Here is a 57671-nt window from a genome sequence, read left to right as displayed (position 1 = left end):
TCTTTAAAATGATGTAACTTTCAGCTTGTCTAGCACAGTAATTGCAAAGTCACCAGTACTGAAAAAAGGGACGAAGAGATGTCCTCTCGCCCCTGTCAAGGATGGATAATAACAGATGTTCCAATCGGGACAATACTTGCTAATTCTTCCACATCTTTGTTATACATTCGGATACATCCTCTTGATACCGCTTTACCAATTGAACTAGGGTCATTTGTTCCGTGAATCCCGTAATGTTCTTTAGATAGACTCATCCACATTGTTCCGAAAGGTCCTCCAGGGTTAGGCGCCTTGTTTATAATAATAAAATTTCCGACAGGTGTTCCATGTAGTATGCTGCCAACAGCAATGGGATACTGTTTTTGCACTACACCATCTTTGAGTAACCTTAGAGTGCGATTGTTAACAGAGACCTCGATTTGATAAGGAATCGTTTCAGGCTGTGGGAAACCAGGAATAACAATGGTTTGGCCTGGATATATGATATTTGGATTTATAGTTGGATTAGCACTTATAATCACCGATAGTGGTGTCCGATAATCTTGTGATATCTGATAAAGAGTTTCACCTTGCTTAACAGTATGAAGCAGTTTAAACACCTCCAAATAGGTTTTAGCTGTCATATAATACATTCTATGAAAATTATAAAAAGTGATTCTTAGGAGTTGTGAAAAATGATATATGTAAAAACATCAAGATTACAATTACGAGACTGGAAGGAATCGGATTTACAGCCATTTTGCGAACTAAATGCAGACGAAAAGGTTATGAGGTATTTTCCTAAAACATTATCAAATAAAAAAACATATGAGTTCTATAGATCGATTATTTCTGAATTTAGCGAATGTGGATTTGGCTTATATGCTGTTGAGGTAAAAGAAACTAAAGAATTTATCGGTTTTATTGGTTTTCATAGAGCCACATTTAAGGCGGATTTTACACCATGTGTGGAAATTGGATGGCGATTAAAAAAAGAAGCATGGGGGAAAGGATATGCAACCGAGGGAGCAACAGCATGTTTGCACTATGGACAGAGCGAATTAGGTTTTAGTGATATTTACAGTTTTACAGCTGAAGTGAACAAGCCTTCCATAAACGTAATGAAAAAAATAGGGATGAGTTTTGCTGGGAGATTTAATCACCCAAATGTTGAGGAGAGCAGTCCTTTAAAAGAGCATGTACTATTCCACATGTCAAAAAAATCAGCTAACGGTAATTAATGTTTACATAGAAAAGACTAGCTATAGTGTAATATTATGGTATTATTATTTTACCATATTATTATGAATATAGAGGTGTCAAATGGAAGAAAAAACGATATACAAAAGTAAAGAAGGAAAAAGAATACTTAGCCAAAAATATGAAGCATATTTAGAAACACTTCCCTTCGATGTCGAAAGAAAATATGTAGACACAAGTTATGGAAAAACGCATGTTCTTGTAGCAGGACCACCACAAGGAAAACCAATTTTCATCTTTCAAGGTGGAAATTGCATTAACCCCATGACACTTACCTGGTTTACCCCATTAGCTAAGCATTATAGAATATATGCACCAGACACCATAGGACATCCAGGATTTAGTGCAGAGAATAGAATTTCCGCAAAGAATCATAGCTTTGCACAGTGGATAGAAGAGTTAATGAACTTTTTTCAAATCGAACGATGTGCCTTTATCGGACCATCGTATGGTGGAGGTATTATTTTACGATTAGCCACCTTTTTACCAGAGAAAATCGATTGTGCCGTTTTGGTATCACCAGCAGGAATAAAACTAGGCTCTAAACTGAAAATGATAAAAGACATCTTGCGCCCACTCGCCTTATATAACATCACTTCATCTGAGAAACACCTCCAAGCCATAGCAGATAAAATGTCCGCTAACAGTATGAAAGATATAGATAAACAAATAATCGGTGATGTATTCCAACATGTTAAATTAGAACAAGATATGCCAAAGTTGACTGATAAAAAAGAATTAGAGAATTTTAAGGCGCCAACTTTAGTTATAGCTGGCTTAAAGGATGTTTTCTTTCCAGAAAATAAATTACGTAGTAGAACCCAAGAAATCATCCCGAATTTAACAGCCTTTAAGAGCTATGATATGGGACATTTTCCATCTGAAGCATACTTAGAGAAAATGAACGTAGAAATAAAGCAGTTTTTAAGCAACAATTATGAAATGATCGATAGTCAGCTAGGTGCTTCATTTGAGTATGAAGCATCTAAATGGTAAAAGGAGATCCACATAAGGAAGTATTTTAAATTTTTCAGTTGTAGAAAACGTATGTCGGCTGTGGTGAAGGATACTAGAGTATATGTGTTTAATTATAAAGGGTACGAATTTCCGTGTAAATGAGGGAAAACAGGGGGATACCAAATGAAGTTTGTTCTAATATTTGGCCCACAAGCAGTGGGGAAAATGACGGTAGGCCAAGAGTTATCAAAAATTACAGATTTAAAGCTTTTACATAACCATATGACAATTGAATTACTTGAACCTTTTTTTGGATTTAACCCTGAAATGTGGAGGTTATCCACGTTGTTTCGTGAAGAAATATTCCAATCTTTTTCAAAAAGTGATCAGTATGGGATGATTTTTACCTTTGTATGGGCCTTAAACAAAAAGGAAGATTGGGATCATGTCAGTAAGTTTACGGAGATATTTCGTTCTCAAGGAGCAGAGATATTTTATGTTGAATTGGAAGCGGATTTAGATGAAAGGCTCAGAAGGAATAAAACAACTAACAGACTGGAACAAAAACCAAGTAAAAGAAATATCGAACAGTCGGAAGAGCACTTACTGAGTTCTTTAGATACGCTCCGGTTAAATTCAGAAGAGGGAGAAATCGAACAAGAAAATTATTTAAAAATAAATAATACTAATTTACAAGCAGAAGAAGTTGCCGAAATGGTTAAAAGTAAATTTGATCTATAAAAGTGAAGAGGTGGAATTATGTTTAAACAAAAAATTAAAAAAGCAGATCCATTCTGAGATGATTAAGCCATGTACAGAAAGGTTGTATTAGACAAGCAGATTGTCTGTCTGACCATTATTTAAACCATGTTATTTGTGGCATGTTGTCGGAGGATTGGAATAAATAATTATTATGTCCATTTAAATAATGTTGCTTATAAGGAGGCTGTATGAAACAAATAGTATCTTTAAAAATCAATGATATTAGCTTCAAGTTGAAAGAAAATCATGATTTTCAGTGGTTAGAGAACGTGGGAAATGTATTTTGCGTATTTGACCAACAAGATTCCGGAAATATTAGTTTCGGTGTAAAGAATAATAATGGTACTTTTTTCGTTAAATATGCTGGAGCTAAACCTACTGATTTTTCAGGTGATCCAAATGAAGCAGTAAAACGTTTAATGGATGCTATTCCGATTTATCGAAAGCTAGAGCATTCTAGCTTAATCCAATTAGTTGATCAGTTTCCTGTTGCAAATGGTTATGCGGCAGTCTTTGAGTGGTTTGCTGGGGAATGCCTACATCCGCATTGGTTGTTTAGTGGAAAGGATAAGTACACACATCCAGATTCTCCATATTACCGTTTTAAAAGTTTGGATATAAATAAACGTCTATACGTCCTAGATAAAATTTTTGCGTTTCATACCTTTGTGGAATCTCAAGGCTATGTTGCGGTAGATTTCTATGATGGCAGCATTTTATATGATTTTAAGCGTGATGAAGTGAAAATATGTGACATCGACTTCTACAGAAAGTCACCTTCTGTAAATGATTTAGGGGATTTTTGGGGATCAAAGAGGTTTAAATCTCCAGAGGAATATCAGCTTGGAGCTCCGATTGATTCGATCACTAATGTGTATAATATGGGGGCGATTGCTTTTGGCTTAGTTGGTGGTGAAATGGATCATTCACTTCATAAATGGGAGGCAGGCGATAAGTTATATAAAGTGGCCCAAAAGGCTGTTGAAAGGAATAGAGAGGATCGGTATTCAACGGTAAAGGAATTTTATGAAGCATGGAAAGCGACTTTATAGTCTTAGAATCTCGCACAATTGGTTCAAGTAGGCTTTAACAAAAAGAACCCTTTCAATCAAAGAGTTCTTTTTTAATCTAGCTAATAAGAGAGGTAATGTTACTTTTTCCAAAGAATATAGAGTAGAAAAAGCATCACAATATCTAATCTCGCTTCAAATGCAAATTGAAATATCCCAGAATAAAGTATAGGAATTTTTGTAAGAATAATTGCAGCAATTATAATGATTAGTAATGGAATGACGGCCCTTTTCACATAATAATTAAAAATGATAAAGAGACCTGCTATTAATTCAGTAATACCAACAATTAATACTGTTATTTCAGGGGAAGGTATGCCAAGATTAGCAAACACACCAGTGAAATCACTAATCACCAATTTCATAAGAGCAGAGGTGATAAAGACATAGCCGACTACATATCTAATAAGTTGATGGGATGATACAGGCTTAGTCATAAACATTCTCCTTATTGTTTATTACTTATCAGAGTGAACATCAGACGCTAAGCCTCCTGATAAGCTTCGATACCAATTGAAAGAAATCTCACTTAATATATATGCAGGTAATTGGACAAACTATGCTAAATAGATTAAATTTTTCAGAAGAAAATCACGTATAAACCCTTTGCGTAAAATGTCAATAAGTGACATTATTTACGATGCCCAGCTTTAAAAACACCTGTAACTGATATATAATAGTTATAGGTGTTTATTTACATGTTAATAATATGAAAACGGATAAAAAATCTACAAATCTATTTATATAAGGAAGGTAACTATGAGTGAGACACATAAACAGACAGATGTTATTTTAATAGGTGCAGGTATTATGAGTGCGACATTAGGATCGATGTTAAAAGAACTAGCGCCAGATTGGGACATTACTGTGTTTGAAAAGCTTGGAAGTGCAGGTGAGGAAAGCTCCAATGAATGGAATAATGCAGGGACGGGTCATTCCGCACTTTGTGAGCTCAACTACACGAAAGAACTGCCTGACGGATCGATCGATATTAGTAAAGCATTGAAGGTCAATGAAGAATTCCAGGTTTCCAAACAGTTTTGGGCGCATCTCGTAAATAGCAATCTAATAAGTAATCCTCAAGACTTTATTATGCCTTTACCACATATGAGTCTTGTCCAAGGACAAAAGAACGTTAATTTTCTAAAAAACCGCTTTGAAGCGTTAGCGAGCAACCCTTTGTTTAAAGGAATGGAATATACAGAGGATACGAAAGAGTTAACGGAATGGATGCCACTGATCATGCAGGAAAGACAACAAGGTGTACCGATCGCCGCAACCAAAATTGACTCTGGCACTGACGTTAATTTTGGTGCATTAACACGTAAGTTATTTGAGCATTTAGAAGAGCAAAATGTCAATGTCCAATATAAACATCAAGTGGACAATCTCACGCAGACAAGTGATGGTTCATGGCAAGTAAAAGTACGTAATGTCGACAATGGGAATGTGGAGCAACATACTGCCAAATTTGTCTTTCTTGGAGCAGGTGGTGGTAGTCTCCATCTATTACAGAAATCTGGAATACCGGAAGGAAAACACATCGGTGGTTTTCCAGTGAGTGGTCTCTTTTTGTCATGTAACAATCCTGACGTAATCGAGCAACACCATGCCAAAGTATATGGCAAAGCAAAAGTGGGAGCACCTCCAATGTCTGTGCCCCATCTTGATACAAGGTTTATTAATAATCAAAAATCTTTATTATTTGGACCATATGCGGGCTTCTCACCGAAGTTTTTAAAAACAGGATCAATGCTGGATTTGATTAGCTCAGTTAAGCCGAATAACCTCTTTACAATGTTATCAGCAGGTGCCAAAAACATGCCATTAACCAAGTATTTGATTGAACAAGTGATGTCCTCAAAAGAACAGCGGATGGAAGAATTACGAGAATTTGTTCCAAATGCTAAAAGTGAAGATTGGGACATTGTAGTTGCAGGCCAACGGGTGCAAGTAATCAAAGATACCGATGATGGAAAAGGGACCCTGCAATTTGGTACTGAAGTAGTAAACTCAGAAGATGGCTCGATTGCCGCATTGTTAGGCGCGTCTCCAGGTGCTTCTACCGCCGTTTCTGTCATGTTGGAAGTAATGGAGAACTGTTTCCCGGACCATATTAAAGAGTGGGAGCCTAAAATCAAAAAAATGATTCCTTCTTATGGCGTAAGGCTGTTAGATCATCCAGAGCTTATTGAAGAAATCCACGTAACAACATCTGATACATTAGGTCTAGAGCGTGAAATATAAGAAAAAAACCGAACTTTACTGTTCGGTTTTTTTTGTGACACGGTAAGATTATGCTTCATGGGATACTACGCTCTCTTCACGGGATAACTACTTCGCTTCACTGGAAAACACTCTCGCTTGACGGGATAATCAGACTTATCCAGTTAAGCGAGCTATATATCCCGTGAAGCGGTTAGGTTATCCCGTCTACAGCACTACATATCCCGTGAAGAAAATAACTACCTTCTCGCACTTCGAACTTAAGCTTTTCTTCTATTATAAATGAAGAAAATTAAGCCTGTAAGCAGTACTACTAGTCCTGCTAATAGGAAATTGTAGCTGTTTGTTGCTGTATCAGGCAACTGATTTTGGCCTTGCTCTTCTGTAGGTGGTTCTTCATCTACCGTTTGGTCTTCACTATTCTCGATTTCAAATACGGTAAATGTACTAAAGTGATCAGTTTCTACTGTTACAACGCCATCTTGATATTCACCGCCAATTAGCTCCCAATCTTTTGTTTCAGGGTTCCAATAAAATACCTTTACAAGATCAGGATTCGTTACTTTGCTTTTATCCACCTTAAAGGAAAGTGTAACCATAGAATCAAATTGGCTGATTTCCTGGTCGCCTTGAATAATTTTAAAGTCGTATACTGCACTCAAGGCATTTTCAATATCTTTCATTTTTTGAATGGTAACCTCTACTTCTTCGTCACCATTGGTAAAAATGGATGCAGGTAATTGAATATTTACATCCTGTTTGCTAAGGTGTAGAACTGCATTTTGCTTTTTAAGCTGTTTTATTTGGTTCTTCGACAATAAAACGGATACAGTTCCATCTTCTTCACTCAAGTCAATAACTAACTCTCCACCTTGTTTTACTTGGTCAATTATCTCATCTTTCACTGTTGCTTTATTATCTTCTATTGTTGGCTTTGTGATAACTGGTTTTGGCTTAGTTGGTTGTTCCGGTTTCTCTGGCTTTTCTGGCTTTTTAGGATCTTCTGGTTTTTCTGGTTCTTCAGGTGTTGGTTCTGACGTTACCAGTGTTAGTTCACCAAATACTGAAGTATCCTGGTACCCAGCTCCAGAAGTGTCATTCCATGTTGCTGCGCTTTGACGTGCTCCATCAACGGCATCATTGATTTGTACATCAAAACCGATTTTATGATCTTTCTCAGGTGTAACGGTTTTAAATGGAATCTTTAATTCAACAGTGTAGCCACTTCCAGATTGATGAGTGGAAGATTCAAAACCTTCTGCAATGGCTTCTGGGTTAAATGATGTTTCATTATCAAAATTCACTCGATACTGACCATCATCGTTTTCATAAGAAGGTGTTTTCCCATTATTCTCATCGACAAAAACTTCAATGGAATCTTGTTCCCAAGGATTTTCATTGGATTTGTCAAAGCTTGAGTCGTTAACCTCCACTAAAACATATAAATTTTCTTCATCCCATAATGCTCTAGCAGTTCCTGTTGACCCTGACCATGCTGTCTGATAACGATTGACCGGAAGTTCGGCTGCCTCGCTCCATACATCATCTTTATCTCCATCAATGACAGGTGTTCCATAGGAAGCTACTCCTTGATTAACCTCTTTTTCGATAGGGTCGTAATTTTCAATGAACGTTTCAGGGTCTACGACAGCGTAGTATGCAGGCTTAGCTTGCAAGTCTTTATCAAATAATAATGGACTTTGCTCTGCTCTCCAACTGGTTGCATCGTTTAGTCCCCAGAAGGTGACACGAGAAATATGTTCAGCATGTTCTTTATACAGCTTAAATAATTGAGCATATAAGTATGCTTGTGCATTTGCTTCTTCTTCTGTCTGTTCATTATTACTTCCACCTGTGATATCAAGTTCTGTCACACCAACTTCTACACCAAGGGAAATGAATTTTTCCATGGAACTTCTTACATTGTCTGGATTTGTATTTAAATTATAGTGTGCTTGCATACCAATTCCATCGATAAGCAGGTCACCATTGTTTTCTGCTGCATAATCTTCATTAATTTCCTTGACCATTTGATATATGGCCTCTGCTTTGTTTTGATTATCATCATTATAATCATTGTAATAAAGTTTAATATCCCAGCCATTTTCGTCAATTACTTCTTTGGCTGCTTTAAAAGACTCTTCAATAAAGTCTGTTCCGACTGCATGATACCAGCCTGATTGACGCAAGGATCCCTTCCAGTCAGATGGATTCGGAGGATTATCGTTCATTGCTTCATTTACGACATCCCAAGAAATCACATCATCACCGAAATGTTCAACCGTTGTTTTAATATGGTTTCGTAAGTTTGCTAGTGCTTCATCTCTGCTTAATGGATTACCATCTGCATCAGAGTGTAACCTTTCATTTGATTGTTGGTGCCATACTAAAACATGACCATGAATATTTAAACCTTCATTCGATGCTTTCTGTACAAGGTCGTCTTCTGCATCAAAATTAAACTCACCATTTTCATCATAAGCATAACTTGGTTTCATTGCGTTTTCTGCTGTAACCAAATTATGGTGCATGTTTAAAAGTTCGAGTCTTTTTCCTTCAAACTCACCGGCAGAAACTGCATTTCCTATCAAGAAGTCATCTTTGTAGACATCTTTAATAGGTTGTAAGTCTTTTTCGATTTCGATATCACCTGAATCCGTTGGTTCGAAAGAAATATCATCAATGTAGAAGGTGTCAGAACTATTTGAACTTTCTACGTAAACAGTTAAGTATTCGTCTCCGACACTGCTGTAACGGTAAGTTCCTTCTAATTTAACCCATCCGTCTTCTGTAGTAACGGTTGTACCCTGGAGGTTATTGTAACTTGCTCCATCTCCCTCTGCAACTTGTGTGGATAGCTGTAAATCTGCAGATTCAGGCGAAATCAATTTTACCCATGCAGAGATATTGTATTCCTGTCCCTGTTCTACATATTCTTCCATTCGCAGTGATGGACCATGCCAGTTTTCCGCCCTGTTCTCCACCTTAAGTGCATAGGAACCGTTATCTGTATGATTTGCCTCGTCAGTGATCGTTAATGTTTCCTCACCACTTCTACCTTCAAAACCACCTAGTGTTTGGTCTTCGAAATCAATCGTGGTGAATTCTTTTGCTTCAGGTCTGTCTGGATTTGGTTCTTCTTCATCTTCATCCTCTGTAGTACCTTCTCCTGTAATAAGGATGTTTCCAATATGAAATGGTACTTCGGCGCCTGGATCATTTGATTGAATACGAAGTGCAGAGTCCACACTTGTATCAACAGTATATTGTCCTGTTAACGTAAAAGCTTGTCCTGCAGCATAATCGGCAGACAGATACAGACCTTCATAGCTGTCTATATTTTGTAATAATGCTTGTGCGCCTTCAGGAACAGTTATCTCTTCATCGACATAACCATTTACAGTAATCGTATAAGTCTTACCATTTTCCATCCCTACATCAGTAAAAGGAATATCGATCCCGTCATAGTTATTACTTCTATTCGTAACATGGACAGTTTTACCATTATCATTCTCTTCAAAAACAACGTCAGATGCAGGTTGTAATTGTGCGTTCCCTGCTTGTGTGGCTATTCCTAATCCATTTTCAAAGGTTTCATGGTAAATTACTTCACTATCATTTGGCTCTTCCTCTGGTTCAGATTCAACCTCAGGCGGAGGTCCACCGATCCAGCCTGCTATTTCTTCCAATGTTGTATCCATCATGACATAGTGACGTCCCATAGCATACTCACCATCATCTGGATATCCTACTTTAAATGCATAAGAGATACCATTAGCTTCATTGACCTCTTTGGTCACTTCATTATAGCTGCCATAAGGATATGCCATAAGAGTGGGATCTTCACCAGTAATACTTTTTAGATAAGTATTTGACTGAGTAATTTCTTGCTCGGCTTGTTCTCTTGTAATTTCACTTATTTTACTGCCATCCTCGCCCCAAAGGTTAGGGTCATGTGATTGAGTGTGATTTTGTAAACTGATATGTTCTTTATCTACTAAACTTTTTAACTGCTCCTCAGACATGCCGGCATCACCGTCAATCCAGTCAGAGATAACAAACAAAACAGCATTCATATTGTGATTTTCTAGGATAGGAAGGGCATTGGTGATAAAATCTGGAGTTGCATCATCAAAAGTTAGTAGAATTGGATTTTCAGGTGCTTCCGTATTCCCCTCCATGATGCTTACATATTGTTCTGCTGTTAAGGTGTTGTAACCAGAGTCACTAAGATATTTCATTGTTTGCTCAAATTTCTCAATGCTGGTGTCTGTCCATTCATTGGACGGATTTTCCACTATTTTGTGGTATAACAGTACAGGTATATCAGGTGTCTCTGCTGCTTTAGCAACTGATGGTATGATTGCTGGTTGAATAACTAACATACATACAAGAAATAATGAAACCATTTTTTTTAAATTACTATTCATTTTTTGCATTCCTCCAAATAATATATTTACACAAATAAAGCGCTTCCAACCTCCTTCCATATCCGATTGTAACGGTTACATTCAAAACCTATAACCCTTAAAATAAAGTTATTTCTTTGAAAAATTAATATCTTTTATGGAAAAGAGATAAAATATAGATACATATAAAGATTTAAATTACTTAAAATTGCAGTGAAAATATTCTAACCTTATAATAATAGTCGAGATTACCTTATAAAATTAGCTAGTAAAAATAGATATAACGATATTATGGAAGGAGTAGGGCACATGGACATCAAATTGAATCAGAAAATCATTAAAGAATTGTGCGGCACGATCTCCTTCAAAAGAGGAAATTCATTTTATCAAGCAAATAGAGTAACGTTACATAAATATACTTCAGATAGGTGTGAAGCAACGGTTGAAGCTACTGAAGATTTCCATGTCACCGTGGACAAGAAAGCTGATGGAGGTTTTCGAACGGAATGCACGTGTCCGACATTGCCGTCTTTTCAAAATGATTGTCAGCATATCGCTGCTGTCCTGCTGACGATTTATGAGCAACAACAACAGGACAAAATAGATGTTGCTCAGGAGGAGCGATCTACTAATCAAGTATTGACAGAAGGATTAATGAATATTTTCCAAGACAGCTCTTCTCGCGGGAGTGGACAGCAACGGCATTTTGAAAATCGGCAACAACTCAATTTGGTGTTTACGTGTAAACCTGTGACGATCGACAAGCAACAATATCTGTTCGGAATTGAAATACATATCGGCCCGATCAAAATTAAAAACATTCGAGATTTTCTGAAACGCGTGAATGAAGGAAGAGCCTGTCAGCTATCCCGGTTATTTCGTTATGATCCTGCTTCTCATTATTTTCAAACAGATACCGATGCCGTTATTCAGCAGCTTATTTATGTTATACGAGATGAGCAAATTTATCTTGACGCCCTGGAACAAGTGGATAAAGCAATCGATACGGATGTTTTATTAGTTCCACCATCTTCAGGCGATCGACTATTGCCACTTCTAACAACTGCACCACTTGTTAAATTGGAGTATAAAGGCAAAACATTTGAAGGTCTTCCTATTATAAATGCGCCTCTTCCATTAACATTTGATTTTTCAGAAACGAATCAAGGAGAAGTGGAACTGAAAATTAAAGGATTAAACAAGTTGGTTGTGATGCATGCGTATCGTCTTGTTTTATATAATGGTAAATTAATTCAGTTGGATAAAGAACAAAATGAACAATTATCAAATCTCAAGCAGATGCTAACTGCATCAAAAACAGATCGAATTCCGATTCCGTCTGAACAAATGAATGCTTACATGGAAAAGGTTATTCCAGGTTTGAGAAAATTGGGAGATGTAACATTAGCTCGTACCATAAGAGACCATTTTGAAAAGACGCCATTAATTGCAAAATTATATCTGGACCGGGTCAAAAACCGTCTGCTAGCAGGTCTAGAATTTCATTATGAGTCTATTATTATTCATCCACTGGAACAGAATGAAATAGAAAATGGGCCTATGCTAGTTCGAGATACAGAGAAAGAGAACGAGATTCTTAAGATAATGAATAATAGCGGTTTTGCCAAGACAGAAGGCGGCTATTTTATCCATAATGAAGAGTTGGAGTATGAATTTTTAGAGCATTTTATACCTGAATTGCAAGGTCTTGTCCAAATATATGCCACTACTGCGGTCAAAAATCGGATTTTTCGAGAGAAAGCTCATCCGAAAATCAGGGTGAAATTAAGGCGAGAAAGAACGAACTGGTTGGAATTTAAGTTTGAAATGCAGGGTATTCCAGATCAGGATATTCGAGAACTGTTACAGGCACTCGAAGAAAAGCGTAAGTATTACCGATTACGTAATGGCTCATTGATGTCTTTGGAATCAAGAGAATTTGAAGAAATTAGACGTTTTTTAAACACTGTTCCTGCTCAGGATGATGACTTGGAAAAAGGCCTGCAAGTACCGATTGTTAGAGGACTCGGACTTCTCGATGCTGTCGATGATCGTGACACTTTTACCATAGAAAAAACGTTTCGAACATTTTTGGACAAACTAAAAAATCCAGACGAAGAGGCATATGACGTACCGGAAGGGTTATCAACGGTATTGAGAGACTATCAAAAACATGGCTACAGATGGATGAAAACAATGGCGAGTTATCGCTTCGGCGGAGTTCTGGCAGATGATATGGGCTTAGGGAAAACCTTACAAAGCATAGCGTTTATTTTATCCGAGCTTGAAGTGATTCGAAGGCAAAAGCGTCCAGCATTAATCGTGTGCCCCTCCTCGTTGACTTATAATTGGCAAAACGAATGGAGGAAATTTGCTCCTGAGCTTAATGTATTGATTATCGATGGTACGAAAAAGGAGCGCAGTCATCTCCAACATAAAATTACCAATAGCGATGTTATTATTACTTCCTATCCGCTGTTGCGTAGAGATGTCGATTGGTATTCCAAGCAAACCTTTCACACGAGCATTTTTGATGAGGCACAAGCATTTAAAAATCCATATACACAAACAGCAAAAGCAGTGAAAAAAATAAATGCAGATTACCGATTTGCTTTGACTGGCACTCCAATAGAGAATTCTTTAGAAGAACTATGGTCCATCTATTATGTGGTCTTTCCTGAACTTTTCCTTGGATTAAAAGAATTCAGTAACTTAACAAGGACAAAAATTGCTCGGCGAGTGCGCCCTTTTATGCTTCGCAGAAAAAAAGACGATGTACTTGAAGAGCTTCCTAAGAAAATAGAATCGACCGAATCCATGGAATTATTACCTGAACAAAAGAAAATATATGCAGCTTATTTGGCGAAATTAAGACATGATACATTAAAGCACTTAGATAAAGATACATTACGAAAAAATCGTATTAAAATTCTTGCCGGGTTAACTCGATTACGACAGATTTGTTGCCATCCATCGTTATTTGTAGACAAATACAACGGAGGATCTGCTAAATTCGAACAATTGAAGCAGATCATAGAAGAATCACAACTTGCAGGGAGAAGAGTATTAATTTTTTCTCAGTTCACTAAAATGCTGAAGTTAATAGGAAATGAATTAGCAAGACAGGGACTTTCTTTCTTTTACCTTGATGGGCAAACTCCATCAGAGGAACGAGTCGAAACATGCTATCGGTTTAATGAAGGTGAGCGTGACTTGTTTTTAATTTCTTTAAAAGCTGGTGGTACAGGTCTTAATTTAACTGGTGCCGATACAGTAATCTTATACGATATTTGGTGGAATCCTGCTGTCGAGGAGCAAGCAGCAGACCGTGCGCACAGGATAGGTCAAAAAAATGAGGTTCAAGTAATCAAATTAGTGGCCCACGGTACCATTGAGGAAAAAATGAATGCATTGCAAGAGAAAAAGAAACATCTCACAGAAGAGATCGTTGATACGAAAGAGCACACTTTCTCAACACTCACCGATGAAGATATTAAAGAAATATTAATGATTTAAAGAGTAGCAGCGATACAGGTTGCTGCTTTTTTTAATCTATGAGTAGATTTTTCATTTTTGTCAAAGATAAGAGGAGAAAAAAATAGGGAGGAATCTATCAATGCCAATTCAAAATCGTCATGAAATCGAACAGTTAGCAAAAACGTCCTTACAATTAGAAGAAGCAACGCGTATCGCTCGAAATTCTGCTGATCAAGAAGTGATGCAAGAATTGCAACAGCAACTCAGAGAGGTTCAAAATCAAATTCAGGATGCCCGAGGAAAAGCGATAAATGGAAGTGGTACCTCAACGGAACCACTATTTGACGCTCAAGTTCGAGTAGAGGAATGCCAACATACATTAAAAAGAGCACTAATGAATGTAGAAGCCGGGCAAGACAATAACTACCGATAAGCTTTACTTTTTCAGTATTATAAATTCAAGAAGGTGATGGTTATGGAAACTTCTGCTATTAGAGAGACACTTGCTGTAAAGGTTAGTCATGTTTTCCCGCCGGATACGAACAATCATGGAACCCTTTTTGGTGGGAAATTAATGAGTTATATTGATGATATCGCTTCTGTATCTGCTATGCGACATGCCAGAAGCCCTGTTGTTACTGCTTCGACGGACTCTGTCGATTTCTTGGCGCCAATTCGGACGGATCAGTCCGTCTGTTTAGAGTCATTTGTTACATGGACAGGTACCAGCTCGATGGAGGTGTTTGTCAAAGTTCTGGCAGAAAACCTAATTACAGGAGAACGAACAATTGCAGCTACCGCTTTTTTAACTTTTGTTGCAGTAAACGAAGATGGACGTTCAGTACCTGTTCGAAATGTTATCCCAGAAACAGATGAAGAAAAACATTTACATGAAACTGCTAAAATCCGGGTAGAGGAGAGAAAAAAACGGAGAAAGGCAAGTAAGGATTTAGCAAGTTTCATTCCTATGAATAAACCATGGGAATGAAATACTGTTTAAGTGGTCCACATTAATTTTTCGACAATTTTACCAACCATCAGTATACTGTAATTAAAAAGAGTCAGGTGATTGAATGAAAAGAGATTCGAGCGACCATTTCACATATTCAGAAAAATGAAGCACTTTTTAATAATCAATTTCTTCCCATCTTTCTAGCAATGGAATGAATCTTCTTTCTAACGGATAGTGATGAAAACTGGCAAAATATTCGAGCCGAGTTGTTGGAAGGTAGTAATCCGAGAGATGTCGATTTGAAATGTAAGAAATGTGGTGGTATCTTTCCTTTTCGTACATTTGAAAAATATATGTATTATACAAATCATTGGCGTTATCCAAGACTTTGCCCGGAGTGTGACCAAGAAGAAGGTAGTTGAATTGTCTAAAAGAAAGGTGAATCACTTATGGATGCATTTTATTCCGATAATATAACGAATGCACTAAAAAATGACCCACCTGGTGAATGGATGCCGTACATACCTGAAGACTGTATTCGATTAAGTTCCGGTTTTCCTGCTCCAAGTCTCGTCCCGGTCAAACAACTAAAGGAGTCGATTGGACAATTGCTTGATGTCGAACAAGATCTGCCACTTCATTACCTAGGTACACCAAAAATGGATGAATTAAAACAGCAAATTATTGAACGACTGGATCAGCGTGAAATGAAGTTTACTATGGATGAAGTGTTAGTTACAGCAGGAGCTTGCCAAGCAATTGATTTAATTGCGCGAATTTTTGTCGATGAAGAAACAGTGGTAGCAGTCGAATCACCGACATATATGGAGGCTTTAGAAATTTATAAAAATTATACCGATCGTTTTATTGAGATACCAATGGATGAAGACGGGTTACAAACAGAACGATTTGCAAAGCTATTAGCAGATAGAAAATCAAAAGGGCTTCCGTTACCACAATTGTTATACACCATTCCTACGTTTCAGAATCCAACTGGGACAACACTGACAGAAGAGCGAAGGAGACATCTACTGGAATTAGCGGATACGTATGATTTTCTGATTATTGAAGACGATGCCTATGGGGAGCTCTTCTTTCATGACCAGCCTAAAACACTAAAGGCATGGGATAAGGCAAATCGAGTGCTCTATGTAGGGTCTTTCTCAAAAGTAATTGCTCCAGGTCTGCGAATTGGCTGGGTTTCTGCAACTAAGGAGATCATCGAAAAGTTATTCTGGTTCAAGAAAGATTTAGATCACCCTTTTGCACAAGCGGTTATGTCAAATTACTTAAGACAATATCCATTAAATAAACGGTTGAGTCTGATACAAGAAAGCTATAAAGAAAAATGCAGCCTAATGAAAGATGCGTTAGCTGACTACATGCCAGACTCTGTATCTTGGTATGTTCCGAGGGGAGGATATTTTGTATGGGTGAAACTGCCTGGTGAAGATACTTCTGAGCTTCTTGAGCAGGCAACGAAGAAAGGTGTGTCGTTTCTACCAGGAAAACACTTTTTTCTAGATGAAAGAGATGGTAGGGAATGGCTCCGTCTCTCTTTTAGTTATGAAGATTCTACAGCTATCGTAGAAGGAGTGAAGAAATTAAGTGAGGTGGTCTGTAACCGCTGAAGCGATCTTAGTTTTGTCGAGCATAGTGGGAGAATAAAACTCCCACTTGTTGTTGCTCCTATTAATTTCCTATTGATTGAACTCTTAATTTATCGGGATTCAAGGTAATATACATTTCGTTAATTTTACCTTCATAAATATAAAAGCTAAAAACACTTTGAAGCTGGTTTTGTATAAAAATTAAAATACCAGGCTGATAATTGACCATTTTAACTTCAAAGTCAAAGTCTCCAGTCATTTTTTTCATAATGCCATACAAGAAGTTTAAAACATTAGGTGCAGATATAATAGGTCTGGTGGCAGCATTTACTTTACCTCCACCATCGGAATGCAGTGTAACTTTATCAGAGATAAGCTCTAACAAAACATCTTGATCTTGTGTTTGGAATGCTTGGATGAAACGATCAATAATGCTTTTGTTATTTTTATAATCTAAGCTTTCGTCTTGCACGGGAGCCATTTTCTGTTTAGCACGACTAAACATTTTTCTACAGTTTTCTTCCTTTTTATCAATCATAGCGGCGATTTCTAAATAGGTGAAATTAAATACTTCTCTTAAAAGTAAGACAGCTCGCTCTTCAGGGCGTAAAAATTCCATCATTCGTAAATAGGCAATACTTAAACCTTCTTTTTGGAGAATGGATTCAGCAGGATCATAGCTAGCGGGTTGATCAATGAGAAGTGGTTCGGGATTCCATGGACCAATATATTGCTCGCGTTTATAGCGAGCAGATTTTAATACATCCAGACAACGATTTGTCATGATTTTACATAGATATGCCTTTTTATTATCAATATCTTCAGTATCGATCTGATAGGCTTTCAGGAAAGTTTCCTGAATACTATCTTCAACTTCTGTTATTGAACCAAGCATGCGGTAACCTAATGAAAACAATAAGGGTTTAAATTCGTGATAATCTTCTGTAGTGATTTGCATTTATGGATTCCTCCTCCTTTATTATAATTTCTTCTACAGCTTGTTTTGCACTAGTAGTTGCTGCTTCAGATAAAATAAAATGAGGCGAAGCCCAGTCACTAGCAATATATAATCCTGAGAATTTATTTTTTAACTGATAAAGCCTTTGGTTATCTCCAGTTTGAGGGAATCTTTGATTAACAACAATATGAGGGATAAACCGACTCGTTATTGCAAAGTTCTTCCATCCTGGTTGCAGCTTTTCTAAAAATAGTTCAAGCTCAGTTTTTAAATCCTTATCCTCGGTTTTCTCGTCCGGTAGCAAATATTTGAACACATGTAAGATGGAATGATTTCTATTTTCTGATAGTATAGCATAAGGTGAATGTACCGCGTAATAAAGAGGATCCGTTATTCCCATTGCAAATAATTGTTTTGGGTTCGGCAGCTGTGTTAACGCCACATCCAATGTTGCACCTTTAACAGGTATGATTTCTTCAAAAAAATTGTCTTTTGGGAGGGATTTATCATTGCCTAACATTGCATTTAATTCACTTGGACCTGTCGTACTTATCACATATTTCCCGGGAAATATGTCGCCTTGTGAGGATATTAGTTTATAATCATCGTCCTCGTCCTTAATCATTTTAGTTACTACTACATTGGTTTGAACATCTACACCTGAAATAATCGCCTTATTATGAAGTTGATCGATTATTGTCTGCCAACCGTAATCAATATAAAGAACACCATCCATACTGACTTTGACGTGTGAAAGTATTACTTTTGCGCTGGTTATATCAGGAGGATGACAATAAGTGGACAGCCTAGCAAGAACAAATAGTAAGGACTTAATAGTAGGAGATTTAGTTACTTGTTCTACCCAGTCTTTATATGATTGATCTGTTAACTTTTCGACATTAATATTTTTAATTTTCATTATCATAGATAGCCATTCCATCTTTTCCTTTCCCTTTAAAAGTTGGCTGGAAAAAAGTGCAGAAAGATTGAGAGGTGCAGCATATTCTACTTCATCCTTAATTAATACTCCGCCTAATTTTGGCGATTTGCCAGAAATATTAATTCCTAATTCTTCGAGAATAGAGATTGCTTTTCCTTTTTTATAAAGGGCGTGGGGACCGATGTTAAACAACTGTTGTTTCATTTTGTTTGTTCGTGCACGCCCACCAATTGAACCAGCTTTTTCAAGTATCAATACAGATAAATCGTTTTTGGCTAAATAATTTGCCGCAACATAACCAGCTAATCCTCCACCAATAATCACTACATCCCATTTATTTGTCATTTGAAGATAACCTCCATTTTTATATTTTCATTTCTATGACGATGATCATAGAAGAAATGTGACAACATAAATAAAAAACCTATAGTAAACTCAGGAAAGCAAGTGAACAATACAGTTACTGATAGCAAAAAAGTGAAACCTTCGTTACAATTGAATATAAATATACTAATGATGCAAAAAAAGCTTAATGGGGAAGTACGAGGAATTAACCGTATAAAAATCATTAAGGAGGAATCATTGTGCATGTGATCATCCGGATTGAAATGGAAAAAGAAAAGGCGAATATTGGTAAAATTGCTACTCTGATCAATCAATATGAAGCTGATTTAGTAGCAATTGATGTCAAAAAGGAAAACCCTAAGCAAACCGTTAGAGATATTTCAATTAAAGTTAGTGATGAATCAGTCCAAATGAACGTGATAAATGCGTTGAAGGAAACAGAAGGTGTCCGTGTTAAACATATTTCTGATCGAACCTTCTTGATCCATTTGGGTGGCAAGCTTGATATTCAGCCAAAGTTGGATCTTAAGAATCGTGAACAACTCTCACATGTTTATACACCAGAAGTGGCAAGGGTGTGCCGAGCAATCGATGAGCAGCCAGAACTAGCACATAATTTAACAATAAAGAATAATACGATTGCAATTGTGTCTGATGGAACCGCAGTATTAGGATTAGGAGAGCTTCGGCCTGAAGCAGCGATGCCAGTGATCGAAGGTAAAGCGATGTTACATAAACGTTTTGCTAATGTAAACGCATACCCGATTTGTTTGGATACGAAAGATCCGAAAGAAATTATTAACACCATCAAAGCAATCAGTCCAGGATTTGGAGCCATTCATCTGGAAGATATTGCATCACCTCAATGTTTTGAAATTGAGGAGACTTTAGAAAAAGAATTAGATATTCCTGTTTATCATGATGATCAGCATGGAACGGCTATTGTCGTATTAGCAGGACTTTTGAATGCACTTAAAATAACGAAAAAGAATTTAGAAGAAGTAAAAATTGTCGTGTGTGGAGTTGGAGCAGCAGGAATTGCTATTACCAAAATGCTTTTAGCTGCTGGAGCAAAAAATATTGTAGGTGTAGATAAGGAAGGTACTATTACATCAGAAAAACAATATGATAATGCCTCATGGCAATGGTATGCCACACACACGAATTCTGAAAACATTGATGGATCTTTAAGCAAGGCAGTTGAGGGTGCTGATATATTTATTGGTGTGGCAGATGGAGATATATTAAAGGTCGAGGATATAAAAAGTATGGCAAACGATGTGATCCTTTTTGCATTAGCTAACCCTAACCCTGAAATTTCCCCGGATCTTGCACAGGAACATGTACGTGTAATGGCTACCGGAAGATCAGATTATCCAAATCAAGTAAATAATCTTTTATGTTTTCCGGGAATATTTAGAGGAGCCTTGGACGCCAAGGCAACTTCGATTAATGATGAAATGAAAGTAGCAGCGGCTAAAGCAATTGCTGCTACGATTCATGAAGATGAGTTAAGTGAAGATTATATTATTCCCGGAGTTTTCAATGAAAAAGTGGTGGAACAAGTACGTAATGCTGTTTATCAAGCTGCCATTGATAGTGGAGTTTCAAGGAAAATATGAAAATTCATATATTTTACTAAAAAACAATTTCTTTTTGCAAGATACATGTGCTTCTTGACGAGATAATGGTTGATATCTCGTCAAGAGTCTCTATTATCTCATGGGCACTGCATAAAAATTAAGCCAAGGATTGTAGATAGCATGTAAAATTCATCCATTATCTAGTCAAAAATTCAAACAACACCGAAATATCAAAGTGGATTTTACTTAAATGCCTCTGGTATCATAGTGAATCCATCTACCACTGTATCTTCTTCCACTTCAATCATCAAATAGCGTCTTCCATCTAATTGTACTTGTCTTACATGGCGTAAATCTTCAGGACTGACTGCAATGTTGGCAACTTTTGTATTTATTTTAATTGACTTAGAGTTATACTTGGGAACAATATTCCGCGCTTTCAGTTCATAACTAGTATTGTCAATTACATTTTTAAAAGCTGTTTCCATTTTTTCAGTATCGACCTCTTCTACACCACTGGATTTCAACACGCGTTCGACATCTTTGTAATCTAAAGTAGGTGTTTCTTCCTCTTCATTATCTTCGGTCATTCGGTGAATCTCTTCGTATACGTTAGCAAGTGTAGAGGAATTGATTTGATGACCTACCGCATCACGAACCACTTCTTCAAATACAATTTTATCTTCCTTTGCTGTCATCGTTTCTTCCGCGTTTAGTACATCCTCAACAAATCCTTCATCCGGTTCATTGGCTTTTCCTGCGGCGTAAAGTATATGGTTAACGTCTGCTGCATTATCGGTGAAACAAGGGAATAGGAACCCACCGATTGGAGCGTTTAAATTAATTACAGGGTCGACCACCACATTGTATTTGAATTGTTTTTCCACATAGTCAAAGTGCAGTTCCTTTTTTGGATCCTGTGTTTTATTAATACTGCCAAGAATAAAAGAATGGGAATAAACCGAATCAAATTCACTTTCTTCTGATTCGTCATTTTTCCGCTTGGCCGGTTTTACGTACTCTCCACGAATAAAAGTGATGACGATATCCATTTCATACAGTCTGTCTTTCAACATTTTCTCAACAATTTGAAGCATTTGTTCTTTCCAATCTTCGCTCTCTGCCGTGAGCAGTCCTTTATGTAAGATAAGTTGGGTCGGATTATCGACGTCGGACTGAAATTTTAATTCAAACAATTTTTCATCAAGCTGTCCTGTTAATACTTTTTTAAAATTGGTCATAAATAATTCTTGCTCATCCTGATCCAGCATACTGAACACCTGACTCTGTTGATGGTAAATGTCACTGGATTCTTTCATTATATAAACGTTAAAAATCTCATTAATTTTCATGCGATCATTATCTATTTTAAATTCTTTTCGAATACTGGCTATATCTTTTTTGTTCATGGTCATTCACTCCTGCTTCCATCTTTTTTATACACTTTTCATATTTTAACATACAGTTTGGCAGGTGAGAGACAAAATAATAGAGAATGGTTTCGTTTTCTGAAACTAATAACGAATAATTTAATATATAAATCAACATGAAACCGCTTTATAATGAGAGTGTGAAAAGTTTATAAATTTAATTTACAAAGGAGGAGGCTGTTTCTGCTCAACTAGATCGCACACCTTCAGATGAAATAAATTAGAAGAAAGAGAGGAAGGATAGGATGAATTTTATAAAAAAAGTCGGAGTATTTATAGTTGCAATAGTTCTTATAGTTAGTACGTTCTCATTCAATAATCTGACAGAAGTCGAAGCTAATGTTGAAGATAATTTATTAGTTAATGGGGGATTTGAAAGCAATTTATTTGATGATAATTCTTGGACGATAACTACAAGTGATAGGAATTTATTATCTTTAGATGGTGCTAAAACCGATGGATATTATCTGGGAGAAAAATCGTTCAATTACTGGATAGATACTGCTGCTGCTAGTAGTACTCATTCTTTTGTTATCACTCAAACGATTGATAATTTACCATCAGGAAACTATCAATTGTCTGTACAGTCGATGGGTGGAGCAGATGATGATCCGGAGCCAGGGAAAGTGGAACTACTAGCAGGAGATATTACTTCGTCATCTACTGAAACGGATGGTTGGGGAAATTGGAATGAAGTAACCTTGCAATTTGAAATAAAAGAAGACGCTGAAAATTTTCAAATTGGTGCCAATATTTCAGGCGAACCCGGAGCATGGGGATATCTGGATGATTTTCGTCTAGTTTCTTTAGATGGTTCTGACGAAGATTCAGATCCAGTCGAAGCAGATATTTTCGTTGAAAAAGTACCAGGCCTTGCTGAAGATTTTATCAAAGGTGTTGACGTTTCTAGCATTCTAGCATTAGAAGAAAGTGGCGTTAATTTCTATAACGAAGAAGGCGCAGAACAAGATATATTTACGACATTAGTGGATGCCGGTGTCAACTATGTTCGTGTCCGTGTGTGGAATGATCCCTACGATGAAGCTGGTAATGGCTATGGTGGTGGAGATAATGACATTGATAAAGCGATTGAAATCGGAAAGCGTGCCACAGAGAATGGAATGAAAGTACTTGTCGACTTCCATTATTCCGACTTTTGGGCGGATCCGGCAAAACAACAGGCACCAAAGGACTGGCAAGATCTAAATTTTGAAGATAAGAAATCGGCATTGTACGATTACACAAAAAACAGTTTGCAAAAAATGCTCGATGAAGGTATCGATATTGGTATGGTACAGGTCGGAAATGAAACAAATGGTGGTGTTGCAGGAGAAAATGAATGGCCTAAAATGTCTCAATTGTTTAATGAAGGTAGTAAAGCAATTAGAGAATTAGATCCTTCTATTTTAATAGCGTTACATTTTACTAATCCTGAAACAGCAGGAAGATATGCAAATATAGCTCAAATATTAGATGATAATCAAGTAGATTATGATGTGTTTGCTAGTTCTTATTATCCTTTCTGGCATGGAACATTAGAAAACTTAACATCCGTATTAAAAAATGTTGCTGATACGTATGACAAGCAAGTAATGGTTGCAGAAACCTCTTATACGTATACGGAAGAAGATGGTGATGGGCATGGAAATACTGCTCCTAAAGATTCAGGACAAACGCTCAATTATCCTGTAACCGTTCAAGGTCAAGCAACTGCAGTCCGTGATGTCTTTGAAGCAGTGGCAAATGTGGGCGATGCAGGAATCGGTGTCTTCTATTGGGAACCAGCATGGCTACCTGTGGGTAACCCGGATAATATTGATCTTGACCAAAATAAGCAGCTTTGGGAGGAACATGGTTCTGGTTGGGCAACAAGTTATGCCGCAGAATATGATCCACATGATGCTGGTGAATGGTATGGTGGTAGTGCAGTAGATAATCAAGCGTTATTTGATTTTCATGGTCATCCGCTTCCATCATTAAATATATTTAAGTATGTAGAGACAGGTGCTAAAGCTCCACTAGCCATTGATCAAGTGAACAATGTGTCTTTATCGGTCACATTAGGTGAAGAAATTAATTTACCTGAGACAGTTACAGCTACGTATAACGATGGCAGTGAACAGGAAGTTAGTGTTACTTGGAATCAAGATCAATTGAATGAAGCTATTGAAAATGGACAAGGCTCCTATAGTATTGATGGTACGGTAGAAGGCGGTCATTCGGTAAAAGCAACATTATCGATTCAAGCCGAAAATCTTGTGCTTAATCCAAGCTTTGAAAATAGTGATTTAGATATGTGGAACATAACAGTTCCTGATGAAGATAATCCGCAAGCGTCTGTAAAGGAGAATCGATCGAATTCAAAAACAGGTGACTATTCCCTTGATTTTTGGTCAGAATCACCAATTGATTTTAAAGTACAACAAACCATCACCGATTTAGAGCCGGGATACTATAATTTATCTATGTTCATCCAGGGTGGAGATGCGGAAGAGTCAGATATGCAGCTATTTGCCACGACTACGGAGGATGAATATAGCACAGTTACTCATGTTGATGGATGGGCAAACTGGGTAGAGAGTGAACTAGAAGAAGTTTTAATTAAAGATGGAACAATAATAATTGGAGCGAAGATTAAAGCAAACGAGGGTGCATGGGGAACATTAGATGATTTTTACTTGTATAAGGTAAGAGATTATCAAGCTCCAGAACCAACCGATCCAACTCCAGAAGAACCTACAGATGAATCAGATAGTAACGAAGATGATGACTCTAACGATTCTTCTAATCAGGATGAGGACACTTCAGATTCCAATGACTCTGATTCAAATAATGATCAACCAACTGATAATAAAAAAGATGAAGTGAAAAATGAAGCGGCTGAGATAAAGGTTACAGACATTAATCAATTAGAAAAGCAATCTGATAACACCTATAAAGCAGCGAAAGAAGTAAGCAAAATCACAATAAATAAAGAAGTTATTAATCAACTACCTGAGGATGCCAAAATTGAATTAGAGCAAAAGAAAATAAAAGTTAGCCTGCCTGTTTCTATTTTAAAAGGAAAAGGTGATATTCAGTTTAGTTTTGGAAAGGTATCAGCTGATATTGTTTCGGCAAATGCTGACAGTTTGAGTACTTTAATAGATTTTACTTTAACTGCTGATGGAGAAACTATTAATTTTGAAACCCCAGTAACCTTAACCTTTACAATAGATCCAGATAAAGTAAAGAATTGGGATAATGTAAAAGTATATTACATTGATGAAAATGGTGACAAGAAAGAAGAAGCAACCATTATCTCCATCAATAAAGATACAGGAGAAATAGTAGCGGATGTTAATCACTTTAGTATTTATGGAGTATTTGAAGAAGACGTATCCGGTAATGAGCTGCCAGATACCGCAACGAGTCAATATAATTGGTTAATGTTGGGCGCTGCGTTTCTTTTGATAGGTTTATCTACTATTCTTTTAATCCGTAAACGAAAACAAGATTAATCAGCCACACCCTTTAGTTGGTATAAAACTAAAGGGTGTGTTTTTGTTTTTAGTTCATTTAAATAGGGTAAAACTAACTAAAACAACGTTTAGGAGGTATAGTTGATGCGTGACACATTTAAAAAAGGGATGACCCTGGGTCTTGGATTGGCCGCATTAAGCAAAGAACAAGCAGAAAAAGTAATCGATGAATTAATGACAAAAGGTGAATTATCAAGAGAAGAATCAGATGGTATTTTTCAAGAATGGGAACGAAAAGGAGAAGAGAGCAGAAACGCGATTGATGAAATAATAAAAGATAAAATAAATAAATTGTTAGAAGAGTTAGAGGTTGTGACGAAAAGAGACCTCCGTGCTCTAGAGCAAAGAATGACACAGTTGGAAAACCAGTTGAAAGAAAAAGAATAAGTGTCAATACAGACCATTAAAAGGGGGGATTATTATTTTAAGGAAACAGATGAGACATATACAACGATATAGAGAAATAGCAGTTGCATTTTCACGAAATGGATTTGGCTATGTTGTTAAGGAATTGGGGTTGGATCAGGTTTTTCCTCTACCAAGAAGATTAATCGTAAAACGGGAACAGGAGAAATCGCATAAATCGCTTGGGGTCAGATTGCGCTCCTTTTTAGAGGAATTAGGTCCTACTTTTATCAAGATGGGTCAAATGGCTAGCACGCGTCCGGATCTCATTCCTTCTGATGTCATCAAAGAATTAGAATTACTCCAAGATCAACTATCACCTGTTCCTTTTGAAGATGTCCGTCTTATTATAGAGAAGGAGTTAGGTTCACCTCTCGAAGAATTATTTCAAAATATCAAGGAAGAACCTCTGGGAGTCGCCTCTATTGGTCAAGTGCATCAAGCGACATTGAAGTCAGGGGAGAATGTAGCAGTTAAAGTAAAACGCCCAAACATAGAGAAAACGATACATACAGACCTCGAAATCTTACATGAATTAGCCGTGCGAGCAGAGCAACGTCTGAATTGGGCAGCCAAATACCAAGTTCAGGAAATTGCTAACGAATTTTCAAAAGCTATAAAACAGGAATTAGATTTTGTTAATGAGGGAAGAAATGCTGATTTAATGGCAAGACAGTTTGCGGATGACAAAAATGTTTCCATACCATCTATCTATTGGGAATACAGTACAGAAAATATTTTAACAATGGAATTTATAGAAGGTATTAAGTTGAACGATTTTGATACGTTAGAAAAGAATGGATATGATACAAAAAAAATAGCTGAGACAGTAGTACAAACACTGTTCTATCAAATTTTTAAAGATGGTTTCTTTCACGCAGACCCACACATCGGAAACATTTTAGCAATACCTGGTGACAGAATTGCTTTGATGGATTTTGGAATGGCTGGACGGTTATCTGAAGACATGAAAAGACACTTGGCTTCCTTAATCATGGCAACTGTTAAGCAGGATTCTCAAGCTATGATCAGGGCTATTACGAAGATGGGTGTCGTACCAGAGGTAGTAAATCACCATGAATTACAAGGAGATATTGATAAATTTATTATAAAATATTACGACGTTCCATTAAGTGAAGTGAGCCTAGGTGAAGCTGTTACAGATCTATTTTTTATTGCAAACGAGCATCAAATAGCTATTCCTACCGATTTAACCCTTGTTGGAAAAACGTTATTAACGTTGGAAGGGGTAGTGGAGCCTTTAGCACCAGACCTTAGTATCATGGATGCAGCTGAACCGTTTGGCCGTGAGTTAATCAAAGAAAGGTACCATCCCAAAAAAATCGCAGAGGATATTTTCGATCAACTGAATGATTATGGTGATGTTTTGCACGATATGCCAGAGATCGTGCAGGAATTGACAACTATGGTCAAGAAGCGGAAATTACCGATTGAAATCTCTATTCCGGCCGCGAACTCTTTCTTTGACAAGTTAGATCGGGTAAGCAATCGGTTATCATTTAGTATTGTATTATTAGCATTTAGTTTAATAATGGTTGGTCTGATTATAGGCTCCGCGTTAGGGAGACAGTCTTCATTATTGTGGGAAATACCAGCCATCGAAATCGGCTTTGTCATTGCGATGTTAATGTTTGCCTGGTTAATTTATTCAATATTTAGATCTGGCCGTTTTTGAAGATAGGAGTGAATGGTGTAAATTCCATTTACTCCTTTTTTGTTTTTTTACGAAAATTTTCTTCTTATAAATGTTTTATTATGGATGAAATGGGAAGAGATTGCTGTAGCAAAATTTAAATTTTATTAAGGAGGATTAAAAGTGAGTCATCAATCCAATGTGAACGGGAGTAATAGTAAAAAGGATCAGTTGGAGCAATTTACATCAGATGATCGAGGCAAGAAAATGACAACAAATCAAGGATTACAAGTAGAAGAAGATGAGTTTTCTTTGAAAGCTGGAGACCGTGGTCCTACTCTTATGGAAGATTTCCACTTTAGAGAGAAGATGACCCATTTTGATCATGAACGTATTCCTGAGCGGGCTGTGCATGCTAGGGGTTTTGCAGCACATGGGGAGTTTCAAGTATATGAATCAATGAAAGAATTTACAAAAGCGGATTTTTTAAATGATTCATCGAAAACAACTCCTGTATTTGTTCGATTCTCTACGGTGGCCGGGAGCAAAGGTTCAGGTGAATTAGCCAGAGATGCCAGAGGATTTGCTACGAAATTCTATACAGATCAAGGGAACTATGATTTAGTGGGTAACAATATTCCAGTCTTTTTTATCCAAGACGCAATAAAATTTCCTGATTTAGTGCACGCATTGAAACCAGAGCCCCATAATGAAATGCCACAGGCAGCATCTGCTCATGACACATTCTGGGATTTTATTGCCAACAATCAAGAATCTGCACATATGGTGATGTGGGCAATGTCAGACAGAGCTATACCACGTAGTTTCAGAATGATGGAAGGTTTCGGAGTGCATACGTTTCGTTTTGTGAATGAAGAAGGTAAATCCCACTTTGTTAAGTTTCATTGGAAACCGGTGTTAGGAACCCATTCGGTTGTATGGGATGAAGCACAAAAAATAAATGGAAAGGATCCTGACTTCCACCGTGGAGACCTGTGGAATGCAATTGAAAATGGAGATTATCCAGAGTATGAATTAGGAGTACAAATCATTCCAGAAGAGGATGAATTTAAATTTGATTTCGATGTGTTAGATCCAACTAAATTGTGGCCAGAAGAAGACATTCCAGTAAAGATTGTTGGGAAAATGACATTAAACAGAAATGTAGACAATGTCTTTGCTGAGACAGAACAAGTCGCCTTCCATCCGGGACATGTGGTACCAGGTATTGACTTTTCCAATGACCCATTGTTACAAGGTCGTCTATTCTCATACACAGATACCCAATTAATTCGTTTAGGTGGACCTAATTTTCATGAGTTACCAATAAATCGTCCTGTTTGTCCTTTTCATAACAACCAAAGAGATGGCTATGGAAGACAGACAATCAATCGAGGTCCAGTAAGTTACCATAACAATTCGCTTGCGCAGAATACGCCCGAAACTACACCTGAACATCAAGGTGGATTCAAACACTATGAAGAGAAAGTAGAAGGATACAAAGTTCGTGCTCGAAGTGAGAGCTTTAAAGATCACTTTTCTCAAGCAACGCTTTTTTGGAACAGCATGAGTGATGCAGAGAAGGAACATATTATCAATGCTTTTAGTTTTGAATTAGGGAAAGTAGAAAGTAGATCCATTCAAGAACAAGTAGTAGATATGTTTGCTAATGTGAGTACAGATCTAGCACAAGGTTTTGCTGAAGCAATTGGTGTGGAGCCTCCAGCGCATAAAGAAAATAGAGTCACTAAAGCCTCCCCTGCTCTTAGTCAAGAAAATACGGTGCAATCGGTTACTACCCGAAAGGTAGCAGTTATCATGGGAGATGGTTTTCAAGATACAGAGATTCTTACGGTTTTCGATCAATTAAAACAAAAAGGTATAAAATTAGAAATAGTAAGTTCTAAACTTGGAAAACTAACAGGAAAAGATGGTGCAGAATATCAAGTGGATCATACATTTTTAACAGCTGATTCTGTACTTTTCGATGCAGTATACGTAGTGGGTGGAAATGAGGATAAGTCCTTTTACAAGAAAGCAGCTTTGTTTATACATGAAGCTTTTGCTCATTATAAGCCTATCGCAGCAACTGCGGAAGGGGAAAAGCTATTGGAAGTAGATGAGATGAAAGATAGCCCTGGCGTAGTCAGAGGGACAGTCTCTAAGAACTTTACTGAAGAGTTTATAGAAGCAATTGCTTCCCATCGACATTGGAACCGTAAAGTGATGTAAACGAAAAAACAAAGATGATAGTTTTAGCTATCATCTTTGTTTTTGGTGAATATGTTAAGCTTTAGACTTTAATTTATCCATAATACCAACTTTTCCAGTTCCTTCACAGGTTGAGCAAGCGAATTCTCCTTCGCCACTGCATGTCTCACATTTGTGAATTCCATAGTCAAATCCTTCGCCAGAACAGTCAGGACAACGCAATAAACCTTCTCCACTACAGCTTTTACATCTCATAATAATTCCTCCTTAAATTTTTTGGAGCAACAGATATTTAGATAAGGCTATAGGTAAGACATGATGCAGGTTGCTTATCCTACGCAAGCTCCTTTAGCATTAATATATAGTAAAATGAATTAATGCCCTGTTAATTGGAAGTGCAGCAACATAAGAACTGGATTATTTTTACAACCTTTATCAAAAGTATACCATGTACTCCAATTTCTTTAAAGCACTATTTTTCTGAGTACTTCCTTTCAGACTGTAAGGGGTTCCAATCAACTTTTCTATCTTTACAACACATATTATGAATATGTTAATTAATAAATACCACGGATACCCGGTTTTAATCCTAAAAAGCGGGATTTTAATCATTTGTAATCAAAATGTAATATAATTCAACTGACAGAAAAGTGAAGTCTAATTGGGAGGTTAAGAAGCTAGGACAAAAGATTTTTGTGTGTATTAGGAAGATACTACGCAATAAACTGATATCTATTTATTAGTCAAAGTGGTAATTTTGAGATGTGTTATTGACTAATAAACCGCTCCGGCTGCCCACTTCCCTTTCCGTGGGGTTTTACCTTCAGCTAACTTTTTCAAGCAAAGAACGCTTAAAAAAGTGGATCTTCAGATAAAACGATCCCACAGGAGTGAAAGTGGGCGGCCTGCGCTAATATAATAGTTCTACAACTATTGTGCCAGCTAACATTTTGAGTTGTTACTTCAATCAACGGAATTTTCACATGAAAGTAATGTCATAATGCAACTTCATGCTAGCGTTGTATAATATCAAATTAGCGTAGGCGTCCGCTTCCACTCCTACGGTAAGTTTTTCTCCGAAGATCCACTTTGGCAAGTGGGTTTGGCTTTCCAAAGTTAGCTGAAGAAAAACCCCGTGGAAAGGGAAGCGGACAAGTCGATGCGGTTTCTAAGCACAAACAACATGTCAAAATTACTACATATTTGTTGAACAGTATACTGAAGTTGTGCAACAATGACTTCATTCATGTTTGAAGTTAAGAACAATATTCAGGTCCCTGCCTCAATTTTAATTAGGAAGATGTCCAGGATCCACCATTTATATGAATGGCTTGTCCTGTCATATAGGAAGCTTCATCAGAAGCAAGCATTACATATGGCCAAGCGTGTTCTGAAGGTTGACCAGGTCTTCCCATTAAGCCGTCCTGTCCAAACTTCTCTACACCATCTTCATCAAAAGAAGCTGGGATGAGAGGGGTCCAAACCGGTCCGGGTGCGACGGAATTTGCACGAATGCCTTTACTTGCAAGACTTTGAGCAATACTGCGTGTGAAGGCCGTAATTGCACCTTTTGTCGCGGTATAATCCATTAACACACCATTTCCTTTATAAGCGTTAATAGATGAGGTGTTTATGATACAATCGCCAGATTTCATATGTCTGCAGGCAGCTTTAGTAAGATAAAATTGGGAGAAGAAATTAGTTTGAAAGACTTCTTCAAATTGTTCATTAGATATATCCAGAATATCTTCCCTTATATATTGAATGGCTGCATTGTTTACTAAAATATTTATGTCATTGAAATGGGAGACCGTTTCTTCTACTAAATTTTCACAGTGATCAGGGTCTTTAATATCCCCTGGTAACAAGATGCATTTGACCCCTTCTTTTTCCACGATTTTTTTCGTTTCTTGTGCGTCTTCATGTTCATCTAAATAGGAAATAGCAACGTTTGCTCCTTCTTTCGCATAGACGATTGCTACAGCTCTTCCAATACCACTGTCGCCCCCAGTGATAAGAGCAGATTTACCCTTTAGTTTATCTGACCCTTTATAATTTAGGGGCTGGTGTGGCAGTGGATTCATTTCAGATTCGATACCTGGTTGTCTGTTTTGTTTCTGTCTGGGTGTTTTTCCTTTTTGCATCTCTTCTGGTTGCATGTGAATCCTCCCTTATTTTTCAGTTAGATCTGTTACATCTACTTCAAATGTTTTTTCCGATTGTTTGGTATATCTAACAAGTGCTTTCTGGGTGTCATCATTCACATCTTCGATATAAACGTATCCTCCATTATAAACAACATCTTGCATAACTGGATCATCTTTTATTTCTTTTGCACGCATTACATTCATTATTCATTACCTCCTTAAATTTTCTTATGTTACTCTTTTACCGTTCACCGCACAAACTAAACATTTGCTTCCAAATTGAAAAGAAATTGTAAAAAACGTGGAGGGACAATCATTAAAAAATATTTATAAAAGTTTTAGGTGAATAGACCTAAAAATAGGTGTATAATAGTATTATCATCAGACGTATGAAACTAATAAAGGGCGGGAATTCTATGACACAAACTCGACCAAATAATCCCAATGACCAACTGTGGGCAGAAAAAATATTATATATCTATTGGATTATGGTATTAATGGCTTTTGCTGGTCAAGTGATCGGATTAATTACTACTATCATTTATTTCCCTGATTATGTCATGGAATTTATTTTGAAAAGGTTGTTATTGCCGACAGCTATTCAAATTTTTATATTGTTAACAGCGCATTATGTAATAAAAGTAAAAAGAGTGTACAGTCCGAAGTTAATCATGTTTACAGGTACGATTGCCGCATTTGTAACCGTCGCCAGTCATCCGACTGTTCCTGGTTTGCAAATCATATTTTTGTTAGCTATGGCAGTTATTCTGATATTTTTTGATAAAAAGAAATTACGCTTTAGTTTGTATATTAATATTATTGCGTTAACTTCACTGTATTTATTTCCTTCTGTAAGATCTTCTGCCAGCGAATATGAGTATTTTTCATACCTTTTTGTACTATGGGCTGGTTATCGCGTTTATCTGATAGTTTTGGAGAGAGGCAGCGAAGTACTGGACTTTTTACAAAGAGCTACGGATAAAGAGAAGGAGTTAATTGTCAAAAGTGCCATGATGGAACGATTGTCGAAGATTGATGCGTTAACGAACCTTTATAATCATAAAACGTTTCATGAATATTTGGATTTTTTGCATGAGCAAAGTGTCTCATATGACATGCCTTTACAATTAGCCCTTATCGATATTGATGATTTTAAATTAATAAATGACCAATTTGGTCATAGCAATGGGGATGTTGTGTTAAAAAGGGTGGCACAGGGATTAACCGATAAATTGACAGAGAATGATGTTGTTGCGAGATATGGCGGTGAGGAGTTTGCCGTCTTACTTACAAACAAAAGTATAGAGCAAGCACTTGAAACAATGGAAGAAGTAAGATTATACATCGCCCATCAATATCATGAAGAGTTAGATGGTAATATAACAGTAAGTATAGGATTAAAAAACCTAGATAAAAGCATGTCGAAAGAAGCACTTTTTAAAGAAGCCGATGAATTACTTTATAGTGCTAAACGAAATGGTAAAAACCAAGTAATGTATGATGGAAAAAAAGAATCTCATGTGAAAATGTTATAACAGATCTCTATCCTTGCTTCTATCTCGATTCGACCTGGTTCAATCGGTGTGGCTATTCCTCCGACCATTTCTGTACCTGATACTAACTTATAGGGTGTAGGTGGTTGCATGGTGGGTTGTTCTAAAGTAGTGACAGGTGTTGGATCGAGAGATGCTCTGAGTGTCTGAGAGATTGTTTCTGCTTTATTATAAGCATTATAAAGAGCCAGTTGTAAGGCGCGTTGATAATAAGCCTCCTGGTTGGTTACTGCAAATGTAATATCGGTCATTCGATTGATTCCATTGGCGATGGCAGTATCTATTACTTCGCCAATAAGGTTTATGCTGACGGTTACCGCTAACATATTTGTTACTTGGTAGCCTTTGAATTGTTGGAGGTTGTTGACATAGTCATATTGAGGAAAAATTGAATAGTCCGTAGTTTGAATATTTTCTTTGGGAATACCTAATTCTTCGAGAGATTGTATTACTTGCTGAACGATCCTCGCATTTTCTTGTTGCGCAATAGTTGCTTCCAGGTTTTGAGTGACTACCCCCATGTGAACTTCAGCAGCATCTGGCTCCACCAGTATCTTTCCTGTTCCATAAACCTTAACATTTCTGTTTGAGATTTGATTAAATTGAGTGTGCATTCAAGTTTTCACCCTTCCATAGAACATCCTTACCTTCATAAAATGCTTTACAATAGAAAAATATGCATATTTCCTGTATGAAATAGCTATTTATATTAATGCAATATTGCACTGGGTATGCTCACTGTCTGTAGATGGGAAGAGTATTTTTAACGAGATATAGCGATGAGGTTGGAACAAAAGAATTTTTTAATTTAAAAACTCAAACGATTCGAAAGCTATCCACCGAATCGTTTGAGTTTTATGCGTATTAGAAGGAAGGTGCAACACAACTAAAATGGTAATTTGTAGATTTTGCATGTGTTTTTCAAATGCTCCGGCTTGTCTTTTTACCTTAGCGAAGTTTTAAAGCAAAGTTCGATTAATACGTTGTAAACATCGTGATTTTCTGTAATGTATAACCAACTCTTTTCAAAAAGGGTAACGAATCAGCATATTTATCATAATCGTCTGTGTATATACCGTCTTCATTATTCCATATACGATGAAAATAGTCTTCCACATCTTTTATTATCTGGGCATCATTCAAGGCAGTAACATATAAATTCGTTTCTAAATTATAGTTATCAATGTTCCGCGATGTATAATTACCAGAGCCAGCAACAATTTTGCTTGAATCTTTTCTTTTTACAAAAAGAATTTTTGAATGGTATTGTTCTTTATTGGTGTTATACCATTTTACAGTAAGATTTTTTCGGTCTTCTGCTACCAATTCACTTGCAACAGGAATATTGGGTAACCCTAATTTTTGACTTCCGAAAGCATTTTGATTAGGATCAAGAATTATATGAATTTGGACATCTCTATCTGCAGCTTCTTTAAGTGCGTCTACTATATCACGGTCTGCTAAATAGAACATACCTAACCAAATTTCATCATCTTTTCTAGCAGTATCAATCGATTCTGTCGCTGATTGTTGAATTTGTTGTTCTGTAACTAATTGTATCTTTGTAGTCTTTTCGCTAGTTTCTTGGGACTCAGAGTTAATATCATTTAATTGTTTTTGAGTAGGAAATGCATCGAGATTACCTCCTGAGAAAGAAGCCACTGCTTTTTCTGATTCGATAAAATCTTTTAGGATGTTACCTTTCACTTTAAATCCAATATTGGAGTGAAATCCACTAGCATCGTGAGGGTTAGCTGATAATACTAAGCCGTTATTTTCACTCACTACTACTTTGCGATGGTTTGCTTTAATATTTAGTAGTTCCAAGTAAGATCTGGCTGTGACATCTGGTAATTCTGAACCAAACGGATTCGCTAACCAACCTTCTCCTTTCTGGCCAAACCATTGTAATGCCATTCGCCATATACCAGAGTATAAAGGATTAGGATCTCTTAATCGTTCTAAATCAGTATATATTACTTCAATGCCAGCTTTCTCTAAAGGCTCAATATGCTGGGCAGAATGTGAAGAATAGGTCGTATTAATTCGGTCTGTAATGAAAACAATTTTTATCTCCGGAAATTTTTCTTTTTGTTTGATCAACTTCTGACTAAGAGTCTCACTAATTTCAGGGAAATTTCTACTTGAACTTGAGGATTCATTCATCATAAAAAAATCAAGAACGAGGAACTGCTCGGCTTCTTCAATCGTTTGATAGACTTCATCAAAAATCTGTTGATCATATTTTTCACTACCATCTTTTTGATAGGTTAAATCATATAAAAATTCGATTTCGTTGTTTCCCACTTCATGCCAATCACCTCTATAGGAAATGTTATCTGGTAATGGTTTGAATTGTTGATAGGCAATAACCGAAGCATAAATAAGAATCAATAAAATTGCCCAATATCGTTTCTTTTTGTACCATCTTTTCATGATGTTATTCTCCTTAACTGTATTAAAAGTATCGTTATAATACCTTAATACCCCATTAAGAAGAATTTAATGTTTGATTGATGGAATATTTATTACTGATTCGTCATAAAGAGATATCTGTAGTTCATTTTTATAATTGATAGAGGCAAAAAATATATCTTTTACAGATGTTATTTGTTTCTGCTGTAATTGTTTGTGTAGCCAGTCTTCATCGAGGTTTATCACTTGTAACACACTAAGATCAATTTTACCCTCTATAATCACTGGGTAGGAAATAGAAGAGGTCGAATTCGTTATTTTTAAATCTTCTCTTGTAACAGATTTCTTTTCGCTTTTTTTTAATACGCTTAATGAACCATTTGCCTCAATAATTGCGATATCTACCTCGGAAATTTCAAAGACATCTTTGTCTCGCAACATTTGCAAAATATTATCAATTGAGAAACCAATTTTTTTAAGATTCTGATTCAGAAAAGTTCCGTCATAGACGACAATAGTTGGCTCAAATGTGAGAAGCTTTCCAATTTTTCGGTTTGCAATTTTTAAGTGGGATACCACTTTCTGCAGTAGTCCAATCATAATTATTGCGACAATTGTAGGGAAATGTTGGATATCAGGATCTGCAATATCTGCTCCTACTACAGACGCTAGCGTAATAATGACGAGGAAATCAAATACTGGTAGTTCACCTATCGCTCTTTTGCCCATAAACAATGTGATAAATAAAAGTAAAGGAAGAATCGTAATAATTCTTCCTACTACAATGAGAAGGTCTGATAATAATGCCAATGTACTCGCTCCTGACAGAAATAATAATCTTAATTTTTCCTGGATGTAAGCATTCATACATATATTAGCAGTGATACACAAAAACGAAAGTTAGGGTTGTAAAATCACTTTAATACAATTGTCCTCTTTTCGATTAAAAATATCATAACCATGTGCAGCATTCTCTAGTGGGAGTTGATGGGTAATAATCTGAGTTGGGTCTATTTCATTATTAACGATTTGTTGATACAAGGGCTGCATATAGGTACGGGCATGAGCCTGTCCCATTTTCAACTGAACATTTCGTGAGAAAAAGGCTCCAAGTGGAAAAAGGTTATAATTACCACCATATACCCCAGTGATTTGTAGGCTTCCACATTTTTTTACTGCCTTTGTTGCTATTTGAATAGGCCCTAATGTACCACCTTGTAATTTTAGTTTCTGTTCAATAAATTCCAAAGGTGATTTTTTACCGTCCATCCCGACACAATCAATAACAACATCTGCTCCACCTTTTGTTATTTCTTTAAGGTATTCGCCAATATCATCATGTTGGGTGAAGTCATAGGTTTCTGTTTTATTCATTTTTTTTGCGTGTTCTAGTCGATAACCAATGTAATCTACTGCAATAACCCGTTCAGCACCTTGGTTCCACGCAAACTTCTGCGCCATCAAACCAATCGGACCACAACCTAAAACAATAACGGTATCACCTTTTTTTACTTCTGCGTTCTTGACACTCCAGTAGGCGGTTGGAAGCACATCTGAGAGAAATAAAAGCGAGGTATCGTCTAATTCACAATCTTGTGGAATTAAAAAAGGTGTATAATTTCCAAACGGCACTCGCAGGTATTCTGCTTGTCCTCCTGGATAGTTTCCGAACTTTTCTGAATACCCTAAATACCCACCTGAATCATAATGGGGATTGGCGTTATCACATTGGCTTTCATGATGATTATCGCAATAAGGGCATTTACCGCATGCCATTGTAAAAGGGATAACGACACGATCCCCTTTCTTTAATTTGGTTACACTTGGACCAACTTCTTCAACAATGCCCATTGGTTCATGTCCAATTTGATAACCGATTGGCAATGGAAAGTTACCTTGATACAAGTGTAAGTCTGATCCGCAAATGGCTGTAGAAGTAATTTTAATGATAATGTCTTCCGGGTCTTGAATAGAGGGGAAAGATACTTTATTTACGGCAATCTCATATTTTCCTTGATAAGTAACAGCCTTCATGACACTCACTTCCTTTTAACATTTTTTATTATTCTGCCAATAGTATGATTTGTTATACAGAGTTATGTAATAATAAAAACCCAAACGATTATTCGAATAATCGTTTGGGATTGCAAGTATATAAGGGACAAACTTCGTAATAAATTATTGATTTTTGCCAAACTCAAACATAGCGGCACTCATGAACGAGGCTAATCCTTCTCCGAACTGATCAATGTTCTTTGTAAAACGATCATCTTGCACATACATCATGCCTAACCCCTGAAAGCTTTCAGGAGAATAGCTTGTAAAATGCTGATTAAGAAATTCATACCATTTTTTAATAGCAGCTTGTGCTTGATCAGATTTAGGATCGATATCCCGTATTTCAGCCAAATCACGATAAATTTGATTCATTTCCTTTTGCAGAGCTGGGGTCATATTACCAGCCTTTTGTTTCGCTTCCTCTACTTTTTGATCACCCCAGCGTTGCCTTGCTTCTTCTTCATATGGATTGTGGCTAAAATCAAATCCCTTGAATTTATCTTTATTACTCATTTGACAGACTCCTTTCTCGTTTTGTATCGTTTTTTTTATGGTTTCGAGCATCTCATCCAATTTCTGTCGTTGCTTTAATAATAATTTTTCCTGCATTTCTAATGCTTCTAACTGGTTGTAATGAGAATCAGACATAATTTCTTTGATTTTCTTCAATGGAAAATCAAGTGCTCGAAAAAATAATATTTGTTGAAGGGTGGATAGATCATGATCTGTATAGATGCGATAACCTGATTCACTGGACTTTTTAGGTGATAAAAGTCCAATTTCATCATAATGATGTAAGGTGCGCACACTTACACCACTGATCGTTGCAACTTCTTTTATCTTCATCTCTTTTCCTCCTTGTGTATAGACTAAAGTATAACGTAACGTAAGAGTCAAGAACTTTTTGATGAAACTTTTTTGATCATCCATTCGTAACAATAATAAATGATTTGTGAAGGAGATAAACTATGAATCAATATGAACAACAAGCGCTCCAGGAGATGCTGAATTGGGAACGAAACATCTTAAAGAAAAAAAGCCCATTTAAGCAGCTATCAAAAAATGTGCAAAATAAAATAAATAGTTACGTTCCCGAAAAAGCACATGAGATAGTAACAGAAGCGATTAAACATATGGTGAAAACAACTTTAGTTGGTTCCGATTTTACTACGAAGAAAAACGAAACAGTTGGAATGAACTTAGAGGAAAAAGAGAAGATCGTCCAACAAAAACTTGAAAGTTATCGCAAAACAGCGACGATTGAAGGAGCGGGAACAGGGGCTGGTGGAATCTTTTTAGGCTTGGTAGATTTTCCACTATTATTATCAATTAAGATGAAATTCCTGTTTGAAGTAGCAAGTATATATGGCTACGATACAAAAAATTATGAAGAAAGGTTATTTTTATTACATGTATTCCAGCTTGCCTTTTCAAATGATGATAAACGCAGGGAAACATTTTATTTTATTAAGCATTGGGAAGAGGAGAAGACACGATTGACGGATATGGATTGGCGAGAATTTCAGCAAGAATATCGGGATTATATTGACTTGGTGAAACTATTTCAAATGATTCCTGGACTTGGTGCAATAATTGGAGCATATGCAAATTATAATCTGTTAGATCAATTAGGGGAAACGGCCAAAAATGCATATAGAACACGTATATTTGATGAAAATGAAGATAAGCCCATTACCCAATAGATGAGGGTGATGGGCAATTTTCACTGTTATTATATAGTATTAATCATTTTCTAATAATTCGATCATCACTTTTAAAGGATCTTGTGTATCCATATAGGCATATCTGCCACCTTCATATTCTCCTTTTTGAATAAGCGGGATGTTTTTTGTTTCTAGTTTGGAAATCACTTCATTCATACCTTTGACGACAAACGCTATATGGTGAACACCTTCCCCGTGTTCTTCTAAATGTTCTCTCCATGTACTAGGGTGTTCGTCTGGTTCTATTAGCTCTAATTGTAATGACCCCATATCAAAAAAAGCTAATTTAGCACGTGCTTCTGAAGGCTTGCTATGATATTGTGTTTCAGACTTTTCATATGGATCAGTTGTAACAATGTTAGGTTTATCAAGTCCAAAAAAATCCGCATAATTATCGGAAACGCTTTCAATATCTTTTACAATAATGGCCACCTGTGTGATCACATTTGAACCAAGCGTATTACTACTCACAATTATTACCCCCTTAATGTTGGTTATGAAGTTACCGTTTAAAAATACCATGGCTCTCCCACAAATACAAAAGATAAGCTTAGATACTGATGAAAGACTGTTAGAACTGGATGGAAAATCAGTGGGAGTTTTAGACTCTCACTGATTATTGTCTCACTTTATGTTTCCACATGATGTAACGGTAGCGGATAGTGCAGCCGATGCAATATCCAGCTAGGGCTAATCCAGAAGCTGCAATTACCATGCTTCCAAAGAGGTAAGCTGCCCAGTTTATACCTATACTGAAGAAGAGAATGGCAAGACCAATGCAAATCGTCGCTATCCATTGATTGAATAACTGTTGTGCCTTGTCCTCTTGTGGGTAGTCTTTTCCAGGTTTATTCAAAAAACGTTTCCCAATTAATATAACTGGATTTGACTTTGTTACTAAAGTTATAATGCCGATAGTCAGTGGCAATATCAAAATATATGAAGATACTAGTAAGCCTAATAATACGGTAACTAATATAAACAGTTGGTTAAGTTGTACGAGTGGTTTCGGTATTGACATCATGAGTCCTCCTTCTTTATTCTGATTATACATAGTAATTTACTTGGAATAAAGAATAAAGCACCCGTTCTAGGAGTGCTCTTAAACTATTTGTTCTTTCTTTGTGTAGAAATAATATATACCTAGTGCGAACAAAGAAAGAAGAATACCTGAAACATAAGGTAAATAAATGGCTAATCCGTATAGTATTCCGCCAAGTGGAGGTCCTATAATTCGACCCAGTGAATCAAATGAGGATAGTAACCCGGTAGTCTGACCATATCCTGATTTTGCTTTTTTAGTTAACAAAGAAGACACACTCGGGCGAATAAGCCCGTTACCTAAGCCGAAAACGGTTAGAAAGATAGCTGCTGTAACGAAGTTGTTTACCAATAAGATTAAAGCAAATCCAAGCGCAGAAACAATAATCCCAATTTGAATGACAGTGCCTTCGCCCCATTTTTTGGTCATCCTTCCAACAAGTCCACCTTGAACCAATGCGCCAGCTAATCCCATTATCATAAAAATATAACCGAGTTCAACGGTTCCAAGTCCTGCCCGATCAAAAGCAAAATAAGCAAAGGTAGCTTCAAGTCCTGCTAAAGATACAGAAACAAACCACTGTAGGATAAATAAGTTGGCAGTAGGCTCTTTAAACGCTTGTAAAATGGAAGGGCGTTTGTTTTGTTCCACTAATTCATTTTCATTAGGTAGTGATTCCTTCAAAGCAAATGTAACCAATAAAAAGGTGATCAAAGAGGATGCGCCAGCTAGATAGAATGGAATCGTAAGGTTTTGCTCAGAAAACACGCCGCCAATTGCTGGTCCGAATATAAAGCCAAGGCCCACTGCAGCTCCTATGATCCCCATTCCTTTTCCTCGATCTTCTTCACTCGTGATATCAGCAACATAGGCCATAACAGTTGGCATATTAGCTGCTGATAAAAAACCCCCGATAATTCGAGCAGCAAAAAGCATCCATAATTGGGATGCAAATGCTAGTAGGAAGAACGACAACGCTAATCCTGCAATACCAATCATCAATACAGGCTTTCGTCCGATGCGATCAGAAACTCTTCCCCACATTGGTGAAAAAATAAATTGCATGAGTGAATAGGTGGCCATCAATAAACCCAGAGCTAAGGGAGATGCACCTAATTCTTCTGCATAAAACGGTAAGACCGGTATAATGATACCAAATCCGACCATTACTAAAAACATAACGGCAAATAAAATTCCTAAGACTTTTCTTGATTCCAAAGTGTTTCACTCCAACTATGATAAATGATGATCACATCACTTATTTAATTTTCTTTTGATTAAACCATGGTGGTAGTCATTCGTGATAACCGCTGCTTAAAGTTAGAACACTATCAACCAGTAACGTGTTTTTCTTTTAAGCCGAAAATCGCTAATAAGTCTTCAGGATTGTTGATCGTGTAATCCGGTTTGTAGTTTGAAATGGGCTTTTTTCTAAAGCGATGGTTCATCCAGGTTGCTTTCCAGCCAACCTGTTTAGCACCAATAATATCATTTTCAAAGGAATCTCCGATATAGATCGTATTTTCTTTGCTCAGATTTAGTTTATTTTCTAAATGTTCAAATACTTTACGATTGGGTTTAGAATAACCAATACCTGCAGAAACAAAAATATTTTCTTCTGGAATCCACTTCGTTATCCCAAGCTGCTTGACCTTCATCATCTGGTGATCCACTTCCCCGTTGGTCAATACCGCTAATTGATACTTATTCATGGATAAATGATCAAGTAACATCTCGATTTCTGAAAATAAACGAATTTGATTTTGTTCGTTTAGATAAGCTTCTTGAAATGCCGCCGCTTGTTGATGCGATAATGTTAGACCAAAATCTTTACATGCTTCTGTAATTCGATAAGTTTGCAACTCAAGTGCTGTGATGTCTCCATTCATATGTTTTTCAAAAACCTTATCGCTATATTTCCTGCTGGAAAGGTATAATGCTTCGATTTGTTTTTCATTATAAGAAATATCTAATTGTTGATGGACAGCATTACGAAATGGTTGTAACTGGTCATATAATGTATCATCAACATCAAAAATAATAGTCTGCATATTTATCTCATTCCTTTAGTTATCACGGCGTAACCGTCCGTATAACACAGATTCGCTAACAATCAATAGCTTCTAAAACTCTTACTGATTAAATCATACTTTATAGCTACGTTAGACATTTTACCATACTTTTTGGTGACTATCTGTTACGAAATTGCAACTTATTTAGGTAAAGTGTATGAATATTAAGTTTTAATTCAAATTTTACAGAGATTTCGATTGAAATGTGGAAAGAATCTTGTTATAATTTTCACAAAGTTAAACGACTATGTGTAACTGGCGAGGTGCGGATCGAACCGCAAGGGAGCACATAGTGTCGATAGCCGCTCGCCTGGGCAAAGGTAAGGATCTAATCCTTACCTCTTTCTGTTTACTAAAAATAATAGGAGTGTGGTTAGATGAAACGAGTACACAATTTCTCAGCAGGTCCGTCAATGCTTCCACTGGCAGTTTTAGAAAAAGCACAAGCAGAGCTACCAAATTATAAGGATTCTGGAATGTCGGTTATGGAACTAAGTCACCGCTCTGGTTTGTTCACTGAGATCATTACTGATGCTGAAAACTTATTACGCGAATTAATGAATATACCAGAAAATTATAAAGTATTGTTTGTACAAGGTGGCGCTTCACAACAGTTCGCAGCAGTTCCACTTAACTTAAAAAAGAATGGTAAAGCCGATTATGTGAACACTGGTTCATGGTCTAAAAAGGCGATGAAGGAAGCGAAGAAATTTATCGAGGTAAAGGAAATTGCTTCTTCAGAAGATGAGAATTTCACATACATTCCGAAAATAGATGCAAATATGATTAGTTCTGATGCGGATTATGTGCATATTACAACAAATAATACGATAGAAGGGACTGCATTTCGCGCTATCCCTGATACAGGGGATGTACCATTAGTTGCTGATATGTCATCGAATATCTTATCTGAAGAGATCGATGTATCTAAATTTGGAGTGATTTATGCAGGTGCACAAAAAAATATCGGACCCGCTGGTTTAACAGTTGTGATCGTTCGCGATGATCTAATTGGGGATGCATCAGACGTATGCCCAACTATGTTAGAGTACCAAACACATAGTGAAAGTGGATCATTATACAATACACCACCTACCTATGGTGTTTATATGGCTAAATTGGTGTTTGAATGGGTCAAAGAACTAGGTGGTTTAAAAGAAATTCAAGCACGTAACGAAAAGAAAGCAGAATTGCTTTATGATTATGTCGAACAATCCGACTTTTATGCGTCTCCTGTTCAGAAGGAAAGTCGTTCAATTATGAATATACCTTTTATTATTCCTGGGCGTGATTTAGATAGCGATTTTGTTAAAGAAGCGCAAGCAGAAGGATTGGAAACATTAAAAGGCCATCGCTCTGTAGGTGGTATGCGTGCAAGCATTTATAATGCAATGCCTGTAGAAGGGGTAGAGGATTTGATTAACTTTATGCAGAAATTCGAGAAGCAACATAAATAATAGTAAAAGGCTGACGTCTAATGTCAGTCTTTTGTGCTTCGCGGGATATTACCTGCTCTTGACGGGATAACTCCTTCGCTTCACGGGATAATACATGCTTGGCAGGATATTGTGACTTATCCCGTGAAGCGCACACTATATCCCGTGAAGAAAACCTACTTTTTAACACTGTGGCTTTGGTAGTTATCAATTTAGTGGATATAAAAATTATTTGCCCTCTTCTTTAGTTGGCCCCATCACACCTGGAACCGTTAAACCTGCTTGGCGCAATAATACAGTCATTTGACCACGGTGGTGTGTTTGATGATCAAGTAAAGTCCGAAGCAGCGCACCCCTTGTTGTAGTCATACCCATGCTATTAATCTCTTCATTTAATTTCTCATCCGTCAATTGGTTTTGAGCAGCTGTGCGGATATCTTCAACTATTTTTTTATAGGCATCTACAATGGTAGAGGCATTATCAGGAATTTTCTTGGGATCAGAAGCTTTAACTTCTAGTCCTACAATACTAGCAAAAAAAGCAGGAGATGTGGCTAAATGCCATCCGAGCCATCCTAGTGTATTGTGCCCTTCCACAATAGCCTGATCCAATTTTTCGTTTGTCAGTGATTCTAAAACCTTTGTCGTTCCTTGTGCTGCATTATCCCAGTCAGATATAAAATCCTTTATTTTGCGGTACATTTGTTCAGCTCCTATTAGAATAATATAGTATAACTGTAACAGATGAACTGGAAAGTTTTCATTTATTGTGACTTCATTAACTGAAAAAAGCTTACTTAAAAAGGCAAGCACAATTTATTGGATGTGCTTGCCTAAGTAATTAACTCGAATATTCTCTTATGGCTTCTGTTGTTAATTCAATGCCACCTCGGGTCGTTTGATGAACTACTACCTTGACTGTAGCTGCCTCAATTGCCCACATGATATCATCGGCAATTTGTGCTGCCAGTGATTCACAAAAAGCACCATGATCACGATAAGACCACAAATAAAACTTTAATGACTTTGATTCGATGCATTTGTGACGTGGTGTATAAGAAATTTCGACGGTTCCAAAATCGGGCTGTCCAGTTTTAGGGCAAACCGCCGTGAACTCTTGGGCACGAAACGAAATGTTTTGAACATTTGGTGCATCAAAAGCCTCTTGTTTTAATACTTCTCTACCTTGCTCAACATTTTCCGGACGCGGCATTGGCCCTGAGCGTGGTAAGTAATAATTCTCAGCCATAGTTAGATTCCTCCTAGTTTTGATAAAGCAGGATGGTCGCGAACTGCTTTGAAATCTTATTATAACAAACAATAAACTTTTGGAGCAAGGTTGTTGGGAGGAGTCTTATATACTTAAGAAGCTTCACGATGGAAGGATCATTATAGGAATACATTCAATAAGTGAGATAAATTAGGTTAAATAGTGGTGAGCTAATACAAAGCATATATTTATTAATAAAAAGAAAGCGTTTTATTTGTTTGTAAGAGCTGTGTTTCGGTACACTTAGAATAGAATGACTTATCCAGAGGAGGAATAAAAATGAGCAAATACGAAGAACTAGTCCAAACCTTTACAAATCGTCAACCATTACCACCATTAAAGCCAGAGAATATATGGGATGATCAATTGAGCCAGGAAATAATGAATTTAACAGAACAAGATGTAACAGGAACAAACAACCCTTCGTCTCTGGCAGTAAGTGCTACTAGAGCTGGTTTATTATTGTGGAATGATGATTTATATGGATCGCATACTATATCACAATCCATAAAAGAACCTGTCGGAAGCTACTGGCATGGCATTATGCACCGACAGGAAGCAGATTATGGAAACGCTAAATATTGGTTTTCAAACGTAGGAGAACATGAGGTTTATTCCTCGCTATATCAAGAGGCAATAAAACTTTTACCAGAAATTAAGGCCTGGGGCAGTTGGAATCCGAATCTATTTATTGATTTGGTGGAAGAAGAAGTATCGCAGAACAATGAACAGAGTGAAAAGGCGGAAAAGTTAAGACAAATTCAAGCAATAGAATTCGCCTTACTATTAGAGTATAGTCGATCGATAGGATAATAAAGGCAGACCGCTGTGGGATAATTCTTAAAGCGGTCTGCTGATTGCTTTTTCATATTAATAAATAAGCTAATAAAATCCCAATCCAACCAAAGACAAAAGAATAGATCAAATTATAGTAAGTAATATAGTATGGACTCTGCTTTAAACTCATGGAAATGATCGTAACGACAAGTCCATACGTACCAATAGGAACCGTTGATACCCCTCCAATAATTAAAATCACCGCAAGACTCATCGGACTTAAAACATCCATTAACAAAGTGCTTATCCCACTTAATATCCCTATTGTCGCAACAGGATGGACGCCAAACATACTTAAGAATACAAATAATAATTGAATCATAATTAAAATAACGATCGGATAATCCTTAAACGTAACGATTGGCTCTTGGACGATCATTAATGCAGGAGATTCATTTAATGTATTGGTGAAAAGGGCTAGCGTAACAAATAAAACGATAAAATTGTGCATATTATTCATGCTATGCTTCCAACGAGTAGTACCTATCACCCAAAAGCTTTTCCAACGTTTCATGACTAATGCCCAAACACATGCAAAAGGAAATACTAACAATGTGACGATCAGGATAAAATCGATATTAAACAGATTGCCTAGTAAAATTACCAAAGCAAGAAAGGAGCTTAAAGCAATCGACAATTGTATTATCTTTGACCGTTTTTGATCGTGTTGCTTACGTTTAGGTTTAGCTTCTAGAGACGGATAGTCATATTTACGAAAAAACCAGCGTCCCCACAAACTATCAAGTACATACATAAGAATAGTAATGAAGATCATCCATGGTAGTAGAGCTGCGTAATTAACCCCTGTTATAAAAATTGCCATTGCTAATAATACTTCCAGAGGACTCCAAGGTAAAGCTAGAGAATAACCTCTTAAAGTAGCCATCATAATAAATTTATTAGCTATATTTTTTTTGAAAGGTTTAAGGTTATCAACCAGAACATCCTGAGCAATAGTGGCGGAGGATACGTTTAAAAAGGCAGTTAAAGACATCATAGCTGTGGTACTTCTTTGATAGAGCTGCCCTAAATGTTCGACATTTCCTTGCAGTAGATGCTGCATCAGCTTATCAAAGCGTCCTGCAGCCACCACACTATTCATCCATGGCAAGACAGCGAGCAGGGCTAATAAAGATAAATTCCCACCTAACAATGGAATAACATCTACCCAGATTAGATTTGTAGAGAAAAACAAGATGATTCCAATGGTGATAAAACCTGTTCCTAAAATTTGAAATAATTTCGATGCACGGCGAAAGCTTATCATAAGCATGAGCAGTGCAAAAAATCCTAAAGCGTATGAAAGTAATTGATTCGGAAAAAATACAGAAATAATATGTAACAAAAAAACAAAAGAGAAAAACCAAATCGTGTGCTTCATATGTTGTCCTTCTTTCATCAGGTCATGTACCTATGATAACATACTCTATTTTAGTAGATGGTGATCAAGTTTGGTTGTTTTTGAGTGAACATGATTGACAGTGACCGAAAGTGATTGTATACTATTTGTAAGCGATTTAAAGTTGGGCGTAGGGAGATGAAAATGATGTTAACAGCAGAACGTCATGAGAAAATTTTATCTTTGTTGAAAAAGAAGGAGATTATGACGGTAAAGAAAATCTGTGAAGATACACAGGCATCAGAATCAACCATTCGAAGAGATTTAACAGAGCTAGAAAAGAAGCAATTGATTAAACGAGTGCATGGCGGTGCTTCGTTGCTAAAAAAGAAACGAGATGAACCTTCTTTATTAGAAAAAACAAGCAAAAATCAGCAAGCCAAAAACGCGATTGCCAAAAGGGCAGCAGATTTAGTAGAAAATGGTGACACTATATACCTTGATGCAGGTTCGTCAACGATAGAATTAATCCCTTTTCTGAAGGATAAAGCAGTAGTTGTCGTCACGAATGGTATCCCCCATGTCCAGTTGTTAATTGAATACGGTATTGAAACATATGTCATTGCAGGTAAAGCCAAAAAAGGTACGGCAGCTTTAGTAGGGACTAAGGCGGTTGATGCGATTAAAGAGTATCGTTTTGACAAATGTTTTTTAGGGATTAATGGTATACATCCTCAACACGGCTTAACAACTCCAGACCCAGAAGAAGGTAGTGTCAAGCAAAGGGCACTTCTGCAATCACAGTCCAAATTTGTGTTAGCAGATCCTTCGAAGTTTGGCGAAATAGCTTTTGCTAATGTTGCAGATGTTTCAGATGTCCATATCATTACTTCCGAAGGGATAGAAGATGAACTAATCCAACAAATTAAAAGATTATCAACAGTAGAGGAGGTTCAAGTATGATTTATACCGTCACATTAAACCCGGCAATCGATTACGTAGTACAGGTGGGAAATTTCAAGGCTGGTAAAGTAAACCGAAGCAAAGCCGATTATAAGGAAGCAGGAGGTAAGGGAATTAATGTATCCCGTGTCCTGGATCGTTTCGGTGTATCATCGACAGCTCTAGGGTTTGTTGGAGGATTCACTGGTAAGTTTATTACAGACTATCTTACAAGTAAGAACATTCATCATCAGTTTGTCGAATTAAAGGAAGATACCAGAATAAATGTAAAGATGAAATCAGAAGCTGAAGAAACAGAAATGAACGGTGTCTCTCCTACTATTGAAGACAACCATTATCAGGAATTGTTAGACCAATTAAAAGGGTTATCGAGCGATGATATCGTTGTTTTAGCTGGCAGTTTACCTCAATCACTTTCCAATAGTGCTTATCGGGAAATGGTAGCAATGCTAAATGAAAAAGGTGTTCCGACTATTTTAGATACAAGTGGTGCACCACTGACTGAAGCAATACAAGCGAGTCCAGCTTTTATTAAACCGAACCATCATGAATTAGCAGATTTATTTGATGAAGAAATTATTAATGACGAGGACATTATTTCATTAGCGAAACGTCTTCATACAGAGCAACAAATCGAGCATGTATTAGTATCGATGGCGAAAGACGGTGCGATCTATGTCGGAAGTGCTGGTGTTTTCAAATTGAGTGCACCTGAAGGACATGCTGTTCATTCGGTTGGGGCAGGCGATTCTGCCGTAGCTGGATTTATATATAAATGGCAAGAAACAAATAATGCACGTGAAGCGGCACAATTTGCAGTAGCTGCAGGAAGTGCAACCGCCTTTTCGAAAACGTTATGCACGAAAGCAGAAGTAGAGGCACTACTGCCGCAAGTGGTCGTGCAAAAAGTAGAGTAGTCTTCATAGAAACGTGCATTTCAATTTAAACATACTAGAAAGGATGAAGAGAATGAAAATAACAGAGCTTTTGCGAAAAGACATTATGTTATTAGACGTGAAGTCCCAGTCAAAAGAAGCGATTATTGAAGAAATGGCAGACCAATTGGCTAAAGGGAATTATTTAAATGACCAACAACAATTTGTTCAAGCAATTTGGGATAGAGAAAATCAAAGTAGTACAGGAGTCGGAGATAATGTAGCCATTCCCCATGCAAAAACAAATGCAGTATCCACCCCGGCGATTGCCTTTGCAAGGTCAAAATCAGGTTTGGATTATGACTCGTTAGACGGTAAACCGGCACATCTCTTTTTCATGATTGCAGCGAGTGAAGGTGCGAACTATGACCATTTACAAACCTTATCTAGATTATCAACATTGCTTATTGATGAAGATTTCCGTAACCAATTAATGGAAGCGGATACCGAGGAGCAAATAGTACGTATTATCGATGAAAAAGAGGAAGAAAAGTTAGGAAAAGAGGAAACAGAAGCAAGTCACCTATCATCTGGACCAGAAATTCTTGCAGTAACTGGTTGTCCCACTGGTATTGCGCATACCTATATGGCAGCAGATGCCTTAAAAGATAAAGCAAAAGAGTTGGGTGTCTCGATAAAGGTAGAAACAAATGGCTCAGATGGTGTCAAGAATAGACTGACAGATGCTGATATCGCCAATGCTAAGGCCATTATCATTGCCGCTGACACTAAAGTAGAGATGGATCGGTTTGATGGAAAACAAGTATTAAGAAGAGGTGTCACAGACGGAATTCGCAAGCCAGAAGAACTTATTAATACCGCATTAAGTGGAGATACCCCGGTTTATGAAGGTGATGGGAGTGGCAGTTCCAGTTCAAGCGGTGAAAGAACTGGTTTTTATAAACACTTAATGAATGGTGTATCAAACATGCTTCCATTTGTTGTCGGTGGCGGTGTGTTAATTGCAATCTCATTCTTTTTTGGTATTCATTCGGCAGAACCTGATCATGAACAGTATAATGCATTTGCGGCCGCTCTAAAAGAAATCGGTGGGGATTATGGTTTTGGATTAATGGTTGCTGTTTTAGCAGGTTTCATCGGTATGAGTATCGCTGATCGGCCAGGTTTTGCCCCGGCAATGATCGGTGGTTTTATGGCATCGACAGGTGGAGCAGGTTTTCTTGGTGGTTTAATTGCAGGTTTCTTAGGTGGCTATGTAGCTGTAGGTGTGAAAAAGCTGTTAACAGGTATGCCAAAGTCTTTTGATGGTATTAAAACAATTTTATTTTATCCCGTTATTAATATATTTGTTACCGGTCTTATCATGTTTATCATTATTGAACCAATTGCCAATATTATGTCAGGATTAGAATCATGGTTAGGTGGATTGACAGGTGCTAACGCGCTATTGTTAGGTCTGATTTTAGGTGGAATGATGGCAGTTGATATGGGTGGTCCTATCAATAAAACAGCATTTACCTTTGGAATTGCGATGATCGAAGCAGGTAATTTAGGACCGCATGCAGCTGTTATGGCAGGTGGTATGGTGCCACCATTAGCATTAGCACTTGCAACCACTTTCTTCCGTAACAAATTTACTAAAGAAGAGCAAGATGCAGGTAAAACCAATTATGCCTTAGGTTCCTTCTTTATTACAGAAGGTGCGATACCGTTTGCCGCAGCAGATCCAGGCAGGGTTATTCCTTCCATTATTGTTGGTTCATCGGTAGCAGGTGGTTTAGCATTATTATTTGGAGTCGGTTTACCAGCTCCACATGGCGGAATCTTTGTTATTCCAACGGTAGAAGGAAGCTGGTTGATGTATATTATCGCCATCCTAATCGGTGCGATCATATCTGCTCTAATGATTGGGTTTTGGAAGAAACCAATTGATAAGAAATAATAGATTAAGCTATTTCCTCTTGGGGAATAGCTTTTTTCTTTTGATGTTCATGGATAAAGTTTATTTGTTGTGATAACGTAAATATAATATATGAATCCATTTTGAAGAGGAGGCAGTTGATGATGCCTAAAGCTAAGAATTTTGAACAAGGGTACAAAAAATATACGAATAAAGCAAAAGAGTACTTTCAAAATAAAAAGAAGTCAGAAAACCTCTTAAATGAAGCAGTAAGTAAAGCTAATCAAAAAAAGGGGCGACTTGAAGAAGTATGGAAAAAACTCCAATTACTTTTAGAAATGTTCCGGTCATGGATCAAAGGAGAGTATAAAGAAATACCCAAAGGCTCTATTATGATGATTATTGCAACGATTCTATATTTTGTTACTCCAATTGATTTAATCCCGGACTTTATAGTAGGCTTAGGCTTTTTTGACGATGCGGCAGTGATTGGATTTGCAATCAAACAAATCTCAGATGATATAGACAGATACATTACTTGGAAAAATAATCAGAAGTCTATTGAGCAAGATAAAAAACAATAAATGAAAGTAATCTGCAAGAAGAACCGCTTCAAATGCAAGAAGAACAGCATCCCAATGAGAAAGAAAAATCCGAACCTAGTTCGGATTTTTCTACTATTATCCAATTACAAGAAATTTCTCGTCTTTAAAAATTCCAGCACTTCTGCGACTGCTTCTTCCACGGATTGGCTCTCTGTATCAATCACTAACTCGGGAGCAAGCGGTTCTTCATATGGGGCATCAATACCGGTGAACCCTTTAATCTCACCGGATCGTGCTTTCTGATATAGACCTTTTGGGTCGCGAGCTTCACAGCTTTCCAAACTACACTTTACATATACTTCGATAAATTCCCCGTCAGGTATAATTTGTCTGACCTTATCACGATCCTCCTGATAAGGAGAAATAAAGGCTGTTAATGTGAAAAGTCCTGCGTCATTTAATAATTTGGAGACTTCACCAATTCGACGTATGTTTTCTTTTCGATCGTCAGGAGTAAATCCCAGGTTAGCATTTAACCCATGGCGAATATTATCACCGTCTAATCGATAAGAACGTACTCCTCTTTCATGTAATGCATTTTCCAAAGCGACTGTGAGTGTGGATTTGCCGGATCCAGACAGACCTGTAAACCATAGAACCGGACTTTGGTGGTTGTTTCGCTTGATACGATCCTGTTTAGTGATCACAGAATCATGCCACACAATGTGTTTTGTTTCGGTCATTGTTTTGAACCCCTTTGTAATCCTTTAATTAATACCTCTGCCACCTCTGGTCTTGAAAATTGTCGTGGTAAGGACTCACCATTTCGTAACTTCTCTCTCACTTTGGTTCCACTTAAGTGTACGTGCTCAGACTTATCATGTGGACAGGTTTTTTGAGAGGCCATATTCTCACATTTGTTGCAATAAAAGGCATGCTCGAATTTAAAAATGTGAATATCCAATTCATTTTGATATTCTGAAATTAATTCCTGTGCTTCATAAGTACCATAATAATCACCGACTCCTGCATGATCTCTGCCTACTATAAAATGGGTGCATCCATAATTTTGGCGGACGATCGCATGCAAGATTGCTTCACGTGGTCCGGCATAACGCATGGCAGCGGGATAAATGACTAATCTGGTACGATCCTTTGGATAGTAGTGCTTTAAAATCGTTTGATAGCTCTCCATCCGTATATCTGCGGGGATGTCATCTGATTTGGTCTCACCAACTAAAGGATTTAATAATAAGCCATCAACCGTTTCTAACGCGCATTTTTGAATATATTCATGTGCACGGTGGACAGGGTTCCTTGTCTGAAATCCGACAACTGTTTTCCATCCCAGCTCTTGAAATAGTTGTCTCGTTTCAGTGGGATCGAGATGAAAATCTTTAAACTGATCATGCTTAGGACGATTCACTAAAGAAATGGGCCCTGCTAAATAGACATTACCTTTCTCATAAAGCTTTTTAACTCCTGGATGTGCTTGATCTGTGGTTCCATACACAGATGCAGCTTCATTTTGTTTGTCATACGTATATTTTTCCTGAAGATTTAATGTGCCGTAGAGAATGCCATCTTCTCCATACAAAGCAATAGATTCTCCAATTAATAAGGAATCGGCTTCACTTTCCGATACTGCTAGATTTATAGGAATACTCCAGACGTTTCCATCTTTTAAATGGAGGTTATCGAGCACTTCAAGATAATCTTCTTTTCCCAGGAAGCCTGTCAATGGACTAAAACCACCAATTCCGATCAATTCTAAGTCAGAGATACTCCAGGCGTTAATGGTGATAGAGTTAAAGTTTTCCGCTTCCAATAAAAGTTTTTCTCTTTCTACTCCCGTTACTTCACAATTGACTAGGCTACCACCATGGGCTGATACCGTCTCATTTACTTTTTCTTTAATTGCTGCCATTATAAAGCTCCTCTCTGCTCGCGATGAAATTGTCTGCCATCATATACTTCATCTACATAACCTTTGCGGACAACGAAATCCCCAAAGTATTCTTTCTCTAAACGGTCGTTTGCATAATCATGAAATATATCTTTCAACAAAGAAAGGATTTCAGTTTCTCCAATATTTTCACGATATAGTTGATTTAATCTGTCACCAATAAAACTACCACCTAAATAAAAGTTGTATTTTCCTGGTGCTTTACCAATAAAAGCAATTTCCGCAAGGGCAGGGCGTGAGCAGCCATTTGGACAGCCGGACATTCGAATCACGATTTCCTGTTCCTGAATGCCTTCAGCTGACATAAGTCCTTCAATTTTGTCAATTAGCGAAGGCAAATAACGTTCAGATTCTGCCATGGCTAGCCCACATGTAGGAAGTGCAACACAAGCAATGGAATTCCGGCGCAACCCAGAATAATGCTTACCATCTGTGATCGCGTACATGTCGATGATTTCCTGGATTTTTTTCTTTTTTGGTGCCGTCACATTAGCTAACACTAAGTTTTGGTTCGGTGTTAATCGGAAATCACCAGTATGAATCTGAGCAATTTCACGTAATGCTGTCATCAATTGATAGTCATCGGTATCTTTTACTCTGCCATTTTCAACAAAAAGGGTTAGGTGCCACCTGTTTTTACCCTTGATCCAGCCATACCTGTCACCATTATGGTCAAAATGGTAATTCTTCGCTTCCTCTAGCTCCCAGCTTAGTCGATCCGCTAATTCTTGTTTAAACCAATCCAGACCATAGCGATCAATCGTATATTTAAAGCGAGCATTTTTACGATTCTCACGGTTCCCATAATCACGTTGAATCGTCACGACTTTTTCAGCAACTTCGATGACATCCTTTTTGTCACAATAGCCGGCAATTTTTCCTACTTGAGGATAGGTTTCCGTATTTCCGTGGGTGGAGCCCATACCACCACCGACCACAACATTGAAGCCTTTAACTTCATTGTCATCGATAATTGCAATTAATCCGAGATCTTGTGAAAAGACATCGACATCATTCGAAGGTGGCGCAGCGATTCCAATTTTGAATTTTCTTGGTAAATACGTTTTACCGTAGATTGGCTCGGCTTCTTGTTTAGAATCTATTATTTTTTCCTGATCCAACCATATTTCATGATAGGCGCCTGTTTTTGGTGAAAGATGATCACTGATTTTTTGTGCCCAGTCTTGTATCTCCTGGTGAACCTCCGATTGGTACGGATTGGGATTACACATGACATTTCGGTTGACATCACCACATGCGGCGATCGTTGTCATTAATTCGTCGTTAATTGTTTTGATTGTATCTTTTAAATTCCACTTCAAAATACCATGTAATTGAAAGGCTTGCCGAGTGGTTAATTTAATCGTTCCGTCTCCATATTTTTGTGCTAAATCATCTACCGCAAGCCATTGTTTTGGTGTTGCTACTCCACCTGGAATCGCGATCCGCAGCATAAATTGATAGGCAGGCTCTAACTTTTGTTTGCGTCTTTCATCACGAATGTCGCGATCATCTTGTTGATAGCTACCATGGAATTTCAACAGTTTTGTATCATCGTCTGAAATAGAAGCGGTGATTGGGTCTTGTAAACCTTCTCTAATTGTCCCCCGCAAAAATTGACTATCTTCTTTTAATTTTTCAATTGGATCTAATTTATTTGATTGATCTGTCATGAGTTTCCTTTCCCCCTTTAATACACATCTCGTTGATATCTCTTCTCTGCTTTTAGTTTATTGACATAATCTTTTGTTGCTTGTTCGTCTAACCTGCCTTCTTGTGAAATGATCATGTGTAATGTTTCATGAACATCCTTGGCCATTTTCTTTTCGTCACCGCATACATAAATATGTGCTCCTGCTTCAATCCACTCATATAATTCCTTAGCTTTTTCTAGCATACGATGCTGAACATAGACTTTTTCTTTGCTATCACGGGAAAAGGCGACATCCATTTTACTGAGACACCCTTTTTTAAGCCAATTTTGCCAATCTACTTGATATAAAAAGTCAGAACGGAAATGTTGATCACCAAAAAAGAGCCATGTTTTTCCTTTTAATTCCAACTCTTCCCTTTCCTCGATATAGCCTCTAAACGGCGCCACTCCTGTTCCAGGTCCAATCATTACGACAGGTGTTTCTTCATCAAAAGGAAATTTAAAATTAGGATTTTTATGCACATAGACATTTAGCATATCACCAGGCTTAATTCTATCGGCAATTTCTCCTGTACAAACACCACATCGGTCACGTCCATGGGTGTGATATCTAACGGTTGCCAGGGTTAAATGGACTTCATCGGGATTTGCCTGATGACTACTAGAGATCGAGTACTGTCGTGCAGGAATTTTTCGTAAGATTTGCATAATTGACGTCGGTTCGAGATTTTTCGGCGGGTAGTCAGTAAGTAAATCTAACCAATCTCGACCTTCTATATATGTTTTTAGTTCAGATGTATTTTTTAACAATTGGGATAACTTTTCGTTATTAAAATGAATTGCTGCTTTTTCTATTAATCCTTTTGTTAATCTAGTAATCTCAAAAATAGAGGTGAGCGCCTCTTGGATCGAGCGAATCTCTCCTTGTTTATTAATAGGTATTGTTTGTTCCGAGTTCCAGCCAAGTGTCTCAATGATTTGTTGAACTAGCACAGGATCGTTTTTTGGATAAATGGCTAAACAATCGCCAGGTTCATATTGCAGATTCGAATTATCCAAAGAGATTTCAATGTGTCTGGTTTCTTTATTAGAGCCCTTTCCACTCAGTTTGATGTTATCAAGCACCTCTGCAGAAAATGGATTGCTTTTCGAGTAGATAGGCTGCTCAGCAGGGCTGGTTTTTACCAGCTCTTGACTTGTATCCGGACTGGACTCGTTTTTCAGAAATTCAAATACACCATTGATCCACTCCTCCGCTAATTCCTCATAATCGACATCACAATCTATGCGATGGTGAATTCTGTTTGCCCCGAGTTCTTCTAAACGTTTATCAAAGTCTTTTCCCGTTTGACAGAAATGCTCATAAGATTCATCACCAAGGGAGAGGACAGAGTATTGAACCTTATCTAATTTAGGTGCTTTTCTGCTGTGCAAAAACTCATGAAATAAAATAGCGTTATCTGGTGGGTCCCCTTCCCCATGTGTTGCCGTTATAATCAGCAAATCTTCTGCTTCCTTAAGCTTCTTTGGTTTGTAATCATCCATACTGGAAATGGTGACAGTTCGATCTATTGCTTTTAGACGTTGGGAGACGTTTTCAGCTAGTGATTGACTATTTCCGGTTTCCGATCCATATAGAATGGTCACTGTTCTTGTTTTTACTTTTTCAGGATGTTTTACTGGCGTCGTATCCTGTTTTTCGGCTGCTTGTGAAGCTGCTAGATAGCCTGCTAGCCAATTCTTTTGAGCATCTGTTAAGGTTGGTAAAACTTGATTTAATATCTCCGTTTGTTTTTCATCAAACGGACTATTCACCACTTGTAGTGTCATTCTATTCACCTCTTTTTTTGAAATACTAAAACGTATCATTCAATCCATCGTTATCGTTTTTATTTGCATTAATCCGATAGAATTACTTAGGTAAAGCAATAAAAAAAGCGTTTAGTTTGTAGATGATGGTGAACTAGCATGTAGACCACATTCTGTTTTCTGAAAGTCAGCCCATCTGCCGGCACGTTCATCATCATTATTTAACACTTTTGCAGTACATGGAATACAACCAATACTGGGATAACTTTGATCATGCAATTTATTGTAAGGTAAGG

The 57671-nt window shown here is 37.2% G+C and carries 48 protein-coding genes and 1 riboswitch (1 of these 49 running past the window's edge); of the genes, 22 read left to right on the top strand and 26 right to left on the bottom strand.

The genetic code is table 11. From position 1 onward, the window contains the following. Positions 1-95: 95 nt before the first annotated feature. The gene (locus BUC25_RS04700) at positions 96-590 is read right to left on the bottom strand and encodes a L,D-transpeptidase family protein (protein ID WP_073200515.1); all 495 of its coding nucleotides are present in this window, start codon (positions 588-590) and stop codon (positions 96-98) included. Between the two features lie 84 nt (positions 591-674). Between BUC25_RS04700 and BUC25_RS04695 the strand changes: the two genes are divergently transcribed. The 4 genes from BUC25_RS04695 to BUC25_RS04680 all read left to right on the top strand — a co-directional run bounded on the left by BUC25_RS04695 (position 675) and on the right by BUC25_RS04680 (position 4010). Continuing rightward, positions 675-1220: a GNAT family N-acetyltransferase gene (locus BUC25_RS04695; protein WP_073200108.1), complete on the top strand. Its 546-nt coding sequence runs from the start codon at positions 675-677 to the stop codon at positions 1218-1220. Positions 1221-1302: 82 nt separating this feature from the next. Next, the gene (locus BUC25_RS04690; RefSeq protein ID WP_073200106.1) at positions 1303-2235 is read left to right on the top strand and encodes an alpha/beta fold hydrolase; all 933 of its coding nucleotides are present in this window, start codon (positions 1303-1305) and stop codon (positions 2233-2235) included. Positions 2236-2379: 144 nt separating this feature from the next. Beyond that, on the top strand, positions 2380-2937 hold the full coding sequence (locus BUC25_RS04685; RefSeq protein WP_073200105.1) for a DEAD/DEAH box helicase family protein: 558 nt from the start codon (positions 2380-2382) through the stop codon (positions 2935-2937). A gap of 209 nt (positions 2938-3146) precedes the next feature. Beyond that, positions 3147-4010 (top strand): serine/threonine-protein kinase, encoded by an 864-nt coding sequence (locus BUC25_RS04680; protein ID WP_073200103.1) that lies wholly within the window; start codon positions 3147-3149, stop codon positions 4008-4010. Between the two features lie 98 nt (positions 4011-4108). Here the strand turns inward: BUC25_RS04680 and BUC25_RS04675 are convergent, their stop codons facing one another. After that, entirely contained in the window at positions 4109-4465 is a 357-nt protein-coding gene (locus BUC25_RS04675) for a DoxX family protein (protein WP_073200101.1), read from the bottom strand. 307 nt (positions 4466-4772) lie between these two features. Here BUC25_RS04675 and BUC25_RS04670 point away from each other — a divergent pair, with 307 nt between their 5' ends. Next, the gene (locus tag BUC25_RS04670; protein WP_280174044.1) at positions 4773-6275 is read left to right on the top strand and encodes a malate:quinone oxidoreductase; all 1503 of its coding nucleotides are present in this window, start codon (positions 4773-4775) and stop codon (positions 6273-6275) included. 239 nt (positions 6276-6514) lie between these two features. On the opposite strand, the gene BUC25_RS04665 is transcribed toward BUC25_RS04670, so the two are convergent. Beyond that, positions 6515-10684: an endo-1,4-beta-xylanase gene (locus BUC25_RS04665; protein ID WP_073200097.1), complete on the bottom strand. Its 4170-nt coding sequence runs from the start codon at positions 10682-10684 to the stop codon at positions 6515-6517. A gap of 288 nt (positions 10685-10972) precedes the next feature. Between BUC25_RS04665 and BUC25_RS04660 the strand changes: the two genes are divergently transcribed. The 4 genes from BUC25_RS04660 (at position 10973) to BUC25_RS04645 (ending at position 16723) form a co-directional block, all read left to right on the top strand. Next, positions 10973-14179, top strand: a complete 3207-nt coding sequence (locus BUC25_RS04660) for a DEAD/DEAH box helicase (RefSeq protein WP_073200095.1) — start codon at positions 10973-10975, stop codon at positions 14177-14179. Positions 14180-14279: 100 nt separating this feature from the next. Further along, entirely contained in the window at positions 14280-14573 is a 294-nt protein-coding gene (locus tag BUC25_RS04655) for a hypothetical protein (protein WP_073200093.1), read from the top strand. Positions 14574-14615: 42 nt separating this feature from the next. Next, entirely contained in the window at positions 14616-15128 is a 513-nt protein-coding gene (locus BUC25_RS04650; protein ID WP_073200091.1) for an acyl-CoA thioesterase, read from the top strand. Between the two features lie 413 nt (positions 15129-15541). After that, positions 15542-16723, top strand: a complete 1182-nt coding sequence (locus BUC25_RS04645; protein WP_073200089.1) for an aminotransferase-like domain-containing protein — start codon at positions 15542-15544, stop codon at positions 16721-16723. A 61-nt stretch (positions 16724-16784) separates the two neighbouring features. On the opposite strand, the gene BUC25_RS04640 is transcribed toward BUC25_RS04645, so the two are convergent. Further along, complete coding sequence (locus BUC25_RS04640; RefSeq protein WP_084543361.1) at positions 16785-17660, bottom strand: RNA polymerase sigma-70 factor; 876 nt, start codon at positions 17658-17660, stop codon at positions 16785-16787. Further along, entirely contained in the window at positions 17626-18945 is a 1320-nt protein-coding gene (locus BUC25_RS04635) for a phytoene desaturase family protein (RefSeq protein ID WP_073200087.1), read from the bottom strand. Before BUC25_RS04635 ends, BUC25_RS04640 begins: the two co-directional genes overlap by 35 nt. Positions 18946-19208: 263 nt before the next feature. Here BUC25_RS04635 and BUC25_RS04630 point away from each other — a divergent pair, with 263 nt between their 5' ends. Continuing rightward, on the top strand, positions 19209-20567 hold the full coding sequence (locus BUC25_RS04630; protein ID WP_073200511.1) for an NAD-dependent malic enzyme: 1359 nt from the start codon (positions 19209-19211) through the stop codon (positions 20565-20567). Positions 20568-20770: 203 nt separating this feature from the next. On the opposite strand, the gene BUC25_RS04625 is transcribed toward BUC25_RS04630, so the two are convergent. Further along, a complete protein-coding gene (locus BUC25_RS04625; RefSeq protein WP_073200086.1) occupies positions 20771-21937 on the bottom strand; it encodes a DUF4317 domain-containing protein in 1167 nt (388 codons plus the stop codon). 266 nt (positions 21938-22203) lie between these two features. Between BUC25_RS04625 and BUC25_RS04620 the strand changes: the two genes are divergently transcribed. The 4 genes from BUC25_RS04620 (at position 22204) to BUC25_RS04605 (ending at position 29770) form a co-directional block, all read left to right on the top strand. Further along, a complete protein-coding gene (locus BUC25_RS04620) occupies positions 22204-25458 on the top strand; it encodes a glycosyl hydrolase 53 family protein (RefSeq protein WP_073200084.1) in 3255 nt (1084 codons plus the stop codon). A gap of 105 nt (positions 25459-25563) precedes the next feature. Beyond that, positions 25564-25866, top strand: coding sequence for a phasin family protein (locus BUC25_RS04615; RefSeq protein ID WP_073200083.1), 303 nt, complete (start codon positions 25564-25566; stop codon positions 25864-25866). 49 nt (positions 25867-25915) lie between these two features. After that, a complete protein-coding gene (locus BUC25_RS04610) occupies positions 25916-27580 on the top strand; it encodes an ABC1 kinase family protein (protein ID WP_170862635.1) in 1665 nt (554 codons plus the stop codon). 141 nt (positions 27581-27721) lie between these two features. Next, entirely contained in the window at positions 27722-29770 is a 2049-nt protein-coding gene (locus tag BUC25_RS04605; protein ID WP_073200082.1) for a catalase, read from the top strand. 54 nt (positions 29771-29824) lie between these two features. Here BUC25_RS04605 and BUC25_RS04600 read toward each other — a convergent pair whose 3' ends face one another. The 3 genes from BUC25_RS04600 to BUC25_RS04590 all read right to left on the bottom strand — a co-directional run bounded on the left by BUC25_RS04600 (position 29825) and on the right by BUC25_RS04590 (position 32100). After that, the gene (locus BUC25_RS04600) at positions 29825-30004 is read right to left on the bottom strand and encodes a hypothetical protein (protein WP_073200081.1); all 180 of its coding nucleotides are present in this window, start codon (positions 30002-30004) and stop codon (positions 29825-29827) included. A gap of 1037 nt (positions 30005-31041) precedes the next feature. Beyond that, the gene (locus BUC25_RS04595) at positions 31042-31908 is read right to left on the bottom strand and encodes an SDR family oxidoreductase (RefSeq protein WP_073200080.1); all 867 of its coding nucleotides are present in this window, start codon (positions 31906-31908) and stop codon (positions 31042-31044) included. 12 nt (positions 31909-31920) lie between these two features. Continuing rightward, on the bottom strand, positions 31921-32100 hold the full coding sequence (locus BUC25_RS04590) for an H-type small acid-soluble spore protein (RefSeq protein WP_073200079.1): 180 nt from the start codon (positions 32098-32100) through the stop codon (positions 31921-31923). A 212-nt stretch (positions 32101-32312) separates the two neighbouring features. On the opposite strand from BUC25_RS04590, the gene BUC25_RS04585 reads away from it, so the two are divergent. Further along, positions 32313-33431, top strand: coding sequence for a GGDEF domain-containing protein (locus BUC25_RS04585; RefSeq protein WP_073200077.1), 1119 nt, complete (start codon positions 32313-32315; stop codon positions 33429-33431). Here the strand turns inward: BUC25_RS04585 and BUC25_RS04580 are convergent. From BUC25_RS04580 to BUC25_RS04560, 5 genes are all read right to left on the bottom strand, one after another. Further along, positions 33413-34063, bottom strand: coding sequence for an SIMPL domain-containing protein (locus tag BUC25_RS04580; RefSeq protein ID WP_073200076.1), 651 nt, complete (start codon positions 34061-34063; stop codon positions 33413-33415). The genes BUC25_RS04585 and BUC25_RS04580 overlap by 19 nt on opposite strands. Positions 34064-34424: 361 nt before the next feature. Further along, positions 34425-35885, bottom strand: a complete 1461-nt coding sequence (locus BUC25_RS04575; RefSeq protein WP_073200074.1) for a phospholipase D family protein — start codon at positions 35883-35885, stop codon at positions 34425-34427. Between the two features lie 66 nt (positions 35886-35951). Next, the gene (locus BUC25_RS04570; protein ID WP_073200072.1) at positions 35952-36674 is read right to left on the bottom strand and encodes a DUF421 domain-containing protein; all 723 of its coding nucleotides are present in this window, start codon (positions 36672-36674) and stop codon (positions 35952-35954) included. Between the two features lie 90 nt (positions 36675-36764). Continuing rightward, complete coding sequence (locus BUC25_RS04565) at positions 36765-37898, bottom strand: zinc-dependent alcohol dehydrogenase (protein WP_073200070.1); 1134 nt, start codon at positions 37896-37898, stop codon at positions 36765-36767. 144 nt (positions 37899-38042) lie between these two features. Continuing rightward, entirely contained in the window at positions 38043-38768 is a 726-nt protein-coding gene (locus BUC25_RS04560; RefSeq protein WP_073200069.1) for a MerR family transcriptional regulator, read from the bottom strand. Positions 38769-38890: 122 nt separating this feature from the next. On the opposite strand from BUC25_RS04560, the gene BUC25_RS04555 reads away from it, so the two are divergent. Then, positions 38891-39625: an EcsC family protein gene (locus BUC25_RS04555; RefSeq protein WP_073200067.1), complete on the top strand. Its 735-nt coding sequence runs from the start codon at positions 38891-38893 to the stop codon at positions 39623-39625. Positions 39626-39664: 39 nt separating this feature from the next. Here the strand turns inward: BUC25_RS04555 and BUC25_RS04550 are convergent, their stop codons facing one another. The 4 genes from BUC25_RS04550 to BUC25_RS04535 form a co-directional block, all read right to left on the bottom strand. Then, positions 39665-40117, bottom strand: a complete 453-nt coding sequence (locus BUC25_RS04550) for a VOC family protein (protein WP_073200065.1) — start codon at positions 40115-40117, stop codon at positions 39665-39667. A 145-nt stretch (positions 40118-40262) separates the two neighbouring features. Beyond that, the gene (locus tag BUC25_RS04545) at positions 40263-40667 is read right to left on the bottom strand and encodes a DUF4395 domain-containing protein (protein ID WP_073200063.1); all 405 of its coding nucleotides are present in this window, start codon (positions 40665-40667) and stop codon (positions 40263-40265) included. Between the two features lie 81 nt (positions 40668-40748). Beyond that, entirely contained in the window at positions 40749-41906 is a 1158-nt protein-coding gene (locus BUC25_RS04540; RefSeq protein ID WP_073200061.1) for an MFS transporter, read from the bottom strand. A 113-nt stretch (positions 41907-42019) separates the two neighbouring features. Continuing rightward, entirely contained in the window at positions 42020-42739 is a 720-nt protein-coding gene (locus BUC25_RS04535; protein ID WP_073200060.1) for an HAD family hydrolase, read from the bottom strand. 262 nt (positions 42740-43001) lie between these two features. After that, a riboswitch (ZMP/ZTP riboswitch) is annotated at positions 43002-43083 on the top strand. 54 nt (positions 43084-43137) lie between these two features. Here BUC25_RS04535 and serC point away from each other — a divergent pair. Continuing rightward, complete coding sequence (gene serC, locus BUC25_RS04530; protein ID WP_073200058.1) at positions 43138-44217, top strand: 3-phosphoserine/phosphohydroxythreonine transaminase; 1080 nt, start codon at positions 43138-43140, stop codon at positions 44215-44217. A gap of 207 nt (positions 44218-44424) precedes the next feature. Here serC and BUC25_RS04525 read toward each other — a convergent pair whose 3' ends face one another. Both BUC25_RS04525 and queF read right to left on the bottom strand, forming a co-directional pair. Next, a complete protein-coding gene (locus BUC25_RS04525) occupies positions 44425-44898 on the bottom strand; it encodes a DinB family protein (protein ID WP_073200056.1) in 474 nt (157 codons plus the stop codon). A gap of 139 nt (positions 44899-45037) precedes the next feature. Continuing rightward, positions 45038-45445 (bottom strand): preQ(1) synthase, encoded by a 408-nt coding sequence (gene queF, locus BUC25_RS04520; RefSeq protein WP_073200054.1) that lies wholly within the window; start codon positions 45443-45445, stop codon positions 45038-45040. A gap of 300 nt (positions 45446-45745) precedes the next feature. On the opposite strand from queF, the gene BUC25_RS04515 reads away from it, so the two are divergent. Beyond that, positions 45746-46279 (top strand): hypothetical protein, encoded by a 534-nt coding sequence (locus BUC25_RS04515; protein ID WP_073200051.1) that lies wholly within the window; start codon positions 45746-45748, stop codon positions 46277-46279. A 52-nt stretch (positions 46280-46331) separates the two neighbouring features. Here BUC25_RS04515 and BUC25_RS04510 read toward each other — a convergent pair whose 3' ends face one another. After that, positions 46332-47684: a hypothetical protein gene (locus BUC25_RS04510; protein WP_073200049.1), complete on the bottom strand. Its 1353-nt coding sequence runs from the start codon at positions 47682-47684 to the stop codon at positions 46332-46334. Between the two features lie 165 nt (positions 47685-47849). Here BUC25_RS04510 and BUC25_RS04505 point away from each other — a divergent pair, with 165 nt between their 5' ends. The 4 genes from BUC25_RS04505 (at position 47850) to BUC25_RS04490 (ending at position 51985) form a co-directional block, all read left to right on the top strand. Then, positions 47850-48605 carry a DeoR/GlpR family DNA-binding transcription regulator gene (locus BUC25_RS04505; RefSeq protein ID WP_073200048.1) on the top strand — a complete coding sequence of 252 codons (756 nt, stop codon included), beginning with the start codon at positions 47850-47852 and terminating at the stop codon, positions 48603-48605. Beyond that, positions 48602-49522, top strand: a complete 921-nt coding sequence (gene pfkB / locus BUC25_RS04500) for a 1-phosphofructokinase (protein WP_073200046.1) — start codon at positions 48602-48604, stop codon at positions 49520-49522. The genes BUC25_RS04505 and pfkB overlap by 4 nt, the downstream gene beginning before the upstream one ends. Positions 49523-49574: 52 nt before the next feature. Next, positions 49575-51443 carry a PTS fructose transporter subunit IIABC gene (locus BUC25_RS04495; RefSeq protein ID WP_073200044.1) on the top strand — a complete coding sequence of 623 codons (1869 nt, stop codon included), beginning with the start codon at positions 49575-49577 and terminating at the stop codon, positions 51441-51443. Positions 51444-51565: 122 nt separating this feature from the next. Continuing rightward, positions 51566-51985, top strand: a complete 420-nt coding sequence (locus BUC25_RS04490) for a YkvA family protein (RefSeq protein WP_073200508.1) — start codon at positions 51566-51568, stop codon at positions 51983-51985. 104 nt (positions 51986-52089) lie between these two features. On the opposite strand, the gene cysC is transcribed toward BUC25_RS04490, so the two are convergent. From cysC to BUC25_RS04465, 5 genes are all read right to left on the bottom strand, one after another. Continuing rightward, positions 52090-52689, bottom strand: a complete 600-nt coding sequence (cysC, locus tag BUC25_RS04485) for an adenylyl-sulfate kinase (RefSeq protein WP_073200036.1) — start codon at positions 52687-52689, stop codon at positions 52090-52092. After that, complete coding sequence (gene sat, locus BUC25_RS04480; RefSeq protein ID WP_073200034.1) at positions 52686-53873, bottom strand: sulfate adenylyltransferase; 1188 nt, start codon at positions 53871-53873, stop codon at positions 52686-52688. The genes cysC and sat overlap by 4 nt, the downstream gene beginning before the upstream one ends. After that, complete coding sequence (gene cysI, locus BUC25_RS04475) at positions 53873-55585, bottom strand: assimilatory sulfite reductase (NADPH) hemoprotein subunit (protein ID WP_073200032.1); 1713 nt, start codon at positions 55583-55585, stop codon at positions 53873-53875. Before cysI ends, sat begins: the two co-directional genes overlap by 1 nt. 17 nt (positions 55586-55602) lie before the next feature. Next, positions 55603-57396 carry an assimilatory sulfite reductase (NADPH) flavoprotein subunit gene (locus tag BUC25_RS04470; RefSeq protein ID WP_073200030.1) on the bottom strand — a complete coding sequence of 598 codons (1794 nt, stop codon included), beginning with the start codon at positions 57394-57396 and terminating at the stop codon, positions 55603-55605. A 111-nt stretch (positions 57397-57507) separates the two neighbouring features. Then, on the bottom strand, positions 57508-57671 hold the 3' end of the coding sequence (locus tag BUC25_RS04465; RefSeq protein WP_073200029.1) for a phosphoadenylyl-sulfate reductase. 568 nt of this gene lie beyond the right edge of the window; 164 of the gene's 732 nt are visible here — the last part of the coding sequence; its start codon lies off the right edge, out of view; its stop codon occupies positions 57508-57510.

The organism is Gracilibacillus kekensis, from assembly GCF_900143085.1.
GTDB classification, from domain to species: domain Bacteria; phylum Bacillota; class Bacilli; order Bacillales; family Amphibacillaceae; genus Gracilibacillus; species Gracilibacillus kekensis.
The sequence above is the reverse complement of the archived record's forward strand: the minus strand, read 5'-3'. Positions and strand labels throughout refer to the sequence as shown.

Excerpts from the sequence above, each read along its gene's own strand:
- BUC25_RS04535 (WP_073200060.1), bottom strand. The coding sequence starts at position 42,739 with ATGCAGACTATTATTTTTGATGTTGATGATACATTATATGACCAGTTA.
- BUC25_RS04515 (WP_073200051.1), top strand. The coding sequence starts at position 45,746 with ATGAGCAAATACGAAGAACTAGTCCAAACCTTTACAAATCGTCAACCA.
- BUC25_RS04510 (WP_073200049.1), bottom strand. The coding sequence starts at position 47,684 with ATGAAGCACACGATTTGGTTTTTCTCTTTTGTTTTTTTGTTACATATT.
- BUC25_RS04645 (WP_073200089.1), top strand. The coding sequence starts at position 15,542 with ATGGATGCATTTTATTCCGATAATATAACGAATGCACTAAAAAATGAC.
- BUC25_RS04560 (WP_073200069.1), bottom strand. The coding sequence starts at position 38,768 with ATGAAGATAAAAGAAGTTGCAACGATCAGTGGTGTAAGTGTGCGCACC.
- BUC25_RS04655 (WP_073200093.1), top strand. The coding sequence starts at position 14,280 with ATGCCAATTCAAAATCGTCATGAAATCGAACAGTTAGCAAAAACGTCC.
- BUC25_RS04635 (WP_073200087.1), bottom strand. The coding sequence starts at position 18,945 with ATGACAAATAAATGGGATGTAGTGATTATTGGTGGAGGATTAGCTGGT.
- BUC25_RS04620 (WP_073200084.1), top strand. The coding sequence starts at position 22,204 with ATGAATTTTATAAAAAAAGTCGGAGTATTTATAGTTGCAATAGTTCTT.
- BUC25_RS04650 (WP_073200091.1), top strand. The coding sequence starts at position 14,616 with ATGGAAACTTCTGCTATTAGAGAGACACTTGCTGTAAAGGTTAGTCAT.
- BUC25_RS04545 (WP_073200063.1), bottom strand. The coding sequence starts at position 40,667 with ATGTCAATACCGAAACCACTCGTACAACTTAACCAACTGTTTATATTA.
- BUC25_RS04565 (WP_073200070.1), bottom strand. The coding sequence starts at position 37,898 with ATGAAGGCTGTTACTTATCAAGGAAAATATGAGATTGCCGTAAATAAA.
- cysC (WP_073200036.1), bottom strand. The coding sequence starts at position 52,689 with ATGACCGAAACAAAACACATTGTGTGGCATGATTCTGTGATCACTAAA.
- BUC25_RS04505 (WP_073200048.1), top strand. The coding sequence starts at position 47,850 with ATGTTAACAGCAGAACGTCATGAGAAAATTTTATCTTTGTTGAAAAAG.
- BUC25_RS04575 (WP_073200074.1), bottom strand. The coding sequence starts at position 35,885 with ATGAAAAGATGGTACAAAAAGAAACGATATTGGGCAATTTTATTGATT.
- BUC25_RS04585 (WP_073200077.1), top strand. The coding sequence starts at position 32,313 with ATGACACAAACTCGACCAAATAATCCCAATGACCAACTGTGGGCAGAA.
- sat (WP_073200034.1), bottom strand. The coding sequence starts at position 53,873 with ATGGCAGCAATTAAAGAAAAAGTAAATGAGACGGTATCAGCCCATGGT.
- BUC25_RS04495 (WP_073200044.1), top strand. The coding sequence starts at position 49,575 with ATGAAAATAACAGAGCTTTTGCGAAAAGACATTATGTTATTAGACGTG.
- BUC25_RS04695 (WP_073200108.1), top strand. The coding sequence starts at position 675 with ATGATATATGTAAAAACATCAAGATTACAATTACGAGACTGGAAGGAA.
- BUC25_RS04590 (WP_073200079.1), bottom strand. The coding sequence starts at position 32,100 with ATGAATGTAATGCGTGCAAAAGAAATAAAAGATGATCCAGTTATGCAA.
- BUC25_RS04580 (WP_073200076.1), bottom strand. The coding sequence starts at position 34,063 with ATGCACACTCAATTTAATCAAATCTCAAACAGAAATGTTAAGGTTTAT.
- BUC25_RS04685 (WP_073200105.1), top strand. The coding sequence starts at position 2,380 with ATGAAGTTTGTTCTAATATTTGGCCCACAAGCAGTGGGGAAAATGACG.
- BUC25_RS04525 (WP_073200056.1), bottom strand. The coding sequence starts at position 44,898 with ATGTACCGCAAAATAAAGGATTTTATATCTGACTGGGATAATGCAGCA.
- BUC25_RS04625 (WP_073200086.1), bottom strand. The coding sequence starts at position 21,937 with ATGAACAAAAAAGATATAGCCAGTATTCGAAAAGAATTTAAAATAGAT.
- BUC25_RS04490 (WP_073200508.1), top strand. The coding sequence starts at position 51,566 with ATGCCTAAAGCTAAGAATTTTGAACAAGGGTACAAAAAATATACGAAT.
- BUC25_RS04675 (WP_073200101.1), bottom strand. The coding sequence starts at position 4,465 with ATGACTAAGCCTGTATCATCCCATCAACTTATTAGATATGTAGTCGGC.
- BUC25_RS04690 (WP_073200106.1), top strand. The coding sequence starts at position 1,303 with ATGGAAGAAAAAACGATATACAAAAGTAAAGAAGGAAAAAGAATACTT.
- pfkB (WP_073200046.1), top strand. The coding sequence starts at position 48,602 with ATGATTTATACCGTCACATTAAACCCGGCAATCGATTACGTAGTACAG.
- BUC25_RS04595 (WP_073200080.1), bottom strand. The coding sequence starts at position 31,908 with ATGCAACCAGAAGAGATGCAAAAAGGAAAAACACCCAGACAGAAACAA.
- BUC25_RS04665 (WP_073200097.1), bottom strand. The coding sequence starts at position 10,684 with ATGAATAGTAATTTAAAAAAAATGGTTTCATTATTTCTTGTATGTATG.
- BUC25_RS04470 (WP_073200030.1), bottom strand. The coding sequence starts at position 57,396 with ATGACACTACAAGTGGTGAATAGTCCGTTTGATGAAAAACAAACGGAG.
- BUC25_RS04600 (WP_073200081.1), bottom strand. The coding sequence starts at position 30,004 with ATGAGATGTAAAAGCTGTAGTGGAGAAGGTTTATTGCGTTGTCCTGAC.
- BUC25_RS04630 (WP_073200511.1), top strand. The coding sequence starts at position 19,209 with ATGGAAAAAGAAAAGGCGAATATTGGTAAAATTGCTACTCTGATCAAT.
- BUC25_RS04615 (WP_073200083.1), top strand. The coding sequence starts at position 25,564 with ATGCGTGACACATTTAAAAAAGGGATGACCCTGGGTCTTGGATTGGCC.
- BUC25_RS04555 (WP_073200067.1), top strand. The coding sequence starts at position 38,891 with ATGAATCAATATGAACAACAAGCGCTCCAGGAGATGCTGAATTGGGAA.
- BUC25_RS04660 (WP_073200095.1), top strand. The coding sequence starts at position 10,973 with ATGGACATCAAATTGAATCAGAAAATCATTAAAGAATTGTGCGGCACG.
- cysI (WP_073200032.1), bottom strand. The coding sequence starts at position 55,585 with ATGACAGATCAATCAAATAAATTAGATCCAATTGAAAAATTAAAAGAA.
- serC (WP_073200058.1), top strand. The coding sequence starts at position 43,138 with ATGAAACGAGTACACAATTTCTCAGCAGGTCCGTCAATGCTTCCACTG.
- BUC25_RS04680 (WP_073200103.1), top strand. The coding sequence starts at position 3,147 with ATGAAACAAATAGTATCTTTAAAAATCAATGATATTAGCTTCAAGTTG.
- BUC25_RS04640 (WP_084543361.1), bottom strand. The coding sequence starts at position 17,660 with ATGCAAATCACTACAGAAGATTATCACGAATTTAAACCCTTATTGTTT.
- BUC25_RS04610 (WP_170862635.1), top strand. The coding sequence starts at position 25,916 with ATGAGACATATACAACGATATAGAGAAATAGCAGTTGCATTTTCACGA.
- queF (WP_073200054.1), bottom strand. The coding sequence starts at position 45,445 with ATGGCTGAGAATTATTACTTACCACGCTCAGGGCCAATGCCGCGTCCG.